The following is a 57,671-nucleotide window of genomic DNA, read 5'->3' on the forward strand; positions in this document are numbered from 1 at the left end:
CATTTCCGATTGTTCTCGGTCATGAGGGGTCCGGCGTTGTAGACGCCGTTGGGTCGGGCGTGTCTGATCTCAAACCCGGTGATCATGTTGTGCTCTCGTTTGCGCACTGTGGAAATTGCGGAAACTGTCTGACCGGCCATCCGACCGTTTGCGATACCTTCAACGATCTCAACTTCGGCGGTGCCATGGACGATGGCAGTCGTCGGCTTGCTCAGGGCGAACAATCGCTGGCAACGTTTTTTGGCCAATCGTCATTTGCGACATACGCTATTGCCAAGTCCAGCAATGCGGTGAAGGTAGATCCGGATGTTGATCTCGCGCTGTTGGGGCCGCTGGGCTGTGGTATCCAGACCGGGGCAGGCACGGTTCTCAATCGTCTCAAGCCGGAATTTGGTTCCAGTATCGTGATCTATGGCGCAGGGGCTGTGGGGCTTAGTGCGGTAATGGCGGCCAGAATTGCTGGTTGTCAGTACATCATCGCCGTTGATGTCCATGACAGTCGCCTGGCTCTGGCCAAAGAGCTTGGCGCGACCCACACTCTTAACGGCAAAGACGTGGATGTCATGGCGGAAATTAAAAAAATCACCGGCGGTGGCAGCCATTATGCCGTTGAAACCACGGGGGTACCTCCAGTGGTCAAGCAGTCACTGAATGCTTTGAGGCCTTTGGGTACCGTCGCGATTGTTGGTATTACCCCTGAGATGAACCTTGATATTCATAACGATCTGATGGCGGAAGGAAAAAGCATGATCGGCGTGATTGAAGGCGATTCCATCCCCCGGGTGTTTATTCCAAAGTTGATTGCGTACTACAAAGCCGGAGAGTTTCCGTTTGATAAACTGGTTAAATTTTATAAATTTGAGCAGATTAATCAGGCGTTTGAAGACTCAGCAAGCGGTATGACTATCAAACCGGTGCTGAAAATAGCCTGATGATCGGGAACAGGGCGCTGGCCTCAATCCGCATAGCTGCTCTGGCCGCCACAGGGACAATATGGGATAGTAGCACGATCAGGTATAAGGTTATAACCTTTGCGTCAGAAGCCGATGCAGGTAGGTATACCAGCCTGGTCTGGAGCTGATTTCAGCGTTTGCGGGTTAGTGTTTTGGCAGTATTAATTTAAAGGGGATAATTATGTCTATTGAACGTCTTGTGTTCGCTATTGCGGGAGCATTTATTCTACTCAGCGTTATTTTGTCGCAATTGCATTCGGTTTACTGGCTCTGGTTTACCGCATTCGTGGGTGCAAACATGTTGCAGGCAGCCTTTACCGGGTTCTGCCCGCTGGCGAAGATCCTGAAAGCTATGGGTAAAAAATCCGGAACCGCTTTCAACTGAGTCAGCGCACAAAAAAACGGTTCATATGTAAAAATTATTCCGGGTTATAATTAATTTTTATAACCCGGGCTTCTGTTGTGCATCCCTAAATAATATTAAAGCCCTAAATAAACCGTTTATTGCTGGCTGTAATAAGCAGCCATATCCGCAATATCTTCATCGGTAAGGTTTGTCGCTTGCGGCGTCATAACCGCCGACATACCGCCACTTCGTTCTCCCGCACGATACGCTTTCAGCGCCAGCTCGAGATACGTTGCGGACTGGCCGGCAAGGTTGGGATAGATAGGTGCGCTGGATTGGCCATCCATGCCGTGACAGGCTGCACAAACCGTAATCTTTTCAGCACCCGCTTTGGCATCGGCAGCGGCTGCCGGTAAAGCGGTTGCGCCCATAACAATGGCCATTGCCACATATTTCATATATGTCACTCTCATCGTTATCTCCATTGTGGGGTTCAATCTGATTTCGTGCAGCGCGGAATTAAGCGATAACGGCCAGCAACACGCAAGTGACGAAAACACTCCCTTTTATAATAGTTGATGTGCGTCAATTATGTTCCCGTAAACCCTAGAAATAAGTATTTCACGTAATCGGTAAAATTTTGATCTATGCTAATTTGACGGGCGTTGACCGATGAAGAACGCGTAATAATTGGTTTATGGTATTGATTCCTGAATGATAATGCCTCCCATCGGACAACTTCATTAAACGAATGTGTGGCGACCCGGTCACATGTTTAAGCCGCCGCTCGCCTGAACTGGCGGTAAACGGCAATTGTTGATGAGGAGAGAGTCATGGGAATGTGGAAGCTGAAGCGCCGCGATTTCCTCAAGGGGCTGGGGGCCACGGGCACCGGTGTGATGCTGAGTGGTAATGTCTGGGCATTAAACCGGCTAGAGCCGATTGACGATACCCTTGCCACTGAATACCCCTACCGTGACTGGGAGGACCTTTACCGCGATGAGTGGTCCTGGGACCACATAGGGCACGCCGCTCACTGTATCAACTGTATGGGTAACTGCGCCTGGGATGTGTACGTCAAAGACGGCATCGTCATCCGTGAAGAACAGATTGCCAAGTACCCGCAGATACACACGAACATACCCGATGCCAACCCCCGCGGTTGCCAGAAAGGCGCGATCCACTCCACCGCCATGTACGAAGCGGATCGCCTGCGTTACCCGCTCAAGCGTGCCGGTGAACGCGGCGAAGGCAAGTGGCAGCGTATCTCCTGGGATCAGGCCACCGAAGAAGTCGCCGACAAGATCATTGATATTTTTGTCAAACACGGCCCCGGCAAGCTCAAAACTCACCAGGGTTCAGGCAACCAGACCATGGTTCGCCAGTCCGGCCCTGCCCGTTTCGCCGCCCTGGTTGGCGGTATCCAGCTTGATGGCTTTACCGTAGTAGGTGACCTGTTGACCGGCGCCCATCTGGCTTACGGCAACCCGCTGGAAAGCTTCTCCTCAGACGCCTGGTTTGATGCTGATTACATCATGCTGGGCATGATCAACCCTAACGCTACCCGTATTCCGGATGCCCACTACATCTGGGAAGCCAAATACAACGGCGCCCGCATTGTCAGCACCTCGCCGGATTACAACCCCAGTGCCATTCACACCGATCTGTGGGTACCCATCGAACAGGGTTCTGATCCGTTCCTGGCCATGTCGTTTGTGAACGTGATTATTGAAGAAAAACTGTTCAAGCCGGCGTTCATGAAAGAGCAGACCGACCTGCCCATGCTGGTGCGCACCGACAACGGCCAGTTGCTGCGTGAAAAAGACCTGGTGGAAGGCGGCTCCGACGAAGTGTTCTATCACTGGGATCTGAACACCAATCAGGCAGTGAAAGCCAGGGGTTCCATGGGCGATGACACCAAGACCCTGGAACTGGGCGACGTCGATCCCGCTCTGGAAGGCACCTTCAAGGTAAACGGCATTTCCGTGACCACGTCCTTTGAGTACGTGAAAAAAGAGGCGGCAAAATTCACCCCGGAGAAAACCCGGGAGCAGACCGGCATTCACCCGGACATTGTGCGCCAGGAAGCCCGCCTGCTGGCAAAGTCGAAAAAAGCCATCATCATGCTGGGTTATGTCACCTCCAGCTATTCCAACTGCCTATACACCTGCTGGGGCTACGCGCTGACGCTGGCACTGACCGGCCACGGCGGCCGCACCGGTGGTCTGGATACCTCCTGGGTGGTGTGGAACCATCCCCGCTGGTGGGAGCTGGCCGGGTTTGAAGGTAAAAAATCCGCTCGCCTGGAAGCAGGTGGACTGGGTGAATTCCTGCGCGGCGGCATGATGGAAGGCGCTCGCAAGCACTACGACAACAAAAAACTGAAGAAACGTGTTGGTTTCGATCTCGATGACATGGAAGAGATGATGAACGAGTCCATGGAAAAGGGCTGGATGCCTTACTACGGCGAAATCAAGGGCATGATTTCCATCGCGGACAACACCTTCCGTCGCAACAAGATGTCGAAGAAGTATCGCGAAGAGCACCTGCGCCAGGCTGAAGAGCTGTACGTGAACATCAACGTGCGCATGGACTCCACCGCTGAATGGGCCGACTATGTGCTGCCTGCGGCCAGTCACTATGAGGCATGGGATATCCGTACCCAGGGTTACCACCGGTTTGCCAACGTATTTACCCGCTCGGTAGAGCCCGTGGGTGAGTCCAAGCCGGACTGGGAAATCATGGCGCTGCTCACCAGGAAGATTCAGGAACGTGCGATTGCCCGCGGTGTGGGCCCAATCCAGGACGGTGACGTTACCCGTGATCTGCACACCATTCACGATGACTTTACCCGCCAGGGTACGCTCAATACGGATTACGATGTGCTCAAGCACATCATCGAGGATTCGCCTGAATTTGGTGGTGTGACCATCGAAGAGGCCGCGGAAAAAGGCTTCATTGTGATGAACGAACACGCCGGCCTGAACCAGCCGCTTGAAGCGGACAGAGGCTATGATCCGTTCACCGCGCAAACCGATGGCAAGAAGCCTTATGAAACCCTGACCGGTCGCATTACCTTCTATTGTGACCACCCGTGGTTTGTGAAACTGAAGTCCACCGTACCCACAGCGCGTTTGTACGCAGGGCCGGAGGCTTCCAACTACCCGTTGAAATTCTACTCGCCGCACTCGCGCTGGGCTATTCACTCCAACTGGCGCAGTAACAAGTACCTGCTGCGATTGCAGCGTGGTGAACCGAACATCTACATCAACCCGCAGCTGGCTGAGAAAAAAGGTATCAAGGACGGTGATACGGTGCGGCTGTTCAACGGCAACGGTGACTTTTTTGCCCAGGCCAAGTTCTATCCCAGCATTCCGGTGGACTCGATCATGATGGAGCACGGCTGGGAGCCACATCAGTACATCCATCGCAGAAACATGAACGTTTCCCACGCTGTGTTCCTGCAACCGCTGGAGCTGGCGGGTGGCTGGGGCCATCTGAACTTCATTTACGCCAAATGGAATGCCAACCAGCATATCCATGAGACCAGTTACGACATAGAACTGGCCAAGGCTGAAGACATCACCGACCCACGAGCCGTTTAAGAGGAAATTATCATGACTGTTAAGCGTCAACTCAGCATGGTCCTGGATCTGAACAAGTGTATCGGCTGCCACACCTGTACCGCAGCCTGCAAACTGATGTGGACCAACCGGAACGGCCGCGAGTTCATGTACTGGAACAACGTGGAATCCCAGCCCGGTAAAGGTTACCCGCGGGACTACGAGAACATGGGCGGTGGTTTTGATGCCGACGGCGCGCTGCGCCTCGGGCGCCAGCCCAGCCAGGAAGACTATGGCATTCCCTGGGAGTACAACTACGAAGAAGCGCTGATGACCGGTACCGACCCCTGGCTGCGCCCCAATGTGAAGCCTACCTGGGGCGCCAACTGGGACGAAGACCAGGGTTTGGGTGATTACCCCAACAGCTACTACTTTTACCTGCCGCGCCTGTGCAACCACTGCGCCAACCCGGCGTGCCTGGCGGCCTGTACCCGTAACGCCATTTACAAGCGCCAGGAAGACGGCATTGTGCTGGTGGATCAGGAGCGCTGCCGGGGCTATCGTTACTGCGTAAATGCTTGCCCGTACAAGAAAATCTACTTCAACGAGGAGATTTCCAAATCCGAGAAGTGTATTTTCTGCTACCCGCGGATTGAAAAAGGCCTGCCCACAGCCTGCGCGCAGCAGTGTGTCGGACGTATTCGCTGGATCGGTTATCGCGATGACGAAGACGGCCCGATCCACAAGCTTGTCGAAAAGTACAAGGTGGCACTGCCACTGCACGCCGAATGGGGCACCCAGCCTAACGTGTTCTACGTACCACCGCTGTCACCCTCCAAGTTTGGTGAAAACGGTGAGCAACTGGATGAATCCCGTATTCCGCTATCCTATCTGGAGAGCCTGTTCGGGCCCCGTACGGGTGAGGTACTGGACACCCTGGCCGAGGCACGTCAGGCAAAAGCCGATGGCAAGGGCAGTGAACTGATGGACATTCTGATCGGTTACAAACACTCGGAAATGTTCAAGTTGAGCTGATGCCGGGGAGGCACGAAATGACGCAATTAACAGCGCCCGCTGTCCGTCAGTTTGAGCACGAAAGGGCCGAGGCTCGTGGCGCGATTTACCGGCTTGCGGCGGCTATGCTGGGCTACCCGTTACAGGAAACCTGGGAAGCCCTGGCCGATGGTCGCCTGAAAGCAGCGCTTGACGACGCCTTGCAGACCTTGGGTGCTGAACCCTGGCCAACACTGCAGACCAGTACCAGCCTGGGCGATCTGGAAGTCGGCTATATGGCGACGTTTATTCACGGCAAACGGGGTAAACCACGGGTGCCTCTGGTAGCGAGTGCCTATCAACAGTTGTTGGGTGGCCAAACGCCGGGCAGTTACATGCTGAACGTGCAAGCGTTTTATACCCATTTTGGCCTGACGGCTGCCGTGGATGATGAAGGCCACAAAGACCAGCCGGATCACCTGCTGGCGATGCTGGAGTTCTGTGCACTGCTGTGCCATCTGGAGCTGCAGGCTCTGGAGAACAGCCGTGATGCGTCACCGTACCGCCGTGCCCAAAGGGATTTCCTGGCGCGCTACCTGAGGCCGTTGTTGCAGGCTGTCAGGGCGGGCTACGCCAGAGAAAGTCACCACGGCCTGGATCCAAATCTGGCGCATCTGGTGAATAGGCTCCCGGACTGGACCCACACCCAGCAAATGGCTCTGGAGGCCCAGGTAGGGCCCACCCCGAAAGGGGGTGAGAAAAAAGCCGAAGCCGATACCGCCAGCCAGCCCATGTGGGACTGAACTCAATCGATTAGCATGAGGAACCATGCCATGACATCGCACGTTTTTAAAAATGGCCTTCTGGTAAACCGTACCCGCCGGTTGGCTGGCTCTTTAACCGCAGCGGCTTGCCTGCTGGCCAGTGCCAGTGTGGTGGCGGATCACAGCGACAGAAACCCTAACGTTACCGAGGTGGAACCCTGGGATACCGTTAAAGTGTCGCGCATTCCCGGCAATATCTATCTGCGCACCCAGGACGACCCGGACGATCTCATCTGGGACCGCTTGCCGGAATACCGTACGGCACTGCTGCCGGCACCGCCTGTACATCAGTCTGTCGCCCTGCGCTTCGAAGAAGGCTCCACTCGCACCAAGCACATGTATTTTCAGCTGGCCCGCTCTGCGGACCGCTTGTACATACGCCTGCGCTGGAAAGATCCCACCGAAAATCGCGACACCACTGTGGACGAGTACCGTGATGGCGTTGCCGTTCAGTTTGCCCTGAACGATACAGACACGTCCTACATGATGGGGTCCGGCCATGAAAACCCGGTAAATATGTGGTACTGGCGTGCCGACAAAGAGCAGGTGGACAGCCTGGCCGCAGGTGGTTATGGCAGCACGACCACCCTGCCAGTCCAGAATGTCTCCGGTGCCAGCGCCTACTTCACTGATCCAGTCCCTGCAGACAGGGAATGGCAGGTTGTGATGTCCCGACCGTTCAAGTCTGATGGCAAGTACGATGTGAACTTCGATCGTGACACCGTTCCCATGGGCTTTGCCGTATGGCAGGGTAGTGAGAACGAGCGCGATGGTAATAAACGCGTGACACACACCTGGATCCTTCTGGACGCGAGTCCGGATAGTGACAACGGACAGTAAGGAGCCCTTTGATGCCGGTTTCCCAATTTCCTCCCAGGGACCCTCTGGCACTTGTGCCAGAGGACTGCGGCCTGGGCCATGCCTGCCAGTTCTGCCCCCGGGAAGATACCTGTCAGCTGGACAAGGGTCAGCACGAAAAAAAGCTGATTGAGAAGCGGCTGGCCGACATTGGCCAGATCATTCTGGTTATGGCCAACAAGGGCGGAGTGGGTAAAAGCACTGTATCGGCCAACGTGGCAGCCGGCCTCGCAGGCCGGGGTTACAAAGTAGGCGTTGCGGATGCCGACATTCACGGGCCGAATCAGAGCCGGTTTTTCGGTTTTGTGGGCCAGCGGGTCCGCCTCGGCAAGAACGGCCTGCCGCCAAAGGACTTCGAGTTTTTTGGCCTGGAGCATCCGGTAAAAGTCGGTTCCCTGGCCTTTATGATGGAGCGCGATGATACGCCCATCGTGTGGCGGGATGCCTACAAACACGATTTCATGCATCACCTGATCGGGTCTTTCGACTGGGGGCCGCTGGATTTTCTGGTGATAGACATGCCGCCGGGTACCGGCAATGAGCTGATTACCCTGGCTGACATGCTTGAAGGCCATGACGTGGCAGCCTTGCTGGCTACGACGCCTCAGGAAGTGGCACTGATGGACAGCCTGAAAGCCGTTCGTTTTTGCCAGGAGCGTGGTCTGCCGCTTATTGGTGTGGTTGAAAATATGGCGGGTGTAACCTGCCCCAACTGCAGTGAGCAGTTCCATGTGTTCCCGCGCGCTCATCTGGCTGAGGCCCTGGCAGCAGCAGAGGTGGAGTCCGTGGCGCAAATTCCTCTTTCGCTGGCGCTGTCCAGCGGTTCAGACACAGGAGTACCCGTGATCCTTTCGGCCCCGGAGGGCCCCGAGGCGCAAGCGTTTGCCTCTGCTGTTGCGGCCTGTGAGGCTTATGGCCGGGCCAGCTTTGCGGAAGTGGCCACGCAGTCGTTGCAGGAGTTGACACAGGCAGGCCTGGAAAGCTCCGAGATGGAGCAGGCGCTGGAATCCGTGCCACCTGAGCAGCGGGAGGCTTTGCGTCAACAGCTGGAATCCCTGCTGGGAACCGGCGGCAAACCACATTGATGTAACGCATCACCCATGTGAACCCTGTTGTACGAGCCCTGCTTGCAGGGTCTCTTTTCCCTATTCGAGAGCACTGCCATGACTGACACTCGCGCACCTGGTCGCCGTCGTTTTTTCAGCCGGTTGTTAGGAACCGATAATGCTACTGCACCCGGTCGCGCACCCTGGCGCCGGGTACCGGAAGTAGGTGCGGGTGACGGCGACGTGCTCTGGTCGGGCTGGACCGGAGATGGCGAGTTGTTTGTGGTTGGCGACGAGGGCATGGTGATGCGCTTCGTGGGCCAAAATGGCGCCGACGGCCGGCAATGGCAGAAAATGAACGTTCCCACCCGGCTGCCTCTTCACGGCATCTGGGGACCAACCACAGACAACCTGTTCGCCGTGGGCTGGATGGGCTGCATACTGCATTTTGACGGCGTGCAATGGCAGTTGCTGCGGGGAGGCGTAATCGATACCGAAGGCGGGCGGTTTGCCGCCTGTGAGGAAAACACACCCCTGTTTGCAATTGATGGCAATGACCAGGGCCAGGCCTGGGCAGTGGGCGATGACGGCATGATCCTGCATTATGACGGCTGCCGCTGGCAGCGCGAACAAAGCCCCACACAGGTGAATCTGCGTGCAGTCACCTGCGGACCGGATAACACAGTGTACGTAGCCGGCGGTGAGGGCACGGTACTGCATCGTGATAGCCATGGCCAGTGGAGCAAACTGGACTGCCCTCTGGGCTCAGGTTTCCATGCCTTGCTGTTGCTGGATGACGACACCCTGCTGCTGGGCGGTGGCCGTTATTTTGTGGATAAGGGCGGGTTTCGCGGCGAATTGGTGCTTTACCAGAACGGGCGTTTCCAGCCCCTTAGCTTTGACGAGCCCATGCCAAGGCTGAGAGCACTCAAAGCCTACAAGGGCGGGGTGTTAATTGTAGGTGACCAGGGCCACCTGTATTACTACAGGGATTTCCGGCTCGACAAACTGGAAAGCAACTGCCGCCACGACCTGATGAACATTATCGTACTGTCCACGGGTGAGGCCCTGGTGGTGGGCGACTTTGGCACCATAATGACCGCATCTGAGGATTTTACGCAAGCTCTGGCCCCGCCACCGGTTGAAGCGGACGCCAGCCCCTGGGAAACCATGGCTGTACCGACCGGGGCTCAGATCTGGGGCTTTACCGAGGCTGCCGGTGGTACCTGTTACGCATGCGGTGAAGCGGGTACTGTGCTGCGCCTGCAGGGGAATGAGTGGGAGTTACTGCCGGCGCCCAGTGAGCTTGCGGTTCACTGTGTCTGGGATACCGGCGCCGGGTTGTTTGCTGCCGGCCAGCTGGGGCGTATTTTCCGGTTTGATGGCGAGCAATGGGCCCTGCATTACGATCTGAACCTGGACCTGACCATTCTTGCCATGTGGGGCAGTAGCCCCGAATCCGTCTACGCCGTGGGCGACGAGGGCCTGATTCTGCATTTTGACGGCCTGAGCTGGAAGCGTATGATCAGCGGCACCCAGTCGGCGCTTTACGGTTTATGGGCTCTTGATGACGAGCACATGCTTGCTGCCGGCGATTTCGGCCTGGTTCTGAGATACAACGGCAAGGACTGGCGCGAGTTCAATGTGGGCACCGAGAACTTTCTCTACGATATCTGGGGCGACAGCCTCAGCAATATCTACGCCGTTGGACTGTCTGGCACACTGGCCCATTTCAATGGCCAGCGCTGGCAGATGATGGCCACCCGCCTGCGTGAAGATCTGCTGTCCATCTCCGGTTCTGATGCCGCAGGCGCCTTCGCGGTGGGTACCCGGGGCTGTGTACTGCGCCTTGAGGGTGACCAATGGCTAACCGAACCCAGTGGCAGTGATGCGGGCTTGCGTGCGGTTTGTGCCACCCGCAGCGGAGCGGTTTATGCCGTGGGTGACCGGGGAACGGTCCTGCGGCGCCCGGGCGTCAGCTGCACGGAACACTGAACTGACAGCGCCTTTTACATATCGACACACCATTAAACGGTATACCACATTGGCCTTGAGCTACACTTCGGTTTAACAGTTTTTTAATTTCAGGAAGCTCTTTGACCCGGACTGTCCTTGTAAGGAGATCTTTCCATGCGTTCAATGTCGTTGTCAGTTCTGATGTTGCTGGCCTTATTCGGATCATCCCGGATTCTTGCGGCAGACAGGTTGTATATCTATACGGAAAATTTCCCGCCCTACAACATGAGTACCAATGGCCGTGCGTTTGAACACAGCGCGGACAAAATTGATGGTATCTGCACCGAAAGAGCAAAAGCGGTTCTGGACCAGTCCGGATATGACTATCGCATAAAATTGCGCAACTGGAACTACGGCTACAACCGCGCCCTGTCCAAAGTCAATCATGGAATATTCTGCACCACCTATACCGAAGAGCGGGCACCCTTGTTCAAATGGGTGGGGCCTTTGGCCCAGAACCTGTGGACAATTTTTGCGCCGCCCGGAAGCACGTTCAAGATGGACCGGCTTGAGGATGCGAAAGGTAAAACCATAGGGGGCTATCGCAACGACGTCAGGAGTGAATACCTCCTGAAACGTGGTTACCAGATGTCGGTAATCGACAGTGACGATCTCAACCCGAAGCGTCTGGCGCTGGGCCAGATCGACCTGTGGATTGCAGAACGACTCGCAGGGCCCTACCTTGCGTCGCAGCAGGATGTCGAAGGCCTCGTTCCGGTGTTTTCGTTCAATGACGTTGATCTGTATCTGGCAATGAACCCGGATACGCCCGACGAGGTTATCGAAGATCTCAACCGGGCACTGCAAGAGGTGAAGGACAACGGAACCTTCGAGGCCATCGGCACCAAGTACGGTCTGTAAGCCGCGGGCAAAGGAACCCCGGGTAGCAGGAGCCTACCCGGGACACCGGATTATCCCGGAGCTCAGCCGACTTCGCTCAGATCAGGCGCCTGAAGCGGTTGCAGTGCGCGGGTATTGGTGCGATTACCCAGAAAATCCGGCCGTGCTTTGTTGCCACAGAAGGGCTGGGTCAGCTGGTTTTCCACACTGTTATAAACGAAGAACAGGTTACTTCTGGGCCAGGGTGACATGTTTGCATTGGATGCGTGCAAGGTGTTGCACTCGAAGACAATCAGCGATCCGGCCGGCCCCGTGGGTGCCTTGATACCATAGTTGTCGGCCATCCTTTTCAGGTCCCTGTTACTGGGCACGCCCAGTTCCTGCTTTTTCAGGGAGGACTGGTAATTGTCTTCCGGAGTGCGCCCCACGCAGGGAATAAAGGTTTTGTGGGAGCCTGGAATCAGCATCAAAGGGCCGTTAAACGGTGTGTTATCTGTCAGGGCAATGGAGAAACTGACGGCCCGCATTCTGGGCATACCGTCTTCCGCATGCCAGGTTTCAAAATCCGAATGCCAGTCAAATCCCTTACCGTGAAATCCCGGTTTGAAGTTGATGCGCGACTGGTGGATATAGGCATCGCTGCCCAGCAGCTGGTGCACCATGTCGAGGATAGCAGGGTTGCGGGTCAGTTTGTCAAAGCGTGGCGAGAGTTCGTGTATACCAAAGACAGACCGTATTTCCTGCTTGCCGGTTTCAGTAATGGTGCCCTCTGAACGAAGGACGCTGTCGTCGTCCTCATAGGCTTCCAGATCTTCCCGGAACCTTTTAACCGTTTCCTTATCCAGAAAGTTATTGAACACCAGAAACCCGTCACGTTCGTACATGGCCAGCTCGGCTTCACTCAGGGGCCCGCTTGTGCGGTCTTTGCCCTGGCTGTGGATAACGGGATCGAGGCGATCTATTGGCGCGGCGGGGCGCTCAAGGCGGGTGGGGTAAAAGTCGTCAGCACGAGTTTCCATATTCGGACCTCCTTCTTTTAGCAACATCACAACAAAGGCCTGCCCTCAAGCAGGTGGCAGGCCAGAAAACGGTTTTCCCCTCAGGGTCAGCAGTAAAAAGAGTGAGTAGGCGGTTAGATGCGGTTGGAAGGAAATATTTCAAGCCCTGCCGGCTCGGGTATCAAACTGGCAGGGCGTTCAAGGGCGGATTAACCGGTAAACGCCATGTTTTCCGGGTCGATCTGCATCAGGTTACGGCTTGGGCTCAGCATACTTGTGGCATGGGTTTGAGCCCGGGGCAGCAGGCGCTCGAAATAAAATTCCGCCGTGGCCAGCTTGGTGGTGTAGAAAGCCTCAGAGTCATCACCCCCGTTATCCAGGCAATTTACCGCGGTTGCTGCCTGTCGCGCCCACATATACGCCATGGTCACGTAACCGCTGTACATCAGGAAATCGTAAGAGGCCGAGCTCACTACATCACGGTCTTTGCGGGCTGCAAGCATGATTCGCACGGTGAGCAGGTTCCACTGGGCGGTCAGCTTGAGCAGGTCCAGGGCAAACGGACGTAAACGGCTGTCGGTCAGGTGCTTACGGGCAAAGTTGGCAATCCGCGCGGTGAAATCACGCACAGCGCCGCCTTTGGTGGTCAGCAGTACCTTGCGGCCGAGCAGGTCCAGCGCCTGAATACCGGTGGTGCCTTCATACAAAGTGGCAATCCGGGTATCCCGGGCGATCTGCTCCATACCGTGTTCACGAATGTAACCGTGGCCGCCGAATACCTGCATACCCAGGCTGGCGGCTTCATTCCCCAGTTCCGTCAGAAAGCCTTTGAGAATCGGGGTCAGGAAGCCCAGTTTGTCATCGTATTTTTCGGCTTTTTTTGTATCGCCGGCGGCATGGCCCTCAACCATATGGTCGGCCAGGCGGGCAGCGTCATAGAGCATGGCACGGCCGCCTTCGGCAATGGCTTTCTGGGTCAGCAGCATGCGGCGTACATCGGCGTGGTGAATCAGGCTGTCGGCCACCTGATCCGGCTCTTTTTTACCGGAGAGTGCGCGCATGGAGCGGCGTTCTCTGGCGTAATCCAGCGCCCACTGATACGACAGCTCCGCGGGGCCGACGCCCTGTATCGCGGTGCCGATACGGGCCGTGTTCATAAAGGTGAACATGCACTCCAGACCCTCGTTTTCCGGGCCAATCAGATAGCCGGTTGCACCATCAAAGTTCAGAACACAGGTAGCGGAAGCCTTGATGCCCATTTTCTTTTCCAGGCTGCCACAGACCACGGCGTTGCGTTCACCCACGCTGCCGTCCGCGCCGGGCATAAACTTCGGCACGATAAACAGACTGATGCCCCGGGTGCCTTTGGGAGCATCCGGCAGGCGGGCCAGAACGATGTGAACAATGTTCTCGGTAAGGTCATGGTCACCGGACGAGATAAAGATCTTGGTGCCGGTAATTTTATAGCTGCCATCCGTCTGTGGTTCGGCTTTGGTTTTTACCTGGCCCAGATCGGTGCCGCACTGGGGCTCGGTCAGGCACATGGTGCCGGCCCAGCGGCCTTCGGTCAGCGGTAGCAGGTAGGTGTCTTTCTGGTCGTCGGAGCCGTGCAGAAAAATGGTGTTCATGGCGCCCATGGACAGGCCCGGGTACATGGAGAACGACCAGTTCGCGGTGCCCATCATTTCCTGCTTCATAAGGCCCATGGACGCAGGCAGGCCCTGACCGCCAAATTCCTCCGGCGCAGAGAGACCCTGCCAGCCGCCCATCACATACTGGTTATAGGCTTCTTTATAGCCTTTCGGAGTGGTGACTTCGCCGTCTTTCAGTGTACAGCCTTCCTCATCGCCGAGCTGGTACAGCGGGCTCAGTTGTTCCTCGCAAAAACGGGCGCATTCGGTGAGGATGGCGTCTACGATATCCGGCGTTGCATTCTCACCGCTGGCCAGTGAAGCGTAGTGTTTCGGGTAGTCAAATACCTCGTTGAGCAGAAACTTCATGTCCCGCAAGGGCGCCTTGTATGCCGGCATAATCAATCCTCTGAACTGGTCTGAATATCTTTTCGGGGCCATTGCCCGCTTCAAGTTGCCTGCTGTTTTACGGTATTGCGCTTCGGATTCCATTGACGAAAAGCACCTGTGGCGGTGTCAGTAAAGACAGTAGGCGGGCTTGGCCGGGGCGCTTTGCTGATCGGAGAAGATCCCCCGGGCGTATTCAGATAGCACCCATCGCACCATACATTGTGATGGCACCTGTGACGCTGAGAACCCCGTGGAGAGCCTTATGACAAGTGTAAAAAATATGCAAAACCTGCATTCTGTGATTCACAACCGTGGCTGGCGCTCTATACTCCTGTTTGTATCGGTCATGAGCCTGCTAACTGGTTGTTCCGGGCCCGCCCTGACCGATTATGCAGAGCGCAGCCCCAGGCTGACTCCCCAAACATTTTTCAGCGGTGAACTTAGTGCTCGCGGGGTGGTCAAGGACATGTCCGGGGAGGTGATCCGCACATTCGATGCGGATATCACGGCCTCCTGGGATGCTGCAGGCGTGGGCACCCTGGATGAAGTATTCCGCTTTGATGACGGCGAAGTGCAAACCCGGGTCTGGACGCTGACACCCTCGGATAACGGCGACAGCTATCATGCCGGGGCGGGCGATGTGGCAGAGCCGGGAACCATGCGCTGGAGCGGCAACACCCTCCACATGAACTATGTGCTCCGGATTGCCTACGGCGATGGAACACTGGATGTACGAATGAATGACTGGATGTATCTGATAACACCCGACACTTTGATTAACCAGACCACCATGAGTAAATGGGGGATTGATGTGGGTGAAATTGTTCTCGTGATTCAGAAAAAATAAACCCGGCGGGAGCCGGTCCGTTTGCTGGGATTGTCTATGTGGAAACAGTGGTTGGTTGGTGCGGTGCTTGTGGCGGTAGCCGTGAGCGGTGCTGTAATTTATCGCAACCTGAATGATCTGTCGCAGGTAGATAGTGCCAATGAGCGGGCGCCCAGCGCTGTAAGTACCCGCCTGCCGGTAACAGAAACCGTGCGTGATCAGGTTAAAGCAGTTGGTAGCCTGAAGGCTCTCAATGCGGTTGAGTTGACCACAGAAGCCAGTGGCCGGGTGGTGGAAATCAACCTGAAGTCCGGTCGCCAGGTAAAACAGGGCGACGTGCTGTTGCGTTTGGATGATCGCCAGGCCAGGGCGGATCTGGGTGTTATCGAGGCGCAATTGGCCGATGCCAGGCGCCAGTACGAACGCGCCCGAAGCCTGCGCGATAACAACAGCATTTCCCAGTCTCTGGTTGATGAATTGCGCACCGCCGTTGAAGTTGCAGAGGCCCAGCGCGATGCTGCGAGGGTCCGGCTAGAAAATCATCTTATTGAAGCCCCCTTTTCCGGCGTTGCCGGGCTGAGCGACATCAGCATTGGTGCCTATGTGATCGCTGGCACAACCATTACCACTCTGGATGCCACATCCCGTATGGAGCTGAATTTCTCCATTCCGGAACGCTTTCTGGGCCAGCTCAAGCCCGGGCAGAAGGTGGATGCTGGTACGCCCGCGTACCCGGATCAGTATTTCAGCGGCGAGTTGGTTGAGTTGGGTACCCGCATTGATGAACTAAGCCGGTCTTTGCCGGTTCGGGCCTTGATTGATAACGCTGATGGTCGGTTACGCCCGGGGCAGTTCATGTCTGTCAGCCTGACGCTGCGCGAGCGCCCGGGCCTGGTGGTACCGGAGCAGGCGGTAATGGTTCGCGGTAATGAAAAATACGTATTTGTAGCCGACGACGGCATCGCCAGACGGGTATCCGTAGTTTTGGGTTCGCGCATGCCGGGGCAGGTTGAAATTATGGATGGATTGACCGCCGAAGACCCGGTGGTGGTGACCGGCCAGGACCGGCTCAGCAGCGGTGAACGAATTCGGGTAATCGATGATGAAAATGCGATCCCCGACAATCGCTTCACCAGTGCGCTGGAGTCGTAGCTGTGATCCTGTCGGATATTTCCATCAAACGCCCGGTTTTTGCCACGGTTCTGAGCCTGTTGATTGTGGTATTTGGTCTGGCGGCCCTGTTTGGCCTCCCGGTGCGGGAGTACCCGGATATAGACCCGCCCGTGGTTTCCGTTTCAACCAACTACACCGGTGCTGCCGCCGAGGTGGTTGATACCCAGATCACCCAGATCGTTGAAGGCGCCATCAGTGGAATAGAGGGCATTCGCTCTATCCAGTCTTCTACCCGGCAGGGTGGGTCATACACCACTATCGAGTTTTCCACATCCCGGGATGTGGATATTGCCGCAAACGATGTGCGTGATGCCATATCCCGCGTAAACAACGAGCTGCCGGACGAAGCCGACCCGCCCGTGGTGCGCAAGGCTGATTCTGATGCCCGCCCGATGATGTGGGTAACTCTGCGCAGTGATATCTGGGATTCTGCCCAGCTGAGCGACTATGCGGACCGGGTTCTGGCTGATCGGTTAGCGGTCGTGGATGGCGTTGCCGACGTGCGCATTGGTGGTGAACGTCGTTACGCTATCCGGGTTTGGCTTGATCGCGAACGCCTGGCGGCGCGGGATATCACCGTTGCTGAAGTGGAGCGCGCATTACGCGCCAATAACGTGGAGCTGCCAGCCGGTTCCGTGGATTCCTCAACCCGCAACTTTACCGTACGTGCAGAGGGTCGCCTGGCAACCGTAGATGAATTCCGCGAGCTGGTGATTCGTCGGGATGGCAATCAGTTGTTACGCCTGGGCGAAGTAGCGGATGTGCAGATGGGCGTGGAATCCGATGTCGGCCAGTTGCGCGCAAACGGTCAGACAGCCATTGGCCTGGGCGTTATCCGCCAGTCCAAAGCCAATACCGTAGCCGTTTCGGATGCTGTGCGGGCGGAACTGGAGAAAATCCGGGAAACCCTGCCACCGGAAGTCTCGATTGCCGAAAGCTACGACGAATCCATTTTTATCCGTGCGTCCATTCGTGAGGTGATGATCACTCTGGCGATCGCCGTGTCCTTGGTCATACTGGTTATTTTTCTGTTCCTCAGATCCTGGCGCGCCACCCTGATTCCTGCCGTTACCATTCCAGTAGCGGTTATCGGTGCGTTTATTGGCCTCGGATTCCTGGGGTTCTCCATTAACGTGCTGACTTTGCTGGCGGTTATTCTTGCCATAGGTCTGGTGGTGGACGATGCCATTGTGATGCTGGAAAACATCCAGCGCCGGATTGACAAGGGAGAACCGCCCTTGCTTGCGGCCTATCGTGGTGCCAGGCAAGTTGCCTTTGCGGTCATTGCCACCACCCTTACGCTGGTTGCGGTATTTGTGCCCATCTCGTTCATGGGTGGCAATGTTGGCCGCCTGTTTGCGGAGTTCGGTTTTACGCTGGCGGCAGCGGTTGTGGTGTCGAGTTTTGTGGCGCTTACCCTGGCGCCGATGCTGTGCTCCAAATGGCTGAAGCATAGCCCTGAAAGCTCGGAAGGGCGCAGGTTCTGGGGGGCCAGTGAAAAGGTTCTGAATGGCCTTACGAACGGGTATGAGCGCCTGCTGCGGTTCTCGCTGAATCAGGCTGGCCTGGTGTTGGGGCTTGGTCTGGTGGGGCTGGTTGTTGCTGCGGTGATTTACCCGGAACTGCCCCAGGAGCTTGCGCCTACAGAAGACAGGGGCGTTATTATCATGCCCGCCAGTGTGCCCCGTGGGGCTACCGTAGAGTACACCGACCACTATACGAAACAGGCTGAAGAGAAACTGTTGCCCTATCTGGAGAATGGCATTGCCAGCCGGATGCTGTCGATTGTTGGTTTCCGCGGGCGGGAAGACAGTGCGTTCATCATCATGGGGCTGGCCCCCTGGGAAGAACGGGATGTCAAACAGCAGCAGGTGACCAGTGAGATTCGCAAGATCTTTAACGATATCTCCGGTATTCGTTTGGCGGCAATCAACCCGCCAGGGCTTGGCCAGAGGGGGTTCAGCCAGCCCGTGGAATTCGTGGTCGCCGGGCCGGATTATGAATCTGTTCAGGCCTGGAGTGATGAACTGGTAGAGCGCGCAAAAAACAACCCCAATCTGCTGAACCTGGAAACCGATTTTGAGCTGACCCGGCCAGAGCTGAGCATTGCCATTGATCGTGAGCGGGCTGCCGATCTGGATATAACCATTCAGGATGTCGGCCTCACCCTGCAAACCATGCTGGCTTCACGGCAGGTAACCACCTACCTGGAACGTGGCCGGGAGTACGATGTGATCATGCAGGCGGATGCGGCCAGCCGCGCCACACCGTCAGATCTTGGCCAGATATTTCTGCGCCCGAGGGAAGGTGGCAAGCTGATTCCTTTACAAGCGCTGGTGTCGATTTCAGAAAAAGGTGCAAACCCGGACCTTCGCCGCATTGATCGCCTGCCGGCGGTGGTAATCAGCGGATCACTGGCGGATGGTTACGATCTTGGTTCCGCGCTTGCCTACCTGAACACGCTTGCGGTTGATACCCTTCCGCCAGAGGCACGTCTCAGCTATCAGGGCCTGAGCCGGGAGTTCCAGGATTCTTCGGCGGCTATTTATTTCACCTTCGGGCTGGCCTTTATAATTGTATTCCTGGTGCTGGCGGCCCAGTTTGAAAGCTGGATTCACCCGATGATCATCATGCTCCCGGTACCGCTGGCGGTAACCGGCGCCCTGCTGGCGCTCTGGTGGAGTGGCATCAGCCTTAACATCTACAGCCAGATCGGGATCATCATGCTGCTGGGGCTCATGTCGAAAAACGGCATATTGATTGTGGAGTTCGCCAACCAGCTGCGGGATGAAGGTTACGCAGTAAAAGACGCGATACTGGCTGGTGCGTCCCTGCGCTTCCGGCCCGTACTGATGACCACTGTATCCACGGTCTTCGGTGCCGTGCCCCTGGTAATTGCCACCGGAGCCGGTGCCGAGAGCAGGGCGGCCATCGGCATGGTGATTCTGGGCGGGCTGATTTTTGCCACCACACTTACGTTGTTTATCATCCCTGTGCTCTATAATCTGCTGGCGGGCTTTGCCAAATCGGCCAATGCGATTGAACATGAGCTGGAACGCCAGGCATCGTTGCCCCAAACTGGTTCGGTAGATTGATGCACGGCCTGGCGTAACCAATAACCGCGGATGTTTTCATGGCCATACACAGTCAGTTCCGTTTGCTGGGGCAGCGGCGTTTTCTGCCGTTTTACCTCACCCAGTTTTCCGGAGCGTTTAACGACAACCTCTATAAAAATGCCTTGCTGCTGTTGATTGCCTACCAGACCACCGGTTTGCTGGGGCTGTCGGTGAATACGGTGGTCAACCTGGCTGCCTTCCTGTTTATCCTGCCGTTTTTCCTGTTTTCCGGCATTGCCGGGCAGATGGCCGACCGCTATGAGAAAGCCGCCATTATCCGCAAGGTAAAGCTGGCTGAAATCGGTATTATGGCTATTGCGGCGCCGGCGCTCTGGTTTGGCTGGTATGAAGGGCTATTGGTGCTGTTGTTCCTGATGGGGACCCAGTCCACTTTTTTCGGCCCGGTAAAGTACGCCATTCTGCCCCAGGTACTGGGCGACGATGAGCTGGTCGGCGGCAACGGCCTGGTGAGCATGGGTACCTTTGTGGCCATTCTGCTTGGCACTATTGCGGCTGGTTTGCTCATGGGGCTTGAGGCGGCTGCAAAACTCACGGCCGTGAGTGTGCTGGTGATGGCGGTTCTGGGGTATGTGGCGGCGCGCCAGGTACCCGAGGTTGGTACAGCCGAAGTCGCGTTGGCGGTACGTTTCCGACCGGTTCTGGAGACCTGGCGTCTGATGGGCGTGGCGGCTGAGCGCAAACCGGTGCTTTGGGCCGTTCTCGCCATATCCTGGTTCTGGTTCCTTGGCGCGGCCTACCTCACCCAGTTCCCCAACTTCGCCCACAGCCATCTTCAGGGTGACGAGACCGTGGTCACCCTGCTGCTGTCCATGTTTATCGTGGGTATCTCCATCGGCTCCGTGCTGTGTGAACGCCTTACCCGGCACCGCATCACCCTGGCACCCGTGCCCTGGGGGGCGCTTGGCCTGACCCTGCTGGGAGTGGATCTGTTCTTTGCGGTACCGGCAAACCCGGAACCATCCACCTGGTGGACGCTGGTGACAGAGCCGGTTTACATACGGGTGCTGATGGATCTGGTGGGCATCGGAGTATGCGGCGGTCTGTTCATCGTGCCCCTTTATGCGTTTATCCAGCATGAAACCCCACAACACAAACGGGCACGCATCATCGCGGCACTGAATGTGATCAACGCGCTGTTCATGGTCGTGAGCGCGCTCACGGGCATTCTGGTGCTGGGGGTTCTGGAAGTGGGTATTCCCGGGCTCTTCCTACTCCTGTCCCTGGTCAATGGGCTGGTGCTCATAGCAGTGCGGCGTCTGAGGTGGCGAGTCCAGGCCAGTGCCTGTGGATAATTAATTGGATAAGCTGCGGACAAGCTCTGGATACCTTTTTAAAATAACAATTAAAACAAGATGTTAATGGTTGATGCAAGGCTCCTGATCAGGCACATTTTTGTGGATAACTTTATTGAAAACTTTTCTGAGAAGGGCTGCCCAAGCCCCTGAAAACCCGATGATTTCGGTTTTCCGAAACAGAGTAAATGGTACGGAAGCCGGCGTTTCCCCAGCGCTGGTTAAAATTTGCACATTCTGACTGCAATTTTCCGAGTGAAACGTTATACTCCGGGCCCTGTTTTTATCCCCCGATTTCCGAGGTGAGCTGTGGATTTTCCAACCCGTTTTGATGTCATTGTCATTGGTGGCGGCCATGCCGGCACTGAAGCTGCACTCGCGGCGGCGCGCATGGGTTCCCAGACCCTGCTGCTGACCCACAACATCGAAACCCTGGGCCAGATGTCCTGCAATCCGGCCATCGGAGGCATTGGCAAAAGCCATCTGGTAAAGGAAATCGACGCCCTGGGTGGCGCCATGGCGCACGCAACCGACAGGGCGGGTATCCAGTTCCGGGTTCTCAACAGCCGCAAAGGCCCGGCGGTACGCGCCACCCGCGCTCAGGCCGACCGGGTTCTGTACAAGGCGGCGATTCGCCATATGCTGGAAAACCAGCCCAATCTCACCCTGTTCCAGCAGGCAGCGGACGACCTGATTGTGGAAAACGATCAGGTGACCGGCGTGGTGTCGCAGACCGGTATCCGGTTCAACGCCAAAACCGTGGTACTGACCACCGGTACCTTCCTCGGCGGCGTTATCCACATTGGCATGCAGCAGCATGCCGGTGGTCGCGCCGGTGATGCGCCAGCCAATGCGCTGGCACAACGATTAAGGGAGCTGCCTTTTAATGTGGGCCGGCTGAAAACCGGCACGCCGCCGCGCATTGATGCCCGTAGCGTGGATTTCTCTGTCATGCAGGAGCAGTGGGGCGACAACCCGGCCCCGGTGATGTCCTTTATTGGCAGCCAGGACCAGCATCCGCAACAAATCTGCTGTTACGTGACTCGAACCACGGAACAGACCCACGACATTATCCGCAGTGGCTTTGACCGCTCGCCCATGTTTGCCGGCAACATTGAGGGCGCTGGTCCACGCTACTGCCCGTCCATAGAAGACAAGGTCAATCGTTTTGCCGACAAGGATTCCCATCAGATTTTTGTGGAGCCGGAGGGCCTGACCACCAACGAGCTGTATCCCAACGGTATTTCCACCAGTCTGCCGTTTGATATCCAGCTGGCCGCAGTGCGCTCGATTCCGGGGTTTGAAAACGCCCATATTACCCGGCCAGGTTACGCCATCGAATACGACTACCTGAACCCGCAGGATTTGCGCCATACCCTGGAAACCAAATTCATCCAGGGCCTGTATTTTGCCGGCCAGATCAACGGTACCACCGGCTATGAAGAGGCCGGTGCCCAGGGCTTGCTGGCGGGCATTAACGCTTCCTTGCGCGCACAGGAAAAAAGCGAATGGTATCCGCGTCGGGATGAGGCCTATCTCGGAGTGCTGGTGGACGATCTGATCACCATGGGCACCAGTGAGCCCTACCGCATGTTCACCAGCCGCGCCGAATACCGCCTGATTCTGCGGGAAGACAACGCCGATCTGCGCCTGACTGAAACCGGTCGCAAGCTGGGCCTGGTGGATGATGAGCGCTGGCAGAAATTCAGTGACAAGTGCGAAGCCATAGCAACCGAACGCAAACGGCTTGAAACCACACGCATTCACCCGTCCACGGAAGCGGCCGAGCGTGCCAACGCCTTCCTGAAGCAGCCCATGACCCGGGACAACACCCTGGCGGAGTTGCTGCGCCGCCCGGAAATCAGCTACAGCCATATTGCTGAAATCGGTGGCGAGCAGGCAGGGGAGCCGGTTGTGGCGGAGCAGGTGGAAATCGAGATCAAATACGAAGGCTATATTTCGCGCCAGACCGAAGAAATCGAGCGTTTGCGCCGGAATGAGAGCACCGCCTTGCCGATTGATCTGGATTACGAGGTGATTGGCGGCCTGTCCAACGAGATCAAACAGAAGCTGAAACAGGTGCGCCCGGAGACGGTGGCCCAGGCGTCCCGGATCCAGGGCGTTACGCCGGCTGCCATCTCGCAGATCCTGGTACACCTGAAAAAGCGTGATCTTCTACGCAAACAAAGCGCCTGATCACGCATGGCACAAGCACTCTGGCAACGCCAGCTTCAACAGGGGCTGGCCGAAATGAAGCTTTCCGTGGATGAGCATCAGCAGAAAAGGTTGCTGGCGTTCCTGGCCCTGCTCAACAAATGGAACAGGGCCTATAACCTGACGGCCGTGCGCAACGAGGCAGAGATGGTGTCCCGCCAGTTGCTCGACAGCCTCAGTATTCTGCCCTGGATTACCACCGATCATCTGCTGGATGTGGGCGCCGGTGGTGGTTTGCCGGGAATACCTTTGGCGATCGTGCTTCCGGAAAAGCGCTTTACACTGCTCGACAGCAATGGCAAGAAAACCCGTTTTCTGAACCAGTGTGTACTGGAACTTGGCCTGCAAAATGTGAGCGTAATCCATGGCCGCGCAGAGGACTGCAAGCCGGAGCAGCCCTTTCACCAGATCAGTAGCCGGGCGTTTACGGCCCTGGATAACCTGGTGAACTGGTGTGGCGGGCTGTTGGCGAATAATGGCAGCTTTCTTGCCATGAAAGGCCAGTATCCGGATGATGAGGTGGCTGCCCTTCCTGCGGATTGGCAGGTATCATCCAGCCACGCCCTGAATGTTCCGGGGGCCGGTGGTGCGAGGCACCTGCTGATTGTGACCCGGACAGAGGGCAAACCTGGCAACCCGCAACGGTAATGGGCAGCTGTATTCAGTATTAAGGAGGCGAGACATGGCGCGCGTGATTGCAGTGACCAATCAGAAAGGCGGTGTGGGCAAAACCACCACCTGCGTCAACCTTGCTGCCTCACTGGCCGCTACCCGGCGCCGTGTGCTTCTGGTGGATATGGATCCCCAGGGCAACGCCACCATGGGCAGTGGCGTGGACAAGAATGCGCTGGAGCTGTCGGGGTACGATCTGCTTACCAGGCGCGCCTCCGCCGCCGAGGTTATCATTCCGGCAGAGGCATCGGGTTTTGATATCATGCCCTCGAACGGCGACCTGACCGCCGCCGAAGTGGAACTGATGAACGAAATTGGCCGCGAGCACCGGCTGCGGCTCGCCCTGAACAGCGTTCGTGACAACTACGATTACATCCTGATCGACTGCCCGCCTTCACTCAGCCTGCTCACCGTTAATGCGCTTTCTGCCGCAGACTCGGTGCTTATACCCATGCAGTGTGAGTATTACGCTCTGGAGGGCCTGGCGGCACTGATGAATACGGTGGAGCAGATCAAGGAAACGGTTAACCCGGATCTTGAGATCGAAGGCATTCTCAGAACCATGTACGATCCTCGCAACAGCCTTACACTGGATGTGTCCGGCCAGCTGAGTGAATATTTTGGTGATAAGGTCTACCGTGCCGTCATACCGCGCAACGTGCGCCTGGCGGAGGCACCCAGTTACGGCATGCCGGCCCTGAAGTACGACAAGGCGTCCAAAGGGGCCATTGCCTACCTGGCACTGGCTGGCGAGATGGTGCGCCGCCACGGGGCAAAAAAGACATCGGCTCAGGTTGCGGTGTAACATACCGCCGCGTCTCTCTTTAAAGATGCACAACGATTATTAACCGGAAGAATGACTGATACCATGGCGGCGAAGAAAAGAGGATTGGGCGAACGCGGGCTGGGTGCCTTGCTGGCCGGTTCCAGGGTTAACCTGGATCAGGAACTGAAAGATCACGACGGCGAGTTGCGACAGGTTCCCATCGATCTGATTCAGCGTGGCCGCTATCAGCCCCGCCGTGACATGGACCCGGCCGCTTTGCAGGAATTGGCAGATTCCATTCGTCAGCAAGGGGTTATGCAGCCGGTTGTGGTGCGCCCCATTGCCGAAGGCCGCTATGAACTGGTGGCCGGCGAGCGCCGTTGGCGGGCCACCCAGATGGCGGGGCTGGACAGCATACCGGCCATTATCCGGGATGTCCCCGATGAAGCCGCCATCGCCATGGCGCTGATCGAAAACATCCAGCGTGAAAATCTCAATCCTATTGAAGAAGCCTTCGCCCTCCAGCGCCTGCAGGACGAGTTTGGCCTGACCCAGGCCCAGGTGGCTGAGGCTGTGGGAAAATCCCGCACCACCATTACCAACCTGTTGCGCCTGATCGGCCTGACTGAAGATGTGCGCCTGATGCTGGAACATGGCGATCTGGAAATGGGCCACGGCCGCGCCATGCTGACACTGTCGCCGGAGCAACAAATGCAGGCCGCAAAACAGGTTGTTGCCAAGTCACTTTCGGTAAGGCAGACGGAAGCATTGGTGCGCCGGATGCAGCAGGACCCGGCGCCCGGCAAGCCGGCCAAACCGGGAGCGGTTGACCCGAATATCCGGGCCCTGCAGGAGGATCTTGCCGAACGTCTGGGGGCAAAGGTATCCATTGCCCATGGCCAGCGTGGCAAGGGAAAACTGGTGATTGAATACGGTTCACTGGACGAGTTGGACGGTATTCTGGGCCATATTCGTTAAAAGTAAATAAAATCACCCGAGTCCCGGAAAAGCCTGTAAACACCAGATGTCGTGACCGCGAACGGCATGGGCCACAACTTGTGTGACACGTATTGATGTTAGCTCCTGGCCTGATGGAATTTTGGCCAGATTTTCTTAAGAGTCTGGTTGAACATAAAGTGCTTAAAACATATAATTTCGCGCGATTGGAATGGTGGCAGTGATATGAACTCCAGGCAATCACGGATCACCCGCGTTCCTTTGGGCCGTTGGCTGGCCATTGAGTTTACAAGTTCAGTCATTATCAGCTTGTTGTGGGTATTGCACAGTCCCTTGGCCGGTTATTCCGCGTTTGTAGGCGGTCTTATTTTTATAGTGCCAAATGCCTGGTTTGCCCATCGGGTTTATCGGTATCAGGGTGCCCGTAGCGCACACCTGGTGGTAGGAGATCTGTTTCGGGCGGAATCTACCAAAATCGCCCTTACCGCAGTTTTTTTCGCGGCCGTTTTCACTTTAATGGAGCCGGTATATGTACCGGCTCTGTTATTCACTTTTGCTGTGATGGTTTTGGTGGGCACCGCGTCGCGTTGGCTCATCCGGCCGCAACCACAGCGATGACTGGACGAGAGCAGTATGGCAGCTGAAACCCCAGTAGAGTATATACAACATCACCTCACCAACCTCACTTACGGAAAGCTTCCGGCAGGTTATGAGCGGGCCGATGGCAGCGTGATGCAAGAAGCCTCATGGACGTTTGCAACCTCCGGCCAGGAAGCGGTCGATATGGGATTCATGGCGATCCATGTGGATACCATGGGTTGGTCCATTGCAGTGGGCCTGTTTTTTCTTGGCCTGTTCCGTTTCGTGGCTACCCGGATGACTGAAGGTACGCCGGGAGGCTTGCAGAACCTGGTGGAAATCACCCTTGAGTTCATTCAGGGGCTGGTGCGTGATACCTTCCACGGCAAAAACCCCCTGATTGCCCCCCTGGCGCTGACTATTTTCGTCTGGATCTTCCTGATGAACGCGCTGAAACTGATCCCGGTGGACTATGTTCCGTACATTGCCCATGCCATGGGCCTGGAATACTTCAGGATTGTACCCACCACCGACCCCAACGGTACCTTCGGTATTTCCATTGGTGTGTTCCTGCTGATCCTGTTCTACAGCTTCAAGGTGAAGGGCGTGGGTGGTTTCACCAAGGAGCTAGCGTTTACTCCGTTCAACCATTGGTCGCTGGTGCCCTTTAACCTGTTGCTGGAAATCCTGGCACTGATTATCAAACCCATCAGTTTGGCCCTGCGTTTGTTCGGTAACATGTACGCGGGTGAGGTTATCTTTGTCCTGATTGCGCTATTGCCTCTGTGGATCCAGTGGACCCTGAACTTTCCCTGGGCCGTTTTCCACCTTCTGGTTATTACGCTCCAGGCGTTTATCTTTACCGTGCTGACTGTGGTTTACCTCAGTTCGGCGCACGAAGATCACTGATTTAACGTTAAATACACAACCCTTAACTATCTGAAAAACCGAGGAGTCTTCAATGGAAATGGTATTTGTAGCAGCTGCGCTTATTATCGGTCTGGGTGCCCTGGGCGCCGGTATCGGCTTTGGCCTGTTGGGCGGCAAGCTGCTTGAGTCCACTGCGCGTCAGCCGGAAATGGCCAGCCAGTTGCAAACCAAGGCCTTCATCATGGCCGGTCTGCTTGACGCGGTTCCCATGATCGGTGTTGGTATTGCTATGTACCTGATCTTCGTTGTTGCCGGCTAAGCACAGCCTGGAAGATGCGGGCGCTGCGCTGAATACCTGAGCCAGACGCCCGGTTTTTTGGTTTCCAGCACGCAACGAATAGCAAGAGGTACATTGCCGTGAATATAAACCTTACGTTAATAGGGCAATCGATTGCCTTCGCTATTTTCGTCTGGTTCTGCGTGAAGTATGTATGGCCGCCTATTACGGCAGCCATGGAAGCGCGCCAGAAGAAAATTGCTGATGGTCTTTCTGCTGCAGACCGGGCTTCACTGGATCTTGAGCTTGCTCAGGAAAAGGCCGCCAAACAATTGCAGCAAGCCAAGGAAGAAGCTGCTGTTCTTATTGACCAGGCTAACAAGCGCGCCGCCCAGATTGTGGAAGCATCAAAAGATGATGCCCGCAAAGAAGGTGAAAAGCTCATTGAGCAGGCCAGGGCGGAAATTCAACAGGAGCGTGTTCAGGCTCGCGAAGCACTCAGGGCAGAAGTGGCAACGCTTGCCATTGCCGGTGCCGAGAAGATCCTGGAAACCTCTGTCGATGCCAAAGCTCACAGCGAGATGCTGGACAAGCTGGCCGCACAACTCTAAGCGAGGGTCCCATGGCACAACTGACTACGTTAGCCCGGCCCTATGCGAAAGCCGTTTTTGATGCCGCGAAAGAGCAAGATGCGATTGACTCCTGGGGTCAGGCACTTGCTTTTATTGGTTTGTTGGCGGCTGACGATACCGTGAAGAACATTCTGGCCAACCCTGGCCTGCCTGAGGAGCGCAAGGCAGAGCTGTTTTTCGATACGACTGATGAACAGCTACCTGAAGCACTCAGAAACTTCCTGTTGATTCTTGCAGAAAGCAAGCGCCTGGCGTTGCTTCCGGAAATTTCGACCCTGTTTGCCTTTTATCGCGCAGAACTTGAGCGCACGGTTAACATGAAGGTAAGTACCGCGTTTGAAATGACGGCTGACCAGCAACAGAAGCTGGCAGAGGCATTGTCCAGGAAACTGGAGCGTAAAGTCGCCCTGGAAACCGCTGTTGATCGCTCGCTGATTGGTGGCGTGGTGGTAAATACCGGCGATCTGGTTATTGACGCTTCAGTCCGTGGCAAGCTGGCAAAAATGGCCAAAGCACTGGGCACCTGATTTCAGCAAAAGGTTTGAGGACAAAGGCATGCAGCAACTGAATCCATCCGAGATCAGTGACATCATCAAGAAGAGAATCGAGAAGCTCGATATCTCCTCTGAAGCAAAAAACGAAGGCACCATCCTGTCTGTAGCAGACGGTATCGTGCTGATTCACGGCCTGGCCGATGTAATGTACGGCGAAATGATCGAATTCGCTAACGGCGTATTCGGCATGGCACTGAACCTGGAACGCGACTCCGTTGGCGCCGTGGTGCTGGGCGACTACGAAGATCTGGCAGAAGGCCAGAAGGTGCGCTGTACCGGTCGTATTCTGGAAGTTCCGGTAGGGCCGGAGCTTCTGGGTCGTGTAGTAGATGGCCTGGGTAACCCCATTGACGGTAAAGGCGATCTGGGTGCCAAGCTGACCGCACCAGTCGAGAAGGTGGCTCCTGGCGTTATCGCCCGTCAGTCCGTTGATGAGCCGGTTCAGACCGGTATGAAAGCAATCGACACCATGGTTCCGATTGGTCGTGGCCAGCGTGAGCTGATCATCGGTGACCGTCAGATCGGTAAAACAGCCGTTGCGATCGACGCGATCATCAACCAGAAGAACACCGGCATCAAGTGTATCTACGTTGCCGTTGGCCAGAAGCAGTCGTCCATTGCGGCGGTGGTGCGTAAACTGGAAGAGCATGGTGCCATGGCGCACACCACAGTGGTTGCAGCGGGTGCCGCTGACCCTGCGTCCATGCAGTTCCTGGCGCCCTATGCCGGTACCTCCATGGGTGAATACTTCCGCGACCGCGGCGAAGACGCCCTGATCGTATACGATGACCTGTCCAAGCAGGCCGTTGCCTACCGTCAGATTTCCCTGCTGCTGCGTCGTCCGCCAGGCCGGGAAGCCTATCCGGGGGATGTATTCTATCTGCACTCCCGTCTGCTTGAGCGCGCTTCCCGCGTTAACGTGGATTACGTTGAACAGTTCACCAACGGTGAAGTGAAAGGCAAGACCGGTTCCCTGACCGCCCTGCCGATCATTGAAACCCAGGCGGGTGACGTCTCGGCTTTCGTACCGACCAACGTAATCTCCATCACCGATGGTCAGATCTTCCTCGAGACCAACCTGTTCAATTCCGGTATTCGCCCGGCGATGAACGCAGGTATCTCGGTATCGCGGGTAGGTGGTTCGGCCCAGACCAAGATCATGAAGAAACTGGGCGGTAACATCCGTCTGGCACTGGCTCAGTATCGTGAGCTGGCGGCCTTTGCCCAGTTTGCTTCTGATCTGGACGAAGCCACCCGCAAGCAGCTTGAACACGGTCAGCGTGTGACCGAACTGATGAAGCAGAACCAGTACAGCCCCATGTCTGTGGCTGAAATGGGTACCGTTCTGTTTGCCGCCAACGAAGGCTTCCTTGACGACGTAGAGGTCGACAAAGTGGTCAAGTTTGAAGCCCAGTTGCTGGAGTGGATGCGGGCGGAGCAGAAAGAACTGCTTGAGAAGATCGGTCCTGAAGGCAACTATAATGATGAGGTTGCCGCTGGCCTGAAAGCTGCCCTGGAGAAATTCAAGACCACTCAAACCTGGTAATACCGCCGGCCCGCTGCTGCGGGCCTGTTGGTCCCAATGAGTGTCTAACTTGAAAAGGCAGTGACTATGGCCATCGGAAAAGAAATACGTAATCAGATCGGCAGCATCAAGAGCACGCAGAAAATCACCAGCGCCATGGAAATGGTGGCGGCCAGTAAGATGCGTAAGGCTCAGGAGCGTATGCAGGCAACACGCCCCTACGCGGAAAAGATGCGCCAGGTAATCGGACATATTGCCAAGTCCAACAAGGATTACCGTCATCCGTTCATGATTGAGCGTGAGGTGAAGCGTGTTGGCTACATCGTTGTCTCCTCTGATCGCGGTCTGTGCGGTGGTTTGAACGCGAACGTGTTCAAGCTGCTTGTGCGGGAAATGCGTGACTGGAAAGAAAAAGGTGTTCCAACCGATCTCTGTGCGATCGGGCAGAAAGGCGCATCGTTTTTCCGCAACTACGGCGGAAACGTTATTGCTGCACTGACGCATCTGGGCGATAACCCGAGTGCGGAAACCCTGGTTGGTAACGTCAAGGTCATGCTTGATGCCTTCCAGGACGGCAAGATCGATCGTCTGTACCTGGTGAACAACGAATTTGTAAACACCATGACGCAAAAGCCGAAATCGGAGCAGCTTCTGCCTCTGCCGGAAGGCAAGGATGAAGATATTGGTCGCCATTGGGATTACATTTATGAGCCGGATTCGCGCCCGATTCTGGACGGGCTGCTGCCACGTTTTATTGAGTCCCAGGTTTATCAGGGTGTGGTAGAGAATCTTGCCTGCGAACAGGCGGCACGGATGATTGCCATGAAGAGTGCTACCGATAACGCAGGTGACATTATTGACGAGCTGCAGTTGGTATATAACAAAGCGCGTCAGGCAGCCATTACGCAAGAGATTTCGGAAATTGTGAGCGGCGCGGCATCGGTCTGATCCGCCACAACCCTACTGGTTTTATTGACTATCAAGATAACGAGGAACCGAGCATGAGTAGCGGACACATCGTTCAGATCATTGGCGCGGTTATCGACGTGGAGTTTCCACGTGACGCCGTGCCAAGCGTTTACGACGCACTGCTGCTTGAAGGTGGTGAAACAACCCTGGAAGTCCAGCAGCAGCTGGGCGACGGCGTTGTTCGCACTATCGCCATGGGCAGCACCGAGGGTCTCAAGCGAGGCCTGAAAGCAGAGAATACACACAAGCCGATTTCCGTGCCTGTGGGCACCCAGACTCTGGGCCGCATCATGGACGTTCTGGGCCGACCCATCGACGAGCAAGGCCCCATCGGTGAAGAAGAGCGTTGGGGTATCCACCGCAAGGCACCAGGCTATGCAGACCAGGCAGCGTCTGCCGACCTGCTGGAAACCGGCATCAAGGTTATCGATCTGATCTGTCCGTTTGCCAAGGGTGGTAAGGTCGGCCTGTTTGGCGGTGCCGGTGTCGGTAAAACCGTTAACATGATGGAGCTGATCAACAACATCGCGAAAGAGCACTCTGGTCTCTCCGTGTTCGCCGGTGTTGGTGAGCGGACTCGTGAAGGTAACGACTTCTACTACGAAATGAAGGACTCCAACGTTCTTGATAAAGTAGCCATGGTCTACGGCCAGATGAACGAGCCTCCCGGAAACCGTCTGCGCGTAGCGCTGACCGGCCTCACCATGGCCGAGAAGTTCCGTGACGAAGGTCGTGACGTACTCCTGTTCATCGACAACATCTACCGTTACACCCTGGCGGGTACCGAGGTATCGGCACTGTTGGGCCGTATGCCTTCTGCGGTAGGTTACCAGCCCACACTGGCCCAGGAGATGGGTGAGCTGCAGGAGCGTATTACCTCCACCAAAGATGGTTCTATCACGTCTATCCAGGCGGTATACGTACCGGCGGATGACTTGACTGACCCGTCCCCGGCAACCACCTTCTCGCACCTTGATGCCACTGTGGTACTGAGCCGTGACATCGCTTCCAAGGGTATTTACCCGGCGATCGATCCGCTGGACTCCACCTCCCGCCAGCTGGATCCGCTGGTGATCGGTGAGCAGCATTACACGGTTGCCCGTGGTGTGCAGAACGTGCTGCAGCGTTATAAGGAACTGAAAGACATTATCGCGATTCTGGGTATGGACGAGCTGTCTGAAGAAGACAAGCTGATCGTTTCCCGCGCCCGTAAGATTGAACGATTCCTGTCCCAGCCGTTCCACGTTGCCGAGGTGTTTACCGGGTCTCCAGGTAAGTATGTGTCCCTGAAAGACACCATCAGCAGCTTTGAAGGCATCCTCAATGGCGACTATGATGATATGCCGGAACAGGCTTTCTACATGGTCGGCTCTATGGACGAGGCCATCGAAAAGGCGAAGGCCATGAAGGCGAAAGACGGTAAGTAATCCTCTTTCACTTTCTGATCCAAGAGGCTTAGAGATATGGCTATGACTGTACATTGTGACGTCGTAAGCGCTGAAAAGAAGATTTACTCCGGGCTGGTAGAGATGCTGATTGCTACCGGAACCGAGGGTGAGCTGGGCATTCAGTTTGGCCATGCTCCGTTGCTGTCCGCGCTCAAGCCGGGGGCAGTGCGGATCATCAAACAGGGTGGCGAAGAGGAAATCCTCTACGTTTCCGGGGGTTACCTGGAAGTGCAGCCAAACCTTGTGACCCTGATGGCCGATACAGCGGTGCGCGCCAAAGACGTTGATGAGGCAGCAGCAGTGCAGGCCCAGAAAGATGCCGAAGCTGCGCTGGCGAATAAAACGGGCGAGTTCGAGTATTATCGTGCCGCCGCAGAGCTGGCCGAAGCAGCCGCTCAGCTGCGTACACTGCAAAAACTGCGCAAGAACGTCCGTTAGGGCTGATTGCCAGGGCTTGCCCCCAAGAAGCCGCATTCCGGTGTGGGTAGCGGGTGTTGTTCCGCCTGAAAAGGCGACCACAACGCTGGTTTCCACCCCAAGGATGCGGCTTTTTTATTATGTGATTGATCATCGATAGAGAAAGTTATCTATACAACCCCGACCAGGTAAGGGAGTCGTTTCCCCATGTCACCGTTGCACGTTGTTATCCTGGCTGCAGGCCAGGGCTCAAGGATGAAATCATCGCTGCCAAAGGTACTGCACAAGGTGGCCGGCCGGCCTATGCTCCATCACGTGATCGACACCGCCCAGACCCTTGGGGCCGAGAAGGTTCATGGTGTTATTGGTCATGGTGCGGATCAGGTAAAGGCTGCATCCGGGCATTATCGCGTCAGCTGGGTCTTGCAGGAGCAACAGCTGGGTACCGGCCATGCCGTCGCCCAGACACTCCCGGAACTCCCCGATGATGCCAGGGTATTGGTGCTTTACGGCGATGTGCCACTGACCACTGCCCAGACCCTTCAGGGACTGTTGCAGGATCTGGATGACCGCACACTGGGATTGTTAACCGTGACCCTGGACAACCCTCAGGGTTACGGTCGTATTCTGCGCGACCAGGCAGGGCGGGTAACAGCCATCGTTGAGCAGAAAGACGCCAGCACCGAACAGTTGGCGATTAACGAGGTGAACACGGGTATTCTCGCGGTCAGCGCGCGCCATCTGAAAGCCTGGCTGCCGCAACTTTCCAGCAGCAACGCCCAGGGCGAATACTACCTGACCGACATCATTGCCATGGCCGTGCAGGCTGGCATGAGGGTCAATGTAGCCCAGCCGGGCAACCCGTTTGAAGTGCAGGGCGTGAATAATCGCCTGCAGTTGGCCGAACTGGAGCGTTGGTACCAGGCCCGGGAAGCGGATCGTCTGATGACCGAAGGTGCCACTCTGGCCGACCCGGCACGGGTAGATGTACGCGGCGAACTGACTGTCGGCAACGACGTACTGATCGATGTGAATGTGGTGTTCAGCGGCAAGGTCACGCTGGGTAGCCATGTGTCTATTGGCCCTGGTTGTGTTATTAGCGACAGCACCATAGCTGATGGTACCGAGATTCATGCCTACAGTGTGATCGAGCAAAGCAGTGTGGGCCCCGGTGCCCAGGTCGGGCCTTTTGCGCGTTTGCGCCCGGGCACTCAACTGGCGGCCAATACTAAAGTGGGCAATTTTGTTGAAACCAAAAAATCCGTTGTCGGTGAGGGCAGCAAAATTAACCACCTCAGCTACGTGGGTGATGCTACGCTGGGAACCGATGTAAACGTGGGTGCAGGCACCATCACCTGCAATTATGATGGTGTAAACAAGTATCAGACTGTTCTCGGTGACGGTGTGTTCGTCGGCTCCAACAGCTCCCTGGTGGCACCGGTGACGGTTGCTGCCGGCGCGACCATCGGTGCCGGCTCCACCATCACCAGGGATGTACCTGAACAGGAGCTGGCTGTGGCCCGGGGCCGGCAGAGGAATATTGCCGGCTGGCAGAAACCGGAAAAGAAATGACGCGTTTTTCGCAGCATTCACATTGATAATTTAACGAACAGGGTATAGAGCATGTGTGGCATTGTAGGTGCAGTTTCGGAACGGGACGTCCAGGGCATTCTTCTTGAGGGTCTGCGCCGCCTCGAGTACCGTGGGTACGATTCCGCCGGTATGGCCGTTCTGGATGGAAAGAGCGCTGTTCAGCGCGCCCGGGAAGTTGGCAAGGTGGAATCCCTTGCTGCCGCCATTGAAGCCAGCCCGCTTTCGGGGCATCTGGGTATTGCCCACACCCGCTGGGCGACCCATGGTGAGCCGTCACAGCTTAACGCCCACCCCCATATGTCCGGTGATCGCCTGGCTATTGTTCATAACGGCATCATCGAGAACTATCAGGAGCTGCGTGAAGAGCTGAAGGCCGACGGCTTTGAGTTTACCTCGCAGACCGATACCGAAGTGGTTGTGCACCTCATTGAAAAGAACTACCGCGAGCTGGGCAAACTTTACGACGCCGTAAAGACGGCCGTCACCCGTTTGCGCGGGGCTTATGCCCTGGCCGTAGTACATGCCGATGAGCCAGAGCATATGGTGGTGTGCCGCGAAGGCAGCCCGCTGGTGATTGGTGTGGGCATCGGTGAGAACTTCATTGCCTCGGACCAGCTTGCGCTGCTGCCCGTGACTGACCGCTTCATGTTTCTGGAAGAGGGTGATCTGGCCGATATCCGCCGCGACAGTATCGAGATTCATGACCGCGAGGGTGCGCTGGTTGACCGTGCGGTCAGCCGGTTTGAACACAGCGCAGATGCTGCAGAGAAGGGCGAATACCGCCACTACATGCTCAAAGAGATTCACGAGCAGCCCCGCGTTATCAAGGCCACCATGGAAGGCCGTGTAACGGATTCGCGGGTGCTGGAACAGGCGCTTGGAATCGAAGCGGGAGAGCTTCTGCAAGATGTTCGCCACGTGCAGATTATTGCCTGTGGTACCAGTTACCACGCCGGCATGGTTGCCCGTTACTGGATCGAGGACCTGGCCGGGGTGCCCTGCTCGGTGGAGGTGGCCTCGGAATTCCGTTACCGCAAGCACGTTATCCAGAAGGATACGCTGTTTCTGTGTATTTCCCAGTCCGGTGAAACGGCAGACACACTTGCTGCGCTGCGCCAGGCCAAAAAAGCCGGGTTCCGCGCTGCGCTGGCCATCTGTAACGTTCCGGGAAGTTCATTGGTGCGGGAATCCGACCTGGTGATCATGACCCAGGCGGGCCCGGAAATCGGTGTTGCTTCCACCAAAGCCTTTACCACCCAGCTCACAGCGTTACTGATCTTCTCCCTGGCACTGGCGCGCAAAAACGGCCTGAGTGCAGAGCGGGAAGCGGATATCGTTAAAGCACTGCACCTGGTGCCGGGTCAGGTCAGCGATGTGCTGGCGCTGGAAGGCGAAATCGCAGAGATGTCCGAGCGCTTTGTGGAAAAAAACCATGCCCTGTTTCTGGGGCGCGGCTCTCAATTCCCGGTGGCAATGGAAGGTGCGCTGAAACTGAAAGAGATCTCCTATATCCATGCTGAGGCCTACCCCGCCGGTGAACTGAAACACGGCCCGCTGGCACTGGTGGATAGCGAAATGCCCGTGATCACGGTTGCGCCCAATAACAGTATGGCGGAGAAGCTGAAATCGAACCTCGAAGAGGTTCGCGCCCGGGGTGGAGAGTTGTTTGTATTTGCAGACCGCGCTGCCAACGTAAAGCCGGAAGAAAACATCCACGTGGTGCAGCTACCGGAAGTGCATGAAATTACCGCGCCGATTGTTTATACCGTTCCGTTACAGCTGTTGTCCTACCACGTTGCCGTACTCAAGGGCACGGATGTGGATCAGCCCAGAAACCTGGCAAAAAGTGTGACGGTAGAGTAGCGCCGGTAACCCGGCGCTGTTTCACCATGAATATCAAGTCGTTAGAAACCTTCTTCTGGATAGCCAAACTGGGCAGTTTTCGAGCGGCGGCGAAAAAGCTGTACGCCTCGCAACCGACGATTTCTGCCCGGATTTCCGGCCTGGAAGACGAGCTGGGTATAGAGCTTTTCGATCGCTCCGGCCGTAATGCGGTACTGACGACCAAAGGCCGGCAGGTGCTGGCCTATGCCGAAAAAATCCTCCAGCTTCACGCCGATTTGCTCGAAACAGTGGCCAGCCCGGATGCCATTCAAGGCACGATCCGCCTGGGTGTCGCGGAAACCGTTGCTTACACCTGGCTCCCTGAGCTGATAGAAAGCATCAGCGAAACCTACCCGGCGATAAATCTGGAACTTGATATTGATATCTCCGTCAATCTGTCAGAAAAACTGCTCAAACGTGAGATTGATATCGCATTCCTTATCGGCGAGGTGAAACAGGAAGGTTTTTTCAATGCGCCCTTTTACAGCTACTCCCTGATCTGGGTTGTGAGCCCGAAACTGACATTACCCCCCGAGCCCGTTAGCCTGTCCGAGCTTGCCAAAATCCCGATCATTACCTACCCACGACTGAGCGAGCCTCACGTCAATATCCGCGCACTGATCAATAAAATGAGCAACTCCACCCAGATTCATTCCAGTTCCTCGCTATCGACGATTATCCGCATGGCGCTGGATGGCATCGGGGTGAGCGCCTTGCCGAAAGAGATCATCACAAGAGAGCTCGAAACCGGTCAGCTCCGGGAATTCAAGGTTGAGGCCAGCATTCCCGATCTGGTTTTCAATATGGCCTACTGTGCCGCCCCGGGTGCAAATGTTGTGCGAGCCGTTGCGGACCTGTCTCTCAAAATTGTGACGTCCAAGCCCTTCTAAAGTCGAATAATTGTCCATAGATCAGTATTTTCTATCAAAGTTGATTCTAATTTTCGATTTGTACTAATCAGTGTTTCTGCGCTAATTTTAAGAAAACCAAAACAAGGCAGAATCATGGCTTCGATGGATCACTCTCAGACTTTTGTGACACCCCGGGATGTCAGGTTGGCAGCGCGCAGCGGCGCCCTGGTTGGCTCGACAGCGGGAATGGCAAACGGCTTTGTTCAGGTCAATCTGGTGATAATGCCGGAAGAGCAGGCCAATGGTTTTCTGCGCTTCTGCCAGGCTAACCCCAAGCCCTGCCCGGTACTGGCAGTCAGTGAACCGGGTGCCAGGCACTGTGATCTGCTGGGCGAGGATCTGGACATTGCCCGGGATGTGCCTTCCTACCGCATATATCGCGACGGTGAATTCGACAGCACACTGACCGATGTGTCGGCTGTGTGGCGCGATGATCTGGTGACCTTCGCCCTGGGCTGTTCATTCAGCTTTGAGCATGCCCTGCTGCAGAACGGTGTGCCGGTGCGCCACATTGAGGAAGGGCGCAACGTGCCCATGTACAAGACTTCGATACCGCTGCGCCGGGCCGGAGGCTTCAGCGGGAATATGGTTGTATCCATGCGCCCCTTCCGTGCTGCTGCCGCTATCCGTGCGGTTCAGATTACCACCCGATTTCCCCAGACTCATGGCGCCCCGGTGCACCTTGGCGACCCGTCACTGATCGGAATAAAGAATCTTGGCTCGCCTGATTACGGAGATGCTGTCTCGGTAGCACCGGATGAAATACCGGTTTTCTGGGCCTGTGGTGTTACACCGCAGCAGGTGCTCATGGATTCGGGGATCGGGTTTGCGATTACACACACACCGGGCCATATGCTGGTCACGGATATCCCTGAAAGTCAGGTGGCTTTACTTTGACACTGCTATACAAGATAAACCCACCAAAATAATGAAAAGAGGAAGATGGCAATGACGACAAGAAAATATCTCGCACCGTTAGTGACTGCCGCAATGCTGGCCGTCACCGCGCAGGCGTCAGCCCAGGATCTCGACAACACCAGCATCTCTTATGTTGGCGCCTGGAGCAGCCTGTCCCTGTACAAGAACTTCGAGAGGCCGTTCTGGCAGGAGCATATTCCCGAAGCCTCTGACGGACAGATCTCAACAGAGGTGACCACCTTTGACCAGATGGGTCTCGGGGGCGGGGAGGTGTACCGTTTGATGGCGCGCAACGTGATTGAGGTAACCTCCACCGTGGCCGATTATGCGGTGGCGGACGCCCCTGAGCTTGAAGGCCTGGATATGCCGATGATGGCACCGGACGTAGAAACCGCTCGCAAGATAGCCGATGCCTACCGGCCCGTGCTCGCCGATGCGTTTGCTGCGCGCTTCAACAACGCGAAACTGCTCGCCATAGCGCCTTACCCCTCACAGGTGGTGTTCTGCAACACGGAAATCAAAGGGCTGGCGGACCTGAAAGGCAAAAAGATTCGCGCCAGCGGGCGCACCACGGCTGAGTTCGTGCAAGCTCTCGGTGCTGAGGGCATCACACTAAATTTCAGTGAAGTACCCGGAGCGCTGCAGCGCGGCGTTATTGACTGCGCGGTCACCGGATCCCTCTCTGGCTACAGTTCTGGCTGGCATGAAGTGTCCACGCACCTGTATCCGCTGCCTGTTGGCGGTTGGGACTACGTGCTTACGGCGATGAACGGTAAAAAGTGGGCGTCCCTGTCTGCCGAAACCCAGAAGTGGCTGCAGAACGAGATTCAGACCAACTACGAAGACCCCGTGTGGGAGTCCGCCGTAGAGGAAACCCGTGAGGGTATCGCCTGCCTGACCGGCAAGGGTGAGTGCGTTCGTGGCGAGCCCGGAGACATGGTTCTGGTTGAGGCCACTGAAGAGGACTTCAACGAAGTGTCCCGCCACTTGCAGGCAACACTGCTGCCCAACTGGGCTGACCGTGTGGACCAGAAGTGGGTCGATCGCTGGAATGAGACCATCGGCAAGGTAACGGGTCTTGAAGCGGCCAAATAATACCCTGGCCAGTTGAAAGAGCGGAGGCTGCCTGAAGCAGCCCCGCTCGCTTTGGAGAATCCTATGTTACAACAGATCAATAGCTGGCTGGATTGGCTGCTTGCCGGGGTAGATACCGGATCCTTGTGGATGGCACGGGCTGGCGGATTACTCATTCTGCTTACGGTGGGCCTGGTTACCACTGAGGTGCTTTCGCGCCAGTTTTTTGGTCGATCGGGTGTTCACGCTACCGAGCTTACCGGCTACATCATGGCGATCAGCTCAAGCTGGGCATTTGCCTATACCCTCATGCGCAAAGCGCACATACGCATTGATGCCCTGTACCTGACGCTGCCGATCAGTGTGCGCGGCGTGCTTGATCTGGTTGCCATGCTGGCTCTTGCGCTCTTCTGTGTACTTGTTGTGGGGGCAGCTTTTGAGGTTACCCTGCTCTCATATACCGGCGGGGCCCGGGCAAACACGCCTCTTGGTACGCCTGTCTGGATGCCGCAGCTACTTTGGCTGATCGGGCTTGTGTGGTTCAGCATTGCTGTTGTCCTGCTGTCTCTTCGTGTGCTGTTTGGTTTGCTGAGCGGCAACATCGAAGACGTGCAAAAAGTTGCCGGCAGCCCAACGCTTGACGAGCAGATTGGTGAAGAAAACAAGGAAGCTGCCTGATGATTCTTATTTCGCTTGCTGTTTTGCTGGTGCTGCTCGTATTGAGCGTGCCGGTCGCCGCCACACTGATTGTGCTGGGGCTGTTTCTTGATGAGTTTTTTTCTCCCTTTCCGCTGGTTAACGCGATGGGAGACGTACTCTGGTCGGCATCGGACAGTTTTCTCCTGATCGCGATTCCACTTTTCATTCTGCTGGGCGAGATCCTGGTCCGCACCGGCGTTGCCAAGAGTACCTATCGGGCCCTTGAAAGCTGGCTTTCCTGGCTGCCCGGCGGGCTGCTCCATGCCAACGTTGCAACGGCCACACTTTTTTCCGCAACCTCGGGCTCCAGTGTTGCGACGGCGGCTACGATTGGCACTGTGGCCATTCCTCAGGGCAAGGCCATGAACTATGATCCGAAGCTGTTTACCGGCTCGATTGCGGCGGGTGGCACGCTTGGCATCATGATCCCGCCGTCAATCAATCTGATCGTTTACGGGTTCCTTACCGAAACCTCAATCCCGAAGCTGTTTGCAGCCGGCCTGGTACCGGGCTTGTTACTGGCGTTCCTGTTCGTTCTGGGCACAGCCCTGATCTGCCTCTGGCGGCCCTCGCTTGGCGGACCGAGCACGCACCATACCTGGCATGAGCGCTTTTCAGGGCTGACAAGCCTGATTCCTGTACTGACGTTGTTTGGCATTGTGGTCGGTTCCATTTATGCCGGCTGGGCAACGCCGACCGAGGCAGCCTCTCTGGGCGTCATCGGTGCACTTCTTATTGCGTTGTTCATGGGCAAACTGAGCAAGAGCGTTGTTTTGGAAGCGCTTGAGGGCACCATGCGCACAACCGGCATGATTGTACTGATTATCATCGCTTCCTATTTTCTGAATTTCGTTCTGGCCTCCACCGGCATTACCCGTGAGCTGAGCACGTTTCTGGAGTCGGCAGGTTTCGGGCCGTACCTGACCCTCCTGCTTATTATTGGCTTGTACATTGTTCTGGGATTTTTCATCGAGACTCTGTCCCTGATGGTGATCACCATACCCATCGTTGCGCCTATTATTATCGCCCTGGGATTTGATCCGATCTGGTTTGGCATCCTGCTGATTCTTTTGATCGAAATGGCGCTGATTACACCGCCGGTAGGGTTGAACCTGTACGTGGTGCAGAGCGTTCGCAAGGGCGGGTCGTTCAACGATGTGATGATCGGAGCCATGCCCTATGTCGGATTCATGATGTTGATGGTCCTGCTGCTCGTCCTTTTCCCCTCCCTGGCTTTGTATTTGCCCGAGGTACTGAACTGATTATTAACCCATAGATAGCAACAACAGGATTTGAGCATGACAAGATTTCATTTGGCCGATACCAACGATGCCCTCGAGGTTGATGTTCAGGAGCTGATTATTGCCGGATGGGCTGGCCGTGAGCAGGCGGGTATTGATGAACATATCGAAGAGCTCAAGGCAATCGGTGTTACGCCGCCTTCCACTACGCCGCTGTTTTACCGGGTATCGGCAGACCAGCTGACAACGGCAGAAACCGTGCAGGTGCTGGGTAGCGAAACCAGTGGTGAAGTGGAAGTTGTACTGATTGGCAGCGAGCAGGGCACGTTTGTCGGCATTGGTTCGGATCATACCGACCGGGAAACTGAGGCCTGGTCCGTGGCGCATTCCAAGCAGGTATGTGCCAAGCCGGTGGGCCGGCAGGTCTGGACACTGGAAAGTGTTATTGACCACTGGGATGAGCTGAAAATATCTTCCTACGCCACGTTTGACGGTAAAGAGGTGCTTTACCAGTCTGGTGGTGTAACCGGGCTTTTGCATCCGGCGGACCTGTTGAAGCGATTTGGCCTGAAAGAGCCGAAGCTCGCACCGGGCCAGGTCATGCTGTGTGGCACTTTGCCGGTCGCCGGTGGTGTACGCCCCTCCAAGGCTTTCCGAATGGTGCTTGAGGATCCGGTAACCGGCCGCAAACTCGAGCATTTTTATAATATTAAGACGTTATCGGTGGTGAAATGAATCAGAAGTCTGGCGTGGCCCATGTCGACCTGGCATCAGAGACATTATCGTCGCTGCTTGAGGGGATACATCAAAACAGGTGGCGTGCGAGCGGTTTGCTCGAAATCTGCCAGGATAATATGGACCGGTACGATGACCCCGCCAATCAGGTGTATACGGCACGGTTCGACCGTACGGCAGAAGCCGAAGCAGCGGCTATCGATACGCTCCGTAAGGGAAATGTTCCACTAGGCGAGCTTGCGGGTCTGCCGATTGCATTGAAAGTTCTTTTTGATGTGGCGGGCGAAGTAACCCATTCGGGGTCCAAATGGTGGAAAGAGCCGGCGCGCAGCGACGCGCTGATCGTATCCCGGCTGCGCCGGGCCGGGGCTGTTATTACCGGGCACACCAACATGACAGAGTTTGCCTACTCCGGGCTTGGGCTGAATCCGCACTATGGCACACCGGCAAACCCCCTGGCGCCCGGGCGTATATCCGGGGGTTCGTCCTCAGGTGCTGCTTCGGCCGTGGCCCACGGTATGGCGGTTGCGGCAATCGGAAGCGACACCGGAGGCTCGGTGCGCATTCCCGCCGCATTCTGCGGCCTTGTGGGATTCAAGCCGTCCCAGAAACGCATACCCCGCGACGGTTCGTTCCCGCTATCGGACAGCCTGGATTCGATTGGCCCTATTGCCCGTAGCGTTGAGTGTTGTGCGCGCCTGGATGCCGTTATGGCTGGTGAGAGCTGGCAAAAGGCCAGTCCGGTGGACCTGCGCGATCGTCGCTTTGTGGTACCGGCCAACTACATGCTGGACGATGTGTCAGCGGGTGTTGCTGAGGCGTTTGCCCGCAGCTTGCGCAAACTGCGTGATAGCGGCGCCGTGATTGTGGAAGCACCGGTACCTGTGCTGGACGAGCTGCCCGGACTCATGGAAGGTGGCGGCCTCACCGCCGCAGAAAGCTATCACATCCACCGTGAGTGGCTACAGCAGCACAGCGATGAGTACGATCCCCGGGTTCGCACGCGCATGGAGAGAGGCGCTGCGATCAGTGCAGCAGACTATATTGAGCTGTTGCGGCGCCGGGCCGAACGAAAGCGGCAGGCAGACGAATGGCTCGCCTCCTATGACGGGCTTCTTGCCCCAACCGTGCCGGTTGAACCGCCCCGGCTCAAGGATCTTGAGAATGATGCGGAATATGCGCGCCTTAACTTGCTGATTCTGCGCAATCCCACCGTGGCGAATCTGTTGGATCTGTGTGCGATTTCGCTGCCCAACCACCGTTCCGGCGATCTGCCGGGAGGGCTTATGCTGATCGGTCGCAATGGCACTGACAGAGCACTGCTCGGCATGGCGGAAGCAATGGAAAAGGCTCTGCAGCAATAATGTTTGCAGTCATTGCTGTCAAACTGGTTGCCACAGCCTCTGTAGTGATTGGAGTGTCCGTTGCTGTGAGCAAACTTGGCCCCAGGCTGGGTGGAATTATTGCAGGAACACCGATCATACTGGGCCCCGGTTACTTTTTTATGTTGCAGGAGCGCCCGGTGGAGTTTATTCAGTCAGCGGCGCTTTCCACCCTGCATGCGCTGGTTGCAACGCTGGTATTCAGCATATGTTTTGTGATGACCGCAGGTCGCATGAGTGCATTGGCCAGCCTCGGCCTTGCCACTCTGTGCTGGATACCGTCTACACTGGTTTTTACGGCCACACCCGGCGGTATCTGGGGCGCGGTGCTGCTTTACTGCCTGGTATTGCTGGTTGCGGAAGGCATCCGGCGGGCGCTCGGGCTTGGCCAGCCGGTTGTTATTGCCCGATCAGGCTGGTTTGATCTGCTTTTGCGGGGCCTGCTCGCCGGTGTGCTGGTGAGCGTAGCGACAACGGTGGCGGCCCGCTCAGGGCCGTTGCTGTCTGGCGTGTTGGTAGGCTTTCCGGTGGGCCTGTTTACAATTGGCTGGACGCTGCATGAACGTTATGGCTCACACGTTGCACGGGCAACGGTGACCATCGCCCAGAAAGGCATGCTGAGCCTGGTGGCTTTCGCGGTGGTGGTTGCTCTGGTGGCAGATAAACTGCCACCGATGGTGACCTTCACCATGTCGTTGCTTGCCTCTCTGGCGGTCAGCGCGGCCCTGTTTCTGGTCAGCCAATGGCAGTATCGAAGAGCCGACACACTAACGCCACTGTCAGGGGAGAAGCCATGAGCCGAACACCCGCTTTGCACCGTTCAACGCTCGAATCCGCTGGCCTGGATAGCTGGATTGTAAGGCTGTTCGAGGATATTGACGAACACAATCTGCCCTGGCTGTCGGCGTTGTCGCGCCGGTGTGAGCAGGTGTTCGGTGGTGCGCTGGTTGATCTGGTGCCCTCCTATACCACGCTGCTGGTTGTTTTTGATCCATTGAGGGTATCGCCATCCGAGGCCAGGACCATGCTTTTACGGATACTCGCTGATCTGGAACCGGACGACAGTTCCCATGAAGGCCAGGTGCATGAACTCCATACCTGGTATGACCCCCGTGTAGGGCCGGAATTATCAAGGGTGGCTGAGCAGGCAGGTATGACGGTCAGCGACGTGATCGACGCTCACAGCCAGCAGGTGTATCGGGTTTTTGCGCTGGGGTTTGCTCCCGGTTTTGCGTTTATGGGGTTGACCGATCCGCGCCTGGAATGCGCCCGGCTCGAGACGCCCCGCCGGCGTGTGCCGCCGGGTAGTGTGGCCCTGGCGGGTCGCCAGACCGCGGCATACCCTGCAGCAACACCGGGGGGGTGGAACCTGCTGGGGCGCACCAGTGCCCGGCTGTTCGACCGTGAACGGAAGGGCTTCAGCCTTATGAGGGTGGGCGACCAGGTGCGCTTTGTGCCCGTTAGCCGTGAGCAATTCGAGCGTGAAGGCGGGGATACCACGCCTATGGAGCCGTCGTCGTGAATCAGAAGAGCAACCCGGAACCCTGCATCAGAGTCTTGCGTGCGGGGCCGCTTGCCCTGCTGCAGGACAGCGGAAGATTTGGCGTTCGCCACCTGGGGGTGACCCAGGGCGGTCCCGCCGATCTGTATTCCTGGGCCTGGGCAAATCACCTTACCGGTAATCCCTGGGGTACGGCCAACCTGGAGATCACCTTCGGCGGCTTGCAGCTGGTTGCGGGCAGAGACCTCGAAATCGCCATCACGGGCGCCGATATGGGCGCAACCATTGAGCAAAGGCCGGTTCCATTGTGGCAGCGGATTACCTGGAAAGAAGGCGAGATCCTGGCCTTTGCAGCTCCGGTGAGCGGGCTCCGGGCCTACCTGGCGGTTTGTGGCGGGTTTGTGGCAGAGCCGGTTCTGGGCAGTGTCGCCAGCGTAACCCGGGAAGCACTCGGTGGGTTCTGTGGAATGGGCACCAAACTGGAAACGGGTGATCAGTTGTCTGTGTACAGTACCCGGGGAGAACCTGGCGATGGGCCATTACAGGCGCCCCGGGATGCCATACCCGATTTTCGCCAGCCGGCGGTTCTGGACCTCCTGCCGGGTGCGCAGATTGCACACTTCACGGGCCGCAGCCTGTTCGACGCCTTCAATACCTGGTGGCAGGTTGATGATCGTGCTGACCGCATGGGCGTGCGCCTTACCGGCCCCAGGCTCCAGTGTCAGATCAGCACCCTGGTTTCCGAGGGTATAAATCTCGGTGGTGTTCAGGTGCCACCGGACGGCCAGCCGATTGTATTGCTGAATGATCGCCAGACCATTGGCGGTTACCCAAGGCTTGGTTCCCTGTCGCCGCTGGCGGCGTCCCGACTGGCTCAGTGTTTACCGAGAGAACGGGTTAAGCTGGTTGCCAGAAGCAGTGAGGCTGCACTCAAACAATACCGGGGCTTCCGGGCACTTTTTTACGAGAAATCCCGGTAGAGGCGGGGCTGCGGTTTGCTGTTCCGGCGGTACTAAAGAAGGGGGCGATCCTGTATCTTTAGGGGATTAACCTGCGTAGAAATATCAGGGAAGATACCGGCCTGACGCCACATACTTTTTCGCCCGCTAACCCAGAAGAACTCCGCAATGCCCACAACCATATTTTCAGCCTTTACCAGCAATTTTCTGGGCAAGGCGCCCGTCTGGTACAAACAGATCATCGTACTGTTCCTGATCCTTAATCCCATTGTCATGTTCCTGCTGGGACCGGTTACGGCAGGCTGGTTACTCATTGCCGAGTTTATCTTTACACTTGCCATGGCGCTGAAGTGCTATCCGTTATTGCCCGGTGGTTTGCTGGCAATCGAAGCGCTGCTGATAGGGCTGACCACAACGGATGCGGTGTATCTGGAAGTGTTGACCAATTTCCCGGTTATTCTGCTGCTGATGTTCATGGTGGCGGGCATTTATTTCATGCAGGATTTGCTACTGGTCGCCTTTACCCAGATCCTGGTGGGCGTGCGCTCCAAATCTGCGTTATCCATGCTGTTCTGCAGTGCAGCAGCACTGCTTTCTGCGTTTCTCGATGCACTTACCGTAACCGCCGTTATTATCAGCGTCGCCGTTGGTTTCTTCTCTGTGTATCACAAAGTTGCCTCCGGCAAAGGTTATCAAAGCAGTGATCATAACGCCGACAGCGATGATGAGGTGATTGAACTGCACCGCGACGATCTGGAGAACTTCCGGGCCTTTTTGCGCAGCCTGCTGATGCACGGAGCCATAGGTACAGCGCTTGGCGGCGTTGCCACTATGGTGGGCGAACCCCAGAACCTGCTGATCGCCAAGGTTGTGGGCTGGGATTTCATCGGCTTTTTCCTGCATATGGCACCGGTTAGCATGCCGGTGCTGGTGGCGGGCCTGACCACCTGTTGGGTACTGGAGAAGATGCGATGGTTTGGCTATGGCGGTCGGCTGCCCAAGCCGGTTCGACGAGTGCTGGAAGAGTTCGCTGAGAATGAGCGCACCAAGCGCACGAAAGCAGACCAGGCTGCGCTCTGGGTACAGGCGTTCGCGGCGGTGATTCTGGTAGTGGGCCTGGCCCTGCATCTGGCGGAAGTGGGCTTGATCGGGTTGCTGGTGATTATTCTCATTACCTCGTTCACTGGTGTGACCAGTGAGCACCAGATTGGCAAGGCCTTCCAGGAATCCCTGCCGTTTACATCTCTGCTGGTTGTGTTTTTTGCGGTGGTGGCGGTTATCCACGAGCAGCATCTGTTCAAGCCAGTGATTGATTACGTACTGTCACTTCCGGAGGGGCAGCAGCCGGGCATGTTCTTTATTGCCAACGGCCTGCTTTCCATGATCAGCGACAACGTATTTGTCGCAACGGTGTATATCAGTGAAATCAAGCAGGCACTGGATGCGGGCAGTATCAGTTATGAACATTTTCAAAGTCTTGCCGTTGCCATTAACACGGGTACCAATCTTCCAAGCATAGCAACGCCTAACGGGCAGGCCGCCTTCCTGTTTCTGCTGACCTCAGCCATAGCGCCGCTGGTTCGGCTTTCCTATGGCAGAATGGTGGTTATGGCGTTTCCTTACACCGTTGTGATGGGTGGTGTAGGGCTGTATTCGGTGATGTTTCATATCTGATGGCTTTGCCCTTTTTGTTCAGGGCGCAAGGCCTGGAGGGTTCCGATTCCCTTCAGAACAAAACTCCGCTTACACTTAACGTGTCAGCATCACCAACGTATCGGTACTATGTGCAAATCCTGGAATCCATATTTCGCCCCAATAACGCGCCGGCGGATCTCAGCCTGGCTCGCGATGGCGCTCGCGTTATTGGCCAATACGCTTCTCCCGGTGCCGGTGTTGGCCGGTGAGGGTCAACCGGCACTGCGTATCGGTTATATCGAATTTCCTCCCTTCGAATACCAGAATGAGAGGGGCGAGCCGGCTGGCCATTATATTGAGCTCACTCGTAAAGTTGTTCAGGAAGCGGGTTACGAGGCTGAGTTTATTTACCTGCCTGTTAGCCGTGTTTATCTGTATCTGAAAAACGGAACACTGGATCTGTGGCCAGGGCTTTCAGGGATACCCAGCCTGGAGGGGGAGGTGCTTGAAAGCTGGGCGAATGTCTATCCGGCGCAGCTAAGAGCCTGGTATCTCGAGACTTCAGAGCCCCTGACCCATTTTCAACAGCTGGAGGGGAAAACCGTTATTGTGATCAGTGGCTACACCTACGGTGGGCTGCTTTCGTGGCTTAAGGGGTCTGGTCATATACAAGTTACGGAAGCACCCAACAACCGCGCCGCGATCGAAATGCTCAAGCTCAAACGTGGCGATTACGTTCTGGATTACCGGCAGCCAGTGGAGGAAATTCTTACAGAACCCGCCGACAGCGGAATTCGCAGTTCGGAAGTGCGGTCACGCTATGCTGCCTGGTTGTATTCAATGGCAAGTCCCAGTGCCGCGTTGCTCAGGGAGGAGCTGGACGATGCCTACCTGCGCCTTGTTAACCGGGGTGAGGTTGCGCCTGTGCAAGAATTCAGCGCGGGTTTCGTAATACCCGGATTCCCGGAAGAATATCACCCGTAGGGGGTTCTAATCCGTGTTAGTGGGGGCCAGTACAATATCGCCATACCAGGCGTTTGCCTGCTCCCCGGTGTTGTCGGAATCCGACATCACGGCGATACCCCGAATCGGCGGTGGATTTTCCCCGAAAGCCTTGCGGTAGTCCGCCACAATATCCCGTTCGATGCTCACCCACTCCCCGGCGCGTTCACTGCCTGAGTTGACGGCAATCATCATGGTTTTTTCGGTATAGGGGTTAGCAATGAACGTGCCCTCCGGAAGAGTATTTGCCCAGATGTAGTTCAGCGCATTGCCTGGCAACTCCTCTCCAAACAGCACCTCTACCGTTTTGCGTTTTGCCCTCTCGAAAAAACCGGCTTTCTCCGGCTCGAATTCGAAGGCGACGTAGATTCGGGCAGGGTAGTCATCGCCGGACTTTTCCCGGGCATCGCCGTTTTCATACACGTTGGATACCTTCCAGCGCCAACGCAGCAACAGCGAGCCTTCCGGTTCAATATTCATACGGGTGATCAGGCCGGAAGCGCCGCCGGAGGTGTGTGCTTTTACTACCTGAGAGCCATCCTCGTGAACCAGCTCGTAACGGGAGTGCCGTTTAATCTTGGGAAACTCCAGGGGCTCCCAGCCATCCGACAGTGACGCCATTTTCGAGAATGCAGGCAGTGATGCCCCCTGCGCAAGCAGGTGTGGAGCCACCAGTGGGGTTATTGCGAGGAACAGCCAGATAACAGGGCCGGTGATGGTTCGCATGAAATCGTCTCCCATTGCAGCAGTTTTATGGTGGACCGGTGGATTGAAAAAACATGCCTTGTTTCTGATCGATTTCCCTTATATAGTGCCCAAATCCTTGGTTGAATACCAAATATGGTATTCGGGAATCCGGTGAGACTCCGGAACTGACGCGCAGCGGTATTGGGGAACGAGCGTGGCATAAAGACACTGGCGCAAGCCGGGAAGTCGCCACGCAAGGCAGAACCAACAGGTTCATGCCCCTGAGTCCGAAGACAAGCCGGGGAATACACACTGCACCTTCGCGACTCAGGCGCCGGCACTTGGCCCTGTAAGGTGAGCAGCAACGAACAAGGCACGGCACAGCCATGAACGGGTGGCTGGCGTGCGGGTTTGTCCTGCGTACGCGAAGGTTGTGGAACACACGCGTATTCAGGAGAACACAGCATGTCTGCGACAGCTCTGGCCGAACCCCGGCCCTCATCGCCATCCAGCACCGACGCCCTTCAGGTTATCAAGCGTAATGGCAACCTGGTCAGCTTTACCCCTTCCAAAATCAGCGTGGCCGTAACCAAAGCCTTTCTCGCCGTTGAAGGCGACCAGGCCGCTGGCTCTGCCCGTATCAACGATGCTGTTCACCGGGTAACCGAGCAGGTGGTGCAGGCCATCAGCCGTCGCCTGAAAGCCGGTGGCCGGGTACATATCGAAGACATACAGGACCAGGTAGAACTGGCCCTGATGCGCGCGGAAGAGCAGAAAGTCGCCCGTGCCTACGTACTTTACCGGGAACAACACGCCCGCGAGCGCGCCCTGCATGAGCCGGTTGAAGCCCATCCAACCCTCACTGTAAAGCAAGCCAATGGCCGCACCGCGCCGCTGGATCTGGGCCTGATGAAGCAGCAGGTAGACAAGGCGGCCTTCGGCCTGGAAGCTATCGACGGCGATTCCCTCGTGGAAGACGCCATCCGCAACCTGTACAACGGCATCGACGAAGCGGAAGTTCTGAGCGCCCTCATTATGACCGCCCGTGGCCGCATCGAACGGGAGCCGGACTACAGCGCCGTTACCGCCCGACTGCTGCTGGAGCAACTGCGCCTGGAGAGCGTCACCGCATTGAAGCTGGACACCAGCCTCACCCTTGCTGAAGTGTACCCACAAGCCCTGAGTACCTTTATCCATGCCGGTATCCGCTACGAACTGCTGGATGACGCCATGGCCGCGTTTGATCTGGAGCGCCTCGGTGCGGCACTGAAACCGGAGCGCGATCTGCAATTTGGCTTCCTCGGCCTGCAAACCCTGTACGACCGTTACTTCCTGCACTGGAAAGACGACCGCCTGGAACTGCCTCAGGTGTTCTTCATGCGCGTGGCCATGGGCCTGGCTTTGCGTGAAGACGACCCCAACGCCCGCGCCATAGAGTTCTACAACCTGCTGTCATCCTTCGACTATATGGCCTCCACACCCACGCTGTTCAACAGTGGCACCCGCCACTCCCAGCTGTCGTCCTGCTATCTCACCACCGTGGGCGACGACCTGGAGACTATTTATGGCTCCATCCGCGATAACGCCATGCTCTCCAAATGGGCTGGCGGCCTGGGCAACGACTGGACACCGGTACGCGCCCTGGGCTCTCGCATAAAAGGCACCAACGGCAAGAGCCAGGGCGTGGTTCCGTTTCTGAAAGTAGTGAACGACACCGCCGTTGCTGTAAACCAGGGCGGCAAGCGCAAAGGTGCGGTATGCGCTTATCTGGAAAGCTGGCACCTGGACATCGAGGAGTTTCTGGAACTGCGTAAAAATACCGGCGACGAACGCCGCCGCACTCACGACATGAACACCGCCAACTGGGTGCCGGACTTGCTGATCGAGCGCATGCGCCAGGATCGTGACTGGACCCTGTTCAGCCCTAGCGACGTACCCGATTTGCACGACCTGTACGGCAACGCCTTCCGCGAACGTTACGAGCACTACGAAGCCCTCGCCGCACAGGGCAAAATCAAGCTGTTCAAAACCATCCCGGCCAAACAACTGTGGCGCAAAATGCTCACCGTGCTGTTTGAAACCGGGCACCCCTGGATCACCTTCAAAGACCCCTGCAACCTGCGCTCGCCCCAGCAGCACAAAGGCGTGGTGCACAGCTCCAACCTGTGTACCGAAATCACCCTGAACACCAGCGCCGATGAGATCGCCGTGTGCAACCTGGGCTCGGTGAACCTGGCTGCCCACATCAGCAATGGCGAGCTGGATGTGCAGCGCCTTGAGCGCACCGTAAACACCGCCGTGCGCATGCTCGATAATGTTATCGACATCAACTTCTACGCCGTACCCCAGGCCCGCAACTCCAACCTGAAACACCGCCCGGTGGGCCTGGGCCTGATGGGATTCCAGGACGCTCTCTATGCACTGGGCCTGCCTTACACCAGCCCGCAGGCGGTGGAGTTTGCCGATGTGGCCATGGAGCAGTTGAGTTACTTCGCCATTCGCGCATCCGCCCAGCTGGCGGCAGAACGGGGCGCTTATGAAAGCTATGAAGGCTCACTGTGGAGCCAGGGCATACTGCCCATCGACTCCATCGAACTGCTGAAAAACGCCCGCCTTGAAGGCGACCTGAGCGTGAACACTGAAAGCCGTCTGGACTGGACACCCGTGCGGGAGCTGATCGCCCAACACGGCATGCGCAACAGCAACGTGATGGCCATTGCGCCCACCGCCACCATCTCCAACATCGTAGGCGTGTCCCAATCCATCGAACCGGCGTACCAAAACCTGTTTGTGAAATCGAACCTCTCCGGCGAATTCACCGTGGTCAACCCATCCCTTGTGCGTGACCTCAAGGCCCAGGGCCTGTGGGACAACGTGATGGTGAACGACCTGAAATACTACGACGGCAGCGTGCAGCAAATTGACCGCATACCCACCGAACTCAAAGCCCGCTACGCCACCGCGTTTGAAATAGACGCCCGCTGGCTGGTGGAAGCCGCCGCCCGCCGCCAGAAATGGCTGGACCAGGCCCAGAGCCTGAATCTCTACATGGCCGAACCCAGTGGTAAAAAACTGGATGAGCTGTACCAACTAGCGTGGGAGCGTGGCCTGAAAACCACCTACTACCTGCGCTCGCTGGGCGCGACGGGCGTGAACCAGCAGGATGCCCCCATGGCTGCGCCCCAACCACAGGTGTGCAGCATTGATGAACCGGATTGCGAGGCGTGTCAGTAGCCCGCTGAACGGGGATAGATCTGACGCAAAACATTCCCTCTCCCCCCGCGGGAGAGGGTCAGGGAGAGGGGGAGCGGCTGCCCCTCAACTCGAAGAACCGCTCTGGTCATCCCTCCCGAAAATGTCTGTAGCCAAGGATGGCTACAGCCAAGCTCCCCATGGATGGGTTCACGAGTGGTTTTCGGGAGGGATGACCAGAGCGGTTCCACACCAAAATTGCAGACTTACCACTAAGAGGACACCACCCATGCTGAACTGGGACGACGAAACCAACACCCAAACCAAGCCAGCCAAAGGCCCGGTACCCGTTAACGCCGACGACAAGCGCGTCATCAACGGCGAAACCGACATCAACCAGTTGGCCCCCTTCAAGTACCCCTGGGCCTGGGAGTTCTTCATGAACGCCAACAAAAACCACTGGACGCCGCTCGACGTGAACATGGCGCAAGACGTTCACGACTACCACCACCGCCTGAGCCCGGCAGAAAAGCACGTGTTCGAAAACGTGGTGGCATACCTCACCACCTCCGACATACTGGCCATGCGCAACATCGGCCTGGCCGTAATGGAAAAAATGACCGCGCCAGAGCTGCAAATTTACCAGGCGCGTCAGGTGTACGAAGAAGCCATGCACACCTGGGCCTACCAGCACTGCATAGAAACACTCAACCTGGACCAGGGTGAAATCTACAACCGCTACCGCGTAGTGCCGCAAATCAACGCCAAAATCCAGATGGCCAACCGCCGCCTGGACGCCGCCATGCGCCCAGACATCAACCTGCGCAACAAAGACGACCTGCAGGAATTCATCATGTCGTACCTGTTTTTTGCGGCGGTGTTTGAAGGCTGCTGGTTCTACAACGGCTTCAGCCCCATCTTCGCCCTGCAACGCCGGGGCCTGATGCGGGGCACCGGCGAGCAGTTCCAGTACATACTGCGCGACGAAGCCATGCACTTCGCCTTCGGCCTGAAAGTGGTGAACCAGATACTGGAAGAAGAAAACATCAGTTTCGACCCCAAAGCCGTGCGCGAGATGTGGGAAGAATCCGAAGCCGCTGAGCGCGATTACGCCAACTACATCCTGCGCGATCCGATACTGGGCTACTCTGCGGAATACCACACCGAACAATTCCGCTTTGTGGCTAACCGAAGAGCCCGCACCGTAGGGCTGGAAGAGCCGTTCCCGGGGGCGAAAAACGTATCGCCCTGGCTGGATGAGCAGGCGACCATGCGTAAGGAGAAGAATTTCTTTGAAACGCGGGTGATTGAGTACCAGACTGGTGCTCAGTTAGAGTGGTAAGGCTGCGTTGCCGGTCGGAATACCCGCCGGAACAATCGGCTCGCCCGCCTCCGGCGCCACCACATCGGCAATCTGGCCGACCGGAGCCGTCGGATCGTATGGCGAGCTTGCACCCTTGTCTATCGGAGATCCTGAGCCACATGGTTGAAGACGCTACCGACAGCCCACTCACCCTGAAGTTTGGGCACAAAGAGCTGATCATTCGTCGCCGCTACGAAGTAATCAGCATTATCAATGATTTCCTTATCGCCATCTGGTTTCTGGTGGGCAGCATCCTGTTTCTGTTCCCGGAGTACGAGAAGGCGGCTGTCTGGCTGTTCATCGTAGGCAGTTTTCAGTTCCTGATTCGCCCGACCATTCGGCTCGTCAGTCACCTCCATATACAGCAAATTCCTGCCAGCAACTGGGAAAGCTAGAAGCCCCCGTCCACCGGACTGCGAACACCAAAACCACCTTTGCGAACAACATGAGTGTAGATTTCCGTGGTGCGCAGGTCCGAGTGGCCAAGGAGTTTCTGAATGGTGCGAAGATCATAGCCGGCCTCCAGCAACCGCGTGGCAAAACTGTGGCGAAAGGTATGACTGCCCGCGAGTTTGCGGATTCCTGCCGCCTGGATAGCGCGACGAAAGTGCTTTTGAACCGTTCGGTCCAGTAGATGATGTCGCCTGTGAATGCCTGAACGAGGGTCCCTAGAAAGCGTCTGTGCAGGAAAGATATACTGCCAGCCCGGCTCCTGACTGGCATTCGGATATTTACGTGCGAGGCCTGCCGGAAGATACACAGAGCCAAATCCTTTCGAAATATCCGCCTGATGCTGGTGCAGAGCGGAATCGATCTGTTGTTTCAACGGCTCCACGAGGCGATCCGGAAGCAGCGTGATTCGATCTTTAGCGCCTTTGCCGCTGCGAACAATCAACTGCTGCATATCAAAATCAACATCTTTAACCCTGAGGCGCAGGGCCTCGTTAATACGTAAACCGGAGCCGTACAGGAGCATGGCAACAAGCTTGTAGTCTCCGCTCAGGTTGCCAATAACAGAGCGGGCTTCTTCCGCACTGAAGACCGTTGGGAGCTTTACGGGCTTTCTGGAATGCTCGAAGTTCAGATCATCCAGAGGTTGGCCCAGGAACTCTCTATACAGAAATACCAATGCGTTCAGAGCGACCCTCTGGGTAGAAGCGCTTGCATTTGCCCTCAAAACCAGATGAGACAAAAATGCTTCGACCTCTTTAGAACCCATAACTTCAGGATGCTGGAGATCGTGGAAGCGGATAAAGCGTTTGATCCAGAACAGGTAGGTTTTCTCTGTTTTATACGCCATGCCTCTTAGCCGTATAAAAGCCCGAACCCTGTCCAGAAAACGGGTTGGCTTCGCCGGTAGCGGAGTGGGGATATCCATATGCACTCATCCTTGAATACTGTTTTTATATACAGTATAACGATTTTAACCTGAGTCAAGTAGCTGATGATTTTCGGAGTTATACGAACGCCTTCGCAAATTTCCAGAAATCACATGAGAAACGAAGCTAACTATTTGATAGGGTTTAAAAGACAAAACAGGAAGGGCGGAGTTATACGCCCATGGTAAGAGCAGGAGCGGCTCGAAAAGGGCGCATAACTCCTGCGGTAGCCGTGGTGATTTGTGCTCAATAGGCTATTTTTATTCGGGAAGTCTTGTTCTTTTGAGCGCGTTTGGATGAGGTTTTACGAACGGGTGATATACGAACGTTTTCGTATAATTAGCTGTTATATCCGAATGGAAAATCATGCTCCGGTGTAAGAGTTGTAACGCAAAACTAGAAAAGGCAGGCACTGTGAAGCTCAATGCTGCCCCGTACGTGGGCTATCCCTTTGGGGCTTTTACATGGACCGGAGACAGCCGGAGCCAACGCTCTCTCTTGCTGCTCATTCTCAGCGTTGCGCTTTCTGCCGTTTTTCAAAACGTCGTGAGTGTATTTGGAGTGCTCGTTTGTTTGGGGTATCACATACTTGTTGTCAACGACCCCAAGCAGCTTTACAAATGCCCATCTTGTCCAAAAATCTATGTCGGGCAGGGGTTGTTAGAGTTTCGTCGGGATGACAACTTGTATATCTGATATAACCAAGCCAGTCACGGCGACGCCTACTACATTGCGGCTTCGCCTCCATTCCGCAGCCGCGCGTGCTGAGCGGCGTTATGTTTCCTGGAGTGATCAGTGGCTTCAGCAGAGCACATGAAATATCGGAAAATGGAGTTTCAGCCCAACGTGCCCGATACACTCTTTTCCGAGGACGAGATCGAGCTGTTGGTCACATACGGCTCGTGGCTTGCAGCTCTCATGCGCGGGGCAATTAGTCCTGAAACACCAGCCCAAGAGCGCTTCGTCGAGGTTTGTAATGGAAACAAAAATCCGGAAAGTCAGTTTGAAAAAGTCTGGGCCAAGTACATTAAACGCAAAATCTGGGAGTCAGAAAATCCAGACTTTGTGGGCAAGCAAGAGGCTGACTTGCTGGTGAATCTGGGCATAACTGGTCGTGGCTGGGGCGTTTACGGCCATTTCAAGTAAAACATAACAAGGCGCATCAATTCGCGGCCTGCGGCCGCCGGACGCCCTTTTCATTGCGGCTGCGCCTCCATTGCAAGGGCGCCGTTGTGCGCTGGCGTTAAAGGCCTTGGCTTCGGTGTCCATTGGCTGGGTGCTGGCATCGGCTTCAGCGGTTGCCCGCAGACAGAAAACATCCCTCAGTCTGGCAACGGTTTCGCCGGCCAGTCTGGCGTACAGGTCACGGGGCAATCCGGCGCAGGATTCTGAGTTCAGCCTCTCATTCGGTGTTCTGGTTCCTGGCGCCATGGGTTAAGTTGATACACAGTATCGGGAGTAGGCATTCGGTATTGGGTGCCAGTTCAAAAACCAAGGGTAAACAGGCCCTTAACAAGTCGCATCAGTACGCGGCCTGCGGCCGCCGGACACCCTTTCCGTGGCTCCTCCGTCGCCACTCCAAGGGTGCCGCTGTGCTCAGCGTTAAAAGGTAAGGATAAACCTCATGGATGAGTTGGTAGTTGTCGTTCTGGATGCCTTAATTGGCGGTGTGGTTTTGTGGCTTGCCGCCAAAATCACATCTGTAGATTTGGCTTTGAGTGAAACCGTAATTGCAGCGGGTGGAGCTGCCGCCGTTGCTTTGGTTCCGACCGCAGGCTGGATCTTATCAATCGTTGTGCTTTTTGTGCTTCTCAAAAAGTTCAGCAAAGCCAGCATCTGGCCAGATATTATTTTGATGGTCATCGTTGGCAGGCTGGTATCGTTTGTTGCCCTCATGGCTTTGGGTGGCCTGCGATAGCTTTTAACAAGTCAATCAAGTTCGTTCCGGCCTGGCGGCCTCCACCGGACGCCCCTGTCGGGCCGCCGCTTATTTTTGGCGTTATTGGCCCGGCATTCGTGAGTTTTTAGCAGGTGCGGTGCAAAGGCCTTGGCACTGGGCTTGGTTGTAAAGCCCACTCATTCTGGTGATCGCCAAGGCCGGAAAACTTGCTGTCTGGTTTGGTTGCCACAATGGCCAGCAGTGTTGGTATTCATGGCGTGCCCCAGTCGTGGGGCCGTCCGTCTTAAACGGTTATCGGGCCGGTAGCCTTTGCGTTCTGGTTCCTTTCGTCATCCGTCGAGTTGGTGCAAGTTGTCCGGGAGAGGGCATGCGGCCTGGGTGTCAGGCTCAACCACGGTGGTGAACGGCCATTAACCAGGCGGTCAACCGGACGCCAAAAGCGTACCGCTTTTGGTTCCCTCCGCTATCGCTCCGGCGCCGGTTACCTCAGCGTTAGAAATCGCGTATGAACAGAATCATTCTTGCTGCCAAAGTTCGGTCACTACAGAAAGCCAGGGCTGAAAATGGTCAGCAGTTACAGAAGCGGCTGAAAGAGGCCAGGCAACGCGGTGTAACTGGCGATGATTTACAAGAAATCTACGCCGATTATGGGCCAGAAGATGTCTTGTATGAAGATGAGATTCACGAGTTGTGGACCAGATATCTCCGAGAGAAAGCAGAGCGGCTACTTCTGCCCCTCCCGCCAATGGATGATGAAAATTACTGGGAAGAATCCCGAGTTACCTCGCGAAGGTTACTGACCAGAAAAGGCATCGACGAGGTTCGAAGATCCATTAGAAGGGAGTTGCAT

General features: G+C 56.3%; 52 protein-coding genes and 1 riboswitch (2 of these 53 running past the window's edge). Of the genes, 47 read left to right on the forward strand and 5 right to left on the reverse strand.

Annotated elements, in window-relative coordinates; genetic code table 11:
- A protein-coding gene (locus tag CDH48_RS04890) for an NAD(P)-dependent alcohol dehydrogenase (protein ID WP_100687594.1) crosses the window boundary here: on the forward strand, nucleotides 1-932 show its 3' portion. Its footprint begins 157 nt before the window's first position; only the last 932 of its 1,089 coding nucleotides appear in the window; its start codon lies beyond the left edge, outside the window; its stop codon occupies nucleotides 930-932.
- 202 nt (nucleotides 933-1,134) lie between these two features.
- The gene (locus CDH48_RS04895; protein WP_100687595.1) at nucleotides 1,135-1,338 is read left to right on the forward strand and encodes a YgaP family membrane protein; all 204 of its coding nucleotides are present in this window, start codon (nucleotides 1,135-1,137) and stop codon (nucleotides 1,336-1,338) included.
- 116 nt (nucleotides 1,339-1,454) lie between these two features.
- On the opposite strand, the gene CDH48_RS04900 is transcribed toward CDH48_RS04895, so the two are convergent.
- A complete protein-coding gene (locus CDH48_RS04900) occupies nucleotides 1,455-1,772 on the reverse strand; it encodes a c-type cytochrome (protein WP_198515465.1) in 318 nt (105 codons plus the stop codon).
- A gap of 360 nt (nucleotides 1,773-2,132) precedes the next feature.
- On the opposite strand from CDH48_RS04900, the gene clrA reads away from it, so the two are divergent.
- From clrA to CDH48_RS04935, 7 genes are all read left to right on the forward strand, one after another.
- Entirely contained in the window at nucleotides 2,133-4,904 is a 2,772-nt protein-coding gene (gene clrA / locus CDH48_RS04905) for a chlorate reductase subunit alpha (protein ID WP_198515466.1), read from the forward strand.
- 12 nt (nucleotides 4,905-4,916) lie between these two features.
- Nucleotides 4,917-5,897: a chlorate reductase subunit beta gene (gene clrB, locus CDH48_RS04910; RefSeq protein WP_100687596.1), complete on the forward strand. Its 981-nt coding sequence runs from the start codon at nucleotides 4,917-4,919 to the stop codon at nucleotides 5,895-5,897.
- A 17-nt stretch (nucleotides 5,898-5,914) separates the two neighbouring features.
- Nucleotides 5,915-6,658: a molecular chaperone TorD family protein gene (locus CDH48_RS04915; RefSeq protein ID WP_157807797.1), complete on the forward strand. Its 744-nt coding sequence runs from the start codon at nucleotides 5,915-5,917 to the stop codon at nucleotides 6,656-6,658.
- A 30-nt stretch (nucleotides 6,659-6,688) separates the two neighbouring features.
- A complete protein-coding gene (locus CDH48_RS04920; RefSeq protein ID WP_198515467.1) occupies nucleotides 6,689-7,519 on the forward strand; it encodes an ethylbenzene dehydrogenase-related protein in 831 nt (276 codons plus the stop codon).
- A gap of 11 nt (nucleotides 7,520-7,530) precedes the next feature.
- A complete protein-coding gene (locus CDH48_RS04925; protein WP_100687599.1) occupies nucleotides 7,531-8,622 on the forward strand; it encodes a P-loop NTPase in 1,092 nt (363 codons plus the stop codon).
- A gap of 78 nt (nucleotides 8,623-8,700) precedes the next feature.
- Nucleotides 8,701-10,578 (forward strand): WD40/YVTN/BNR-like repeat-containing protein, encoded by a 1,878-nt coding sequence (locus CDH48_RS04930; RefSeq protein WP_100687600.1) that lies wholly within the window; start codon nucleotides 8,701-8,703, stop codon nucleotides 10,576-10,578.
- Nucleotides 10,579-10,713: 135 nt separating this feature from the next.
- A complete protein-coding gene (locus CDH48_RS04935) occupies nucleotides 10,714-11,460 on the forward strand; it encodes a substrate-binding periplasmic protein (RefSeq protein WP_100687601.1) in 747 nt (248 codons plus the stop codon).
- 62 nt (nucleotides 11,461-11,522) lie between these two features.
- Here CDH48_RS04935 and thpD read toward each other — a convergent pair whose 3' ends face one another.
- Both thpD and CDH48_RS04945 read right to left on the reverse strand, forming a co-directional pair.
- Entirely contained in the window at nucleotides 11,523-12,458 is a 936-nt protein-coding gene (thpD, locus tag CDH48_RS04940; protein ID WP_100687602.1) for an ectoine hydroxylase, read from the reverse strand.
- A 188-nt stretch (nucleotides 12,459-12,646) separates the two neighbouring features.
- On the reverse strand, nucleotides 12,647-14,467 hold the full coding sequence (locus CDH48_RS04945; RefSeq protein ID WP_100687677.1) for an acyl-CoA dehydrogenase C-terminal domain-containing protein: 1,821 nt from the start codon (nucleotides 14,465-14,467) through the stop codon (nucleotides 12,647-12,649).
- A 337-nt stretch (nucleotides 14,468-14,804) separates the two neighbouring features.
- Here CDH48_RS04945 and CDH48_RS04950 point away from each other — a divergent pair, with 337 nt between their 5' ends.
- The 31 genes from CDH48_RS04950 to CDH48_RS05100 all read left to right on the forward strand — a co-directional run bounded on the left by CDH48_RS04950 (nucleotide 14,805) and on the right by CDH48_RS05100 (nucleotide 48,282).
- Nucleotides 14,805-15,305, forward strand: coding sequence for a DUF3833 domain-containing protein (locus CDH48_RS04950; RefSeq protein ID WP_264754757.1), 501 nt, complete (start codon nucleotides 14,805-14,807; stop codon nucleotides 15,303-15,305).
- 36 nt (nucleotides 15,306-15,341) lie between these two features.
- A complete protein-coding gene (locus CDH48_RS04955) occupies nucleotides 15,342-16,436 on the forward strand; it encodes an efflux RND transporter periplasmic adaptor subunit (protein WP_100687603.1) in 1,095 nt (364 codons plus the stop codon).
- Between the two features lie 2 nt (nucleotides 16,437-16,438).
- On the forward strand, nucleotides 16,439-19,552 hold the full coding sequence (locus tag CDH48_RS04960) for an efflux RND transporter permease subunit (RefSeq protein WP_100687604.1): 3,114 nt from the start codon (nucleotides 16,439-16,441) through the stop codon (nucleotides 19,550-19,552).
- 38 nt (nucleotides 19,553-19,590) lie between these two features.
- Nucleotides 19,591-20,886, forward strand: coding sequence for an MFS transporter (locus tag CDH48_RS04965; RefSeq protein WP_100687605.1), 1,296 nt, complete (start codon nucleotides 19,591-19,593; stop codon nucleotides 20,884-20,886).
- 309 nt (nucleotides 20,887-21,195) lie between these two features.
- The gene (mnmG, locus tag CDH48_RS04970; RefSeq protein ID WP_100687606.1) at nucleotides 21,196-23,082 is read left to right on the forward strand and encodes a tRNA uridine-5-carboxymethylaminomethyl(34) synthesis enzyme MnmG; all 1,887 of its coding nucleotides are present in this window, start codon (nucleotides 21,196-21,198) and stop codon (nucleotides 23,080-23,082) included.
- A gap of 6 nt (nucleotides 23,083-23,088) precedes the next feature.
- The gene (gene rsmG, locus CDH48_RS04975) at nucleotides 23,089-23,748 is read left to right on the forward strand and encodes a 16S rRNA (guanine(527)-N(7))-methyltransferase RsmG (RefSeq protein WP_100687607.1); all 660 of its coding nucleotides are present in this window, start codon (nucleotides 23,089-23,091) and stop codon (nucleotides 23,746-23,748) included.
- A 34-nt stretch (nucleotides 23,749-23,782) separates the two neighbouring features.
- Nucleotides 23,783-24,577 carry a ParA family protein gene (locus CDH48_RS04980; RefSeq protein WP_100687608.1) on the forward strand — a complete coding sequence of 265 codons (795 nt, stop codon included), beginning with the start codon at nucleotides 23,783-23,785 and terminating at the stop codon, nucleotides 24,575-24,577.
- Nucleotides 24,578-24,640: 63 nt separating this feature from the next.
- Complete coding sequence (locus tag CDH48_RS04985; protein WP_100687679.1) at nucleotides 24,641-25,516, forward strand: ParB/RepB/Spo0J family partition protein; 876 nt, start codon at nucleotides 24,641-24,643, stop codon at nucleotides 25,514-25,516.
- A gap of 204 nt (nucleotides 25,517-25,720) precedes the next feature.
- Nucleotides 25,721-26,113 (forward strand): ATP synthase subunit I, encoded by a 393-nt coding sequence (locus tag CDH48_RS04990; RefSeq protein WP_100687609.1) that lies wholly within the window; start codon nucleotides 25,721-25,723, stop codon nucleotides 26,111-26,113.
- 15 nt (nucleotides 26,114-26,128) lie between these two features.
- On the forward strand, nucleotides 26,129-26,983 hold the full coding sequence (gene atpB, locus CDH48_RS04995) for a F0F1 ATP synthase subunit A (protein WP_100687610.1): 855 nt from the start codon (nucleotides 26,129-26,131) through the stop codon (nucleotides 26,981-26,983).
- Between the two features lie 52 nt (nucleotides 26,984-27,035).
- Nucleotides 27,036-27,263: a F0F1 ATP synthase subunit C gene (gene atpE, locus CDH48_RS05000; RefSeq protein ID WP_100687611.1), complete on the forward strand. Its 228-nt coding sequence runs from the start codon at nucleotides 27,036-27,038 to the stop codon at nucleotides 27,261-27,263.
- A 98-nt stretch (nucleotides 27,264-27,361) separates the two neighbouring features.
- Nucleotides 27,362-27,832: a F0F1 ATP synthase subunit B gene (locus tag CDH48_RS05005; RefSeq protein WP_100687612.1), complete on the forward strand. Its 471-nt coding sequence runs from the start codon at nucleotides 27,362-27,364 to the stop codon at nucleotides 27,830-27,832.
- A gap of 11 nt (nucleotides 27,833-27,843) precedes the next feature.
- The gene (locus CDH48_RS05010; protein WP_100687613.1) at nucleotides 27,844-28,380 is read left to right on the forward strand and encodes a F0F1 ATP synthase subunit delta; all 537 of its coding nucleotides are present in this window, start codon (nucleotides 27,844-27,846) and stop codon (nucleotides 28,378-28,380) included.
- Nucleotides 28,381-28,408: 28 nt separating this feature from the next.
- The gene (gene atpA / locus CDH48_RS05015) at nucleotides 28,409-29,953 is read left to right on the forward strand and encodes a F0F1 ATP synthase subunit alpha (RefSeq protein WP_100687614.1); all 1,545 of its coding nucleotides are present in this window, start codon (nucleotides 28,409-28,411) and stop codon (nucleotides 29,951-29,953) included.
- 66 nt (nucleotides 29,954-30,019) lie between these two features.
- Nucleotides 30,020-30,880 (forward strand): F0F1 ATP synthase subunit gamma, encoded by an 861-nt coding sequence (gene atpG / locus CDH48_RS05020; RefSeq protein WP_100687615.1) that lies wholly within the window; start codon nucleotides 30,020-30,022, stop codon nucleotides 30,878-30,880.
- Nucleotides 30,881-30,933: 53 nt separating this feature from the next.
- Nucleotides 30,934-32,328: a F0F1 ATP synthase subunit beta gene (atpD, locus tag CDH48_RS05025; RefSeq protein ID WP_100687616.1), complete on the forward strand. Its 1,395-nt coding sequence runs from the start codon at nucleotides 30,934-30,936 to the stop codon at nucleotides 32,326-32,328.
- 36 nt (nucleotides 32,329-32,364) lie between these two features.
- Nucleotides 32,365-32,787, forward strand: coding sequence for a F0F1 ATP synthase subunit epsilon (locus CDH48_RS05030; RefSeq protein ID WP_100687617.1), 423 nt, complete (start codon nucleotides 32,365-32,367; stop codon nucleotides 32,785-32,787).
- A gap of 186 nt (nucleotides 32,788-32,973) precedes the next feature.
- On the forward strand, nucleotides 32,974-34,338 hold the full coding sequence (gene glmU, locus CDH48_RS05035) for a bifunctional UDP-N-acetylglucosamine diphosphorylase/glucosamine-1-phosphate N-acetyltransferase GlmU (protein ID WP_100687618.1): 1,365 nt from the start codon (nucleotides 32,974-32,976) through the stop codon (nucleotides 34,336-34,338).
- Between the two features lie 51 nt (nucleotides 34,339-34,389).
- Entirely contained in the window at nucleotides 34,390-36,222 is a 1,833-nt protein-coding gene (gene glmS, locus CDH48_RS05040) for a glutamine--fructose-6-phosphate transaminase (isomerizing) (protein WP_100687619.1), read from the forward strand.
- Nucleotides 36,223-36,248: 26 nt separating this feature from the next.
- Nucleotides 36,249-37,133 carry a LysR family transcriptional regulator gene (locus CDH48_RS05045; protein ID WP_100687620.1) on the forward strand — a complete coding sequence of 295 codons (885 nt, stop codon included), beginning with the start codon at nucleotides 36,249-36,251 and terminating at the stop codon, nucleotides 37,131-37,133.
- A 114-nt stretch (nucleotides 37,134-37,247) separates the two neighbouring features.
- Nucleotides 37,248-38,051, forward strand: coding sequence for a putative hydro-lyase (locus CDH48_RS05050; protein ID WP_100687621.1), 804 nt, complete (start codon nucleotides 37,248-37,250; stop codon nucleotides 38,049-38,051).
- A 51-nt stretch (nucleotides 38,052-38,102) separates the two neighbouring features.
- Nucleotides 38,103-39,167 (forward strand): TRAP transporter substrate-binding protein, encoded by a 1,065-nt coding sequence (locus CDH48_RS05055; RefSeq protein WP_100687622.1) that lies wholly within the window; start codon nucleotides 38,103-38,105, stop codon nucleotides 39,165-39,167.
- Nucleotides 39,168-39,230: 63 nt separating this feature from the next.
- On the forward strand, nucleotides 39,231-39,824 hold the full coding sequence (locus tag CDH48_RS05060; protein WP_100687623.1) for a TRAP transporter small permease subunit: 594 nt from the start codon (nucleotides 39,231-39,233) through the stop codon (nucleotides 39,822-39,824).
- Nucleotides 39,824-41,107: a TRAP transporter large permease gene (locus CDH48_RS05065; protein ID WP_100687624.1), complete on the forward strand. Its 1,284-nt coding sequence runs from the start codon at nucleotides 39,824-39,826 to the stop codon at nucleotides 41,105-41,107. The genes CDH48_RS05060 and CDH48_RS05065 overlap by 1 nt, the downstream gene beginning before the upstream one ends.
- A 36-nt stretch (nucleotides 41,108-41,143) precedes the next feature.
- The gene (locus tag CDH48_RS05070) at nucleotides 41,144-41,821 is read left to right on the forward strand and encodes a DUF2848 domain-containing protein (protein WP_100687625.1); all 678 of its coding nucleotides are present in this window, start codon (nucleotides 41,144-41,146) and stop codon (nucleotides 41,819-41,821) included.
- Entirely contained in the window at nucleotides 41,818-43,185 is a 1,368-nt protein-coding gene (locus CDH48_RS05075; RefSeq protein WP_100687626.1) for an amidase, read from the forward strand. Before CDH48_RS05070 ends, CDH48_RS05075 begins: the two co-directional genes overlap by 4 nt.
- On the forward strand, nucleotides 43,185-44,000 hold the full coding sequence (locus tag CDH48_RS05080; RefSeq protein ID WP_100687627.1) for a hypothetical protein: 816 nt from the start codon (nucleotides 43,185-43,187) through the stop codon (nucleotides 43,998-44,000). Before CDH48_RS05075 ends, CDH48_RS05080 begins: the two co-directional genes overlap by 1 nt.
- On the forward strand, nucleotides 43,997-44,725 hold the full coding sequence (locus tag CDH48_RS05085) for a 5-oxoprolinase subunit B family protein (RefSeq protein WP_100687628.1): 729 nt from the start codon (nucleotides 43,997-43,999) through the stop codon (nucleotides 44,723-44,725). The genes CDH48_RS05080 and CDH48_RS05085 overlap by 4 nt, the downstream gene beginning before the upstream one ends.
- Nucleotides 44,722-45,684 carry a 5-oxoprolinase subunit C family protein gene (locus CDH48_RS05090; RefSeq protein WP_100687629.1) on the forward strand — a complete coding sequence of 321 codons (963 nt, stop codon included), beginning with the start codon at nucleotides 44,722-44,724 and terminating at the stop codon, nucleotides 45,682-45,684. Before CDH48_RS05085 ends, CDH48_RS05090 begins: the two co-directional genes overlap by 4 nt.
- 147 nt (nucleotides 45,685-45,831) lie before the next feature.
- Nucleotides 45,832-47,337 carry a sodium/proton antiporter NhaB gene (gene nhaB / locus CDH48_RS05095; RefSeq protein WP_100687630.1) on the forward strand — a complete coding sequence of 502 codons (1,506 nt, stop codon included), beginning with the start codon at nucleotides 45,832-45,834 and terminating at the stop codon, nucleotides 47,335-47,337.
- 189 nt (nucleotides 47,338-47,526) lie between these two features.
- Nucleotides 47,527-48,282: a substrate-binding periplasmic protein gene (locus tag CDH48_RS05100; protein ID WP_227520944.1), complete on the forward strand. Its 756-nt coding sequence runs from the start codon at nucleotides 47,527-47,529 to the stop codon at nucleotides 48,280-48,282.
- Between the two features lie 6 nt (nucleotides 48,283-48,288).
- Here the strand turns inward: CDH48_RS05100 and CDH48_RS05105 are convergent, their stop codons facing one another.
- On the reverse strand, nucleotides 48,289-49,026 hold the full coding sequence (locus CDH48_RS05105; protein WP_100687632.1) for a DUF3047 domain-containing protein: 738 nt from the start codon (nucleotides 49,024-49,026) through the stop codon (nucleotides 48,289-48,291).
- A gap of 81 nt (nucleotides 49,027-49,107) precedes the next feature.
- Nucleotides 49,108-49,304, forward strand: a riboswitch (cobalamin riboswitch).
- A 148-nt stretch (nucleotides 49,305-49,452) separates the two neighbouring features.
- Here CDH48_RS05105 and CDH48_RS05110 point away from each other — a divergent pair.
- The 3 genes from CDH48_RS05110 (at nucleotide 49,453) to CDH48_RS05120 (ending at nucleotide 53,937) form a co-directional block, all read left to right on the forward strand.
- Complete coding sequence (locus tag CDH48_RS05110) at nucleotides 49,453-52,221, forward strand: ribonucleoside-diphosphate reductase subunit alpha (RefSeq protein WP_100687633.1); 2,769 nt, start codon at nucleotides 49,453-49,455, stop codon at nucleotides 52,219-52,221.
- 190 nt (nucleotides 52,222-52,411) lie between these two features.
- On the forward strand, nucleotides 52,412-53,521 hold the full coding sequence (locus CDH48_RS05115; RefSeq protein WP_264754753.1) for a ribonucleotide-diphosphate reductase subunit beta: 1,110 nt from the start codon (nucleotides 52,412-52,414) through the stop codon (nucleotides 53,519-53,521).
- Between the two features lie 98 nt (nucleotides 53,522-53,619).
- Nucleotides 53,620-53,937, forward strand: coding sequence for a YrhK family protein (locus CDH48_RS05120; RefSeq protein WP_227520945.1), 318 nt, complete (start codon nucleotides 53,620-53,622; stop codon nucleotides 53,935-53,937).
- Here CDH48_RS05120 and CDH48_RS05125 read toward each other — a convergent pair.
- The gene (locus CDH48_RS05125) at nucleotides 53,934-54,920 is read right to left on the reverse strand and encodes an integron integrase (protein WP_100687636.1); all 987 of its coding nucleotides are present in this window, start codon (nucleotides 54,918-54,920) and stop codon (nucleotides 53,934-53,936) included. The two genes, CDH48_RS05120 and CDH48_RS05125, sit on opposite strands and share 4 nt — an antisense overlap.
- A 796-nt stretch (nucleotides 54,921-55,716) precedes the next feature.
- Here CDH48_RS05125 and maoP point away from each other — a divergent pair.
- The 4 genes from maoP to CDH48_RS05150 form a co-directional block, all read left to right on the forward strand.
- Nucleotides 55,717-56,067 carry a DUF413 domain-containing protein gene (gene maoP, locus CDH48_RS05135; RefSeq protein ID WP_100687638.1) on the forward strand — a complete coding sequence of 117 codons (351 nt, stop codon included), beginning with the start codon at nucleotides 55,717-55,719 and terminating at the stop codon, nucleotides 56,065-56,067.
- 106 nt (nucleotides 56,068-56,173) lie between these two features.
- Nucleotides 56,174-56,359: a hypothetical protein gene (locus CDH48_RS05140; protein ID WP_100687639.1), complete on the forward strand. Its 186-nt coding sequence runs from the start codon at nucleotides 56,174-56,176 to the stop codon at nucleotides 56,357-56,359.
- Nucleotides 56,360-56,545: 186 nt separating this feature from the next.
- Nucleotides 56,546-56,839: a hypothetical protein gene (locus tag CDH48_RS05145; RefSeq protein ID WP_100687640.1), complete on the forward strand. Its 294-nt coding sequence runs from the start codon at nucleotides 56,546-56,548 to the stop codon at nucleotides 56,837-56,839.
- 487 nt (nucleotides 56,840-57,326) lie between these two features.
- Nucleotides 57,327-57,671: the 5' portion of a hypothetical protein gene (locus tag CDH48_RS05150; protein ID WP_100687641.1), read on the forward strand. It continues 96 nt past the right edge of the window; the window shows 345 of its 441 coding nt (coding positions 1-345); the start codon lies at nucleotides 57,327-57,329; the stop codon falls past the right edge of the window.

Origin of the sequence: Marinobacter aromaticivorans (assembly GCF_002806975.1) — a bacterium.
GTDB lineage: Bacteria > Pseudomonadota > Gammaproteobacteria > Pseudomonadales > Oleiphilaceae > Marinobacter > Marinobacter aromaticivorans.

Coding starts and splice junctions, on each gene's coding strand:
- CDH48_RS04980 (WP_100687608.1), top strand. CDS start 23,783: ATGGCGCGCGTGATTGCAGTGACCAATCAGAAAGGCGGTGTGGGCAAA.
- nhaB (WP_100687630.1), top strand. CDS start 45,832: ATGCCCACAACCATATTTTCAGCCTTTACCAGCAATTTTCTGGGCAAG.
- CDH48_RS05075 (WP_100687626.1), top strand. CDS start 41,818: ATGAATCAGAAGTCTGGCGTGGCCCATGTCGACCTGGCATCAGAGACA.
- CDH48_RS04930 (WP_100687600.1), top strand. CDS start 8,701: ATGACTGACACTCGCGCACCTGGTCGCCGTCGTTTTTTCAGCCGGTTG.
- glmU (WP_100687618.1), top strand. CDS start 32,974: ATGTCACCGTTGCACGTTGTTATCCTGGCTGCAGGCCAGGGCTCAAGG.
- CDH48_RS05055 (WP_100687622.1), top strand. CDS start 38,103: ATGACGACAAGAAAATATCTCGCACCGTTAGTGACTGCCGCAATGCTG.
- clrA (WP_198515466.1), top strand. CDS start 2,133: ATGGGAATGTGGAAGCTGAAGCGCCGCGATTTCCTCAAGGGGCTGGGG.
- CDH48_RS05145 (WP_100687640.1), top strand. CDS start 56,546: ATGGATGAGTTGGTAGTTGTCGTTCTGGATGCCTTAATTGGCGGTGTG.
- atpA (WP_100687614.1), top strand. CDS start 28,409: ATGCAGCAACTGAATCCATCCGAGATCAGTGACATCATCAAGAAGAGA.
- CDH48_RS05110 (WP_100687633.1), top strand. CDS start 49,453: ATGTCTGCGACAGCTCTGGCCGAACCCCGGCCCTCATCGCCATCCAGC.
- clrB (WP_100687596.1), top strand. CDS start 4,917: ATGACTGTTAAGCGTCAACTCAGCATGGTCCTGGATCTGAACAAGTGT.
- CDH48_RS04965 (WP_100687605.1), top strand. CDS start 19,591: ATGGCCATACACAGTCAGTTCCGTTTGCTGGGGCAGCGGCGTTTTCTG.
- CDH48_RS05120 (WP_227520945.1), top strand. CDS start 53,620: ATGGCGAGCTTGCACCCTTGTCTATCGGAGATCCTGAGCCACATGGTT.
- CDH48_RS05105 (WP_100687632.1), bottom strand. CDS start 49,026: ATGCGAACCATCACCGGCCCTGTTATCTGGCTGTTCCTCGCAATAACC.
- CDH48_RS05050 (WP_100687621.1), top strand. CDS start 37,248: ATGGCTTCGATGGATCACTCTCAGACTTTTGTGACACCCCGGGATGTC.
- CDH48_RS04915 (WP_157807797.1), top strand. CDS start 5,915: ATGACGCAATTAACAGCGCCCGCTGTCCGTCAGTTTGAGCACGAAAGG.
- CDH48_RS04990 (WP_100687609.1), top strand. CDS start 25,721: ATGAACTCCAGGCAATCACGGATCACCCGCGTTCCTTTGGGCCGTTGG.
- CDH48_RS05070 (WP_100687625.1), top strand. CDS start 41,144: ATGACAAGATTTCATTTGGCCGATACCAACGATGCCCTCGAGGTTGAT.
- CDH48_RS04935 (WP_100687601.1), top strand. CDS start 10,714: ATGCGTTCAATGTCGTTGTCAGTTCTGATGTTGCTGGCCTTATTCGGA.
- CDH48_RS04955 (WP_100687603.1), top strand. CDS start 15,342: ATGTGGAAACAGTGGTTGGTTGGTGCGGTGCTTGTGGCGGTAGCCGTG.
- atpD (WP_100687616.1), top strand. CDS start 30,934: ATGAGTAGCGGACACATCGTTCAGATCATTGGCGCGGTTATCGACGTG.
- CDH48_RS04945 (WP_100687677.1), bottom strand. CDS start 14,467: ATGCCGGCATACAAGGCGCCCTTGCGGGACATGAAGTTTCTGCTCAAC.
- atpB (WP_100687610.1), top strand. CDS start 26,129: ATGGCAGCTGAAACCCCAGTAGAGTATATACAACATCACCTCACCAAC.
- CDH48_RS05115 (WP_264754753.1), top strand. CDS start 52,412: ATGACCAGAGCGGTTCCACACCAAAATTGCAGACTTACCACTAAGAGG.
- CDH48_RS04895 (WP_100687595.1), top strand. CDS start 1,135: ATGTCTATTGAACGTCTTGTGTTCGCTATTGCGGGAGCATTTATTCTA.
- CDH48_RS05045 (WP_100687620.1), top strand. CDS start 36,249: ATGAATATCAAGTCGTTAGAAACCTTCTTCTGGATAGCCAAACTGGGC.
- CDH48_RS05065 (WP_100687624.1), top strand. CDS start 39,824: ATGATTCTTATTTCGCTTGCTGTTTTGCTGGTGCTGCTCGTATTGAGC.
- CDH48_RS05080 (WP_100687627.1), top strand. CDS start 43,185: ATGTTTGCAGTCATTGCTGTCAAACTGGTTGCCACAGCCTCTGTAGTG.
- thpD (WP_100687602.1), bottom strand. CDS start 12,458: ATGGAAACTCGTGCTGACGACTTTTACCCCACCCGCCTTGAGCGCCCC.
- CDH48_RS05060 (WP_100687623.1), top strand. CDS start 39,231: ATGTTACAACAGATCAATAGCTGGCTGGATTGGCTGCTTGCCGGGGTA.
- glmS (WP_100687619.1), top strand. CDS start 34,390: ATGTGTGGCATTGTAGGTGCAGTTTCGGAACGGGACGTCCAGGGCATT.
- CDH48_RS05125 (WP_100687636.1), bottom strand. CDS start 54,920: ATGGATATCCCCACTCCGCTACCGGCGAAGCCAACCCGTTTTCTGGAC.
- CDH48_RS04920 (WP_198515467.1), top strand. CDS start 6,689: ATGACATCGCACGTTTTTAAAAATGGCCTTCTGGTAAACCGTACCCGC.
- CDH48_RS04985 (WP_100687679.1), top strand. CDS start 24,641: ATGGCGGCGAAGAAAAGAGGATTGGGCGAACGCGGGCTGGGTGCCTTG.
- CDH48_RS05010 (WP_100687613.1), top strand. CDS start 27,844: ATGGCACAACTGACTACGTTAGCCCGGCCCTATGCGAAAGCCGTTTTT.
- atpE (WP_100687611.1), top strand. CDS start 27,036: ATGGAAATGGTATTTGTAGCAGCTGCGCTTATTATCGGTCTGGGTGCC.
- rsmG (WP_100687607.1), top strand. CDS start 23,089: ATGGCACAAGCACTCTGGCAACGCCAGCTTCAACAGGGGCTGGCCGAA.
- CDH48_RS04925 (WP_100687599.1), top strand. CDS start 7,531: ATGCCGGTTTCCCAATTTCCTCCCAGGGACCCTCTGGCACTTGTGCCA.
- CDH48_RS04950 (WP_264754757.1), top strand. CDS start 14,805: ATGAGCCTGCTAACTGGTTGTTCCGGGCCCGCCCTGACCGATTATGCA.
- atpG (WP_100687615.1), top strand. CDS start 30,020: ATGGCCATCGGAAAAGAAATACGTAATCAGATCGGCAGCATCAAGAGC.
- CDH48_RS05030 (WP_100687617.1), top strand. CDS start 32,365: ATGGCTATGACTGTACATTGTGACGTCGTAAGCGCTGAAAAGAAGATT.
- CDH48_RS04900 (WP_198515465.1), bottom strand. CDS start 1,772: ATGAGAGTGACATATATGAAATATGTGGCAATGGCCATTGTTATGGGC.
- CDH48_RS05085 (WP_100687628.1), top strand. CDS start 43,997: ATGAGCCGAACACCCGCTTTGCACCGTTCAACGCTCGAATCCGCTGGC.